Consider the following 56,240-nt stretch of genomic DNA (forward strand, 5'->3'; position numbering starts at 1 on the left):
TCAGCATTTCAAACTAAGCTATTCGACGAGCGTAGATATAGTTTATAGCAGTTGCCACATTATCAACGTTACCAGATTATCGACTGCATTGGCTTCCGGCACGCTCGTGTTCTCAATTTGCGAGCAGACGTAGACTGTTATTTCATCATGCCGACGCCTAGCGCCTAGTGAGCGCGGCAATGAAGGTATGCCGCTACGAGGGATGCGATAGATAGTTGCGGCTGCCGATGGTAGTAATACTTGCCCCCAACGCATTCCATAGTGATAGCTTCCCGCTTCCCGCTTCCCGCTTCCCGCTTCCCGCTTCCCGCTTCCCGCTTGACGCACCAGCGTTCACTGGCTTACCTTTACGTTAACGTAAAGCAGCCATCAAAGACGCTCCATGACCCAGACCTACAGCATTTCCGACCTCGCCCGTGAGCTGGATATCACCACGCGGGCGATTCGTTTTTATGAGGAGCAGAACATGCTCAGCCCCGAGCGTCGTGGGCAGGAGCGGGTTTATAGTCCTCGGGACAAGGTGATTCTCAAGCTGATTCTGCGTGGTAAGCGCATTGGGTTTTCGCTGGCGGAGTGTCGGGAGCTGATTGAGCTGTACGACCCGGGCCACGGCAATCGTAAGCAGCTGGAAACCTTCCTGGACAAGATCACCCAGCGCCGTGCGCAGCTGGCGCAGCAGTTGCTGGATATCGAGCAGATGCAGATCGAGCTGGATACCGCGGAGGAGCGCTGTCGAACGGCGCTGGAACAGACCCGCTAGCCGTCCGCTCTCCCTTTTAAAGCCTAAATAAAAACAAATACAGGTGACCCCATGCATTACCCATCGCTGAACTTCGGTCTTGGCGAGACCATCGACATGCTGCGCGAGCAGACCCGCAATCTGGTTGATGGCGAGCTGGCAACCCGTGCCGCCGAGATCGACCGGGAGAATCAGTTTCCGCAGGATATGTGGCGGCGCTTTGGTGACATGGGGCTGCTGGGTATTACCGTGCCTGAGGAGTACGGCGGCTCGGGGCTGGGGTATCTGGCGCATGTGGTGGCGATGGAGGAGATCAGCCGTGGGTCGGCGTCGGTGGGTTTGTCCTACGGGGCGCACTCGAATCTGTGCGTGAACCAGATCAACCGCAATGGCACGCCAGAGCAGAAGGCGAAGTACCTGCCCAGGTTGATCAGCGGTGAGCACATCGGGGCGCTGGCGATGAGCGAGCCGAACGCTGGTTCCGATGTGGTCAGCATGAAGTTGAGGGCTGAGCGCCGGGGCGATCACTTCGTGCTCAATGGCAGCAAGATGTGGATCACTAACGGCCCGGACGCGCACGTTTACGTCATCTACGCCAAGACCGAACCGGAGCTTGGCCCTCACGGCATCACCGCTTTTATCGTCGAGCGCGACTGGGCTGGCTTCTCCCGTAGCCCCAAGTTGGACAAGCTGGGCATGCGCGGCTCGAACACCTGTGAGCTGGTGTTCAACAACGTCGAGGTGCCGGTGGAGAACATCCTTGGTCAGTACAACGGCGGCGTGAAGGTGCTGATGAGCGGGCTGGATTACGAGCGCGTGGTGCTCTCCGGTGGCCCGACCGGGATCATGCAGAGCTGCATGGACGTGGTGGTGCCCTATATCCACGACCGCCAGCAGTTTGGCCAGAGCATCGGCGAGTTTCAGCTGATTCAGGGCAAGGTCGCCGACATGTACACCCAGCTGAACGCCAGCCGCGCCTATCTCTACACAGTGGCGCAGGCCTGCGACCGTGGCGAGACCACCCGCAAGGACGCCGCCGGGGTAATTCTCTACACCGCCGAGCGCGCGACGCAGATGGCGCTGGACGCGATCCAGATTCTCGGCGGCAACGGTTACATCAACGATTACCCCACCGGTCGCCTGCTGCGCGACGCCAAGCTGTACGAGATTGGGGCGGGCACCAGCGAGATTCGGCGGATGTTGATTGGACGGGAGCTTTTTAATGAAACGCGGTGAGGCAGCTGCAAGCTACAAGCGGCAAGCCAACCCCGGCCACTCCACGGTTTTTACCGGACGAGAGTCCAACGCTTATCGTGGCTCCGTGCCCTTAACTCCCAGACAGCTCAGTGCAGCTTGCGGCTTATAGCTTGCAGCTTGCAGCTGGCCAGGGAGCGTGCGCAATGACCCTGCTAACAACCCAAATCAACCCAACCTCCACCGAGTTTCAGGCCAACACAACGGCCATGCGCTCCCTGGTCAGCGACCTGCAGCGGCTGCTCGCAGCCGTTGCCGAGGGCGGTGGCGATGCGGCCAATGCGCGACATCTGGCGCGTGGCAAACTGCTGCCGCGCCAGCGCGTGGATGCCCTGCTCGACCCCGGCTCAGCCTTTCTGGAGATCGGTCAACTGGCCGCCCATGAGGTCTATGGCGAGTCGGTGCCGGCCGCCGGGGTGATCGCCGGTATCGGTCGGATCGAGGGCGTTGAGTGCATGATCATAGCCAATGACGCCACGGTGAAGGGTGGTTCCTACTATCCGCTGAGCGTGAAGAAGCACCTGCGGGCGCAAACCATCGCCCGTGAGAACCGCCTACCCTGCGTCTATCTGGTTGATTCGGGCGGCGCCAACCTGCCGCGTCAGGACGAGGTGTTCCCGGACCGCGAGCACTTCGGGCGGATCTTCTTTAATCAGGCCAATATGAGCGCCGCGGGCATTCCGCAGATCGCCGTGGTGATGGGCTCGTGCACCGCCGGTGGCGCCTATGTGCCGGCGATGGCCGACGAAACCATCATGGTGCGCGAGCAGGCGACCATCTTCCTCGCCGGGCCGCCGTTGGTGAAGGCCGCGACTGGCGAGGTGGTCAGCGCCGAGGCGCTGGGCGGCGCCGATGTACACTGCCGCACCTCCGGGGTGGCCGATCATTACGCCGAGAACGACGAGCACGCGCTGGCTCTGGCCCGCCGCTGCATCGCCAATCTGAACTGGCACAAGCAGGGCGAGCTGAACCGGCGCGCCGCGCTGCCGCCACGCTATCCGGTGGAGGAGCTGTACGGGGTGATTCCGGCTGACAGCAAGCAGCCGTTCGACGTGCGCGAGGTGATTGCGCGGCTGGTCGACGACAGCGCGTTCGATGAGTTCAAGGCGCTGTTCGGCACCACGCTGGTCTGCGGGTTTGCGCACCTGCACGGCTACCCGGTGGCGATTCTGGCCAACAACGGCATCCTGTTTTCCGAGGCCGCGCAGAAGGGCGCGAACTTTATCGAGCTGGCCTGCCAGCGCGGCATTCCGCTGCTGTTCCTGCAGAACATCACCGGCTTTATGGTCGGCAAAAAATACGAGGAAGGCGGCATCGCCAAGCACGGCGCCAAGCTGGTAACCGCTGTGGCCTGTGCCCGGGTGCCCAAGTTCACGGTGATCATCGGCGGCAGTTTTGGCGCCGGTAACTACGGCATGTGCGGCCGCGCCTATGACCCGCGCTTTCTCTGGATGTGGCCGAACGCGCGCATCTCGGTGATGGGCGCCGAACAGGCCGCGGGCGTGCTGGTGCAGGTCAAGCAGGAGCAGGCCGAGCGCAGTGGCGAGCAGTTCAGCGCCGAGCAGGCCGAGGCCTTGCGCCGTCCGATCCTCGATCAGTACGAACGTCAGGGCCACCCCTATTACGCCAGCGCCCGCCTGTGGGACGACGGCGTGATCGACCCGGCGCAGACCCGTGATGTACTCGGGTTGGCGATTTCCGCCGCACTCAACGCACCGATCGAAGCGACCCGCTTCGGCGTGTTCCGCATGTAGCCTGCGGGCAAGCGAGATGACGACCATGAGTCAGTACCACACCCTGGAACTGGAATTTTCCGCGCAGGGCATCGCCACCCTTTGGCTGGCACGCCCTGACAAGAACAACGCCTTCAACGCCGAGATGATCCGCGAGCTGCTGGATGCGCTGGATGCGGTGGCGGCTAACCCGGCGGTGCGCTTTATGTTGCTGCGCGGCCGCGGCAAGCACTTTTCCGCCGGTGCCGATCTGGCCTGGATGCGCGACTGCGCGGCGCTGGATTACAACGCCAATCTGGATGACGCCCGCGAGCTGGCGCAGCTGATGGCGTCGCTGGCGCAGCTCAAGGTGCCGACGCTGGCGGTGGTACAGGGCGCGGCCTTTGGCGGCGCGCTCGGGCTGATCAGTTGCTGCGACATGGCGATTGGCGCCGAGGATGCGCTATTCAGCCTGTCTGAGGTGCGCATCGGCCTGCTGCCGGCGGTGATCAGCCCCTATGTCACCCAGGCCATCGGCGCTCGCGCTACCCGCCGCTACGCGCTGACCGCCGAACGCTTTGACGGCCTGCGCGCCCGCGAACTGGGGCTGCTCGCCGAGTGCTATCCGGCGGCTGAGTTGGACGCGGCGCTGGCGCAGTGGGTCGGCAACCTGCTGCAGAACGGCCCGCAGGCGATGATGGCCACCAAGGCGCTGTTGCAGGAGGTCGGGCTGGGTGAAATGAGCACCCCGCTGCGCCGCTACACCGAGGCCGCGATTGCCCGGGTGCGGATCAGCCCCGAAGGTCAGGAGGGCCTGTCGGCCTTTCTGGAAAAACGCCAACCCGACTGGTGCGCGAGCCATGATTGATTCCCTGCTGATTGCCAACCGCGGCGAAATTGCCTGCCGCATCATGCGCACCGCGCGCGAACTGGGTATCGCCACTGTGGCGGTACACAGCGATACCGACCGCGACGCCCTGCACGTGCGCTGCGCCGATCAGGCGGTCAACCTGGGTGGCGCGCGGCCGAGCGAGAGTTATCTGCGGGTTGAGGCGATTATCGCCGCGGCCAAGGCCACCGGTGCCCAGGCGATTCACCCCGGTTACGGCTTTCTCTCCGAGAACGCCGATTTCGCCCGCGCGGTTGATGCCGCCGGGTTGATCTTCGTCGGCCCGCCCGCCAGCGCAATTGACGCCATGGGCAGCAAGTCGGCGGCCAAGGCGCTGATGGAAACCGCCGGCGTGCCGCTGGTGCCGGGCTATCACGGCGCCGATCAGGCGCTGGAGACCTTCCGCGTCGAAGCCGCCAAGATCGGTTACCCGGTGCTGCTCAAGGCTGCAGCCGGTGGCGGTGGCAAGGGTATGAAAGTGGTCGAGAGCGAGGCGCAGCTGGCCGAGGCGCTGTCCTCTGCCCAGCGTGAGGCACAGGCTGCTTTTGGTGATGCGCGCATGCTGGTGGAGAAATACGTGCTGCAGCCGCGCCATGTCGAGATTCAGGTGTTTGCCGACCAGCACGGCAACGGGGTGTATCTGGCCGAGCGTGACTGCTCGATCCAGCGCCGGCACCAGAAGGTGGTGGAAGAAGCGCCGGCGCCCGGCCTGTCGCCGGAATTGCGCCGGGCCATGGGCGAGGCGGCGGTAACCGCCGCGCGGGCCATCGGCTACGTTGGCGCCGGTACCGTGGAGTTTCTGCTCGACGCCCGTGGTGACTTCTTCTTCATGGAGATGAATACCCGTCTGCAGGTCGAGCACCCGGTCACCGAGCTGATTACCGGGCAGGATCTGGTCGCCTGGCAGCTGCGCGTGGCCGCAGGGCAGCCGCTGCCGCTGACGCAGGAGCAGATCGTGCTGCGCGGTCACGCGATTGAAGTGCGGCTCTACGCCGAAGACCCGGAGCAGGACTTTCTGCCCGCCAGTGGCGAGCTGGCGCTGTACTTTGAGCCGGCGGGGGGCGTTGGGCGGCGGGTCGACAGCGGGGTGGTCGAGGGTGACCGCATCTCGCCGTTCTACGATCCGATGCTGAGCAAGCTGATTGCCTGGGGTGAAGACCGGGAAACCGCCCGCCGCCGCTTGCTGGCGATGCTGGCCGAGCAGCAGCTGGGCGGAGTGCACAGCAACCTCGCCTTCCTGCGCCGGGTGCTGGCGCATCCGGCCTTTGCTGCCGCCGAGCTGGACACTGGTTTTATCGCCCGTCATACCGACGTCCTGTTGCCTGCACCGGCCCCGCTGCCCGACGCCTTCTGGGCGCTGGCGGCCCGTGCCTGGTTGCTGACGGCACCCTCTGCTGCGCGGGCTGATGACCCGCACAGCCCTTGGGCCGCTTCCTCCGGGTTGCGCCTCGGACTGGCCGGCGAGCAGCGCCTGCATCTGCGCTGTGGCGAGGCCGAGGCGCGCGCCCTGCCCGCTACCGGTGTCAGCCTGTTGGGTGATCAGTTGCTGGTCGATGGCCGTCGCCACGTCGTGCAGCGGCGCGGTCAGTGGCTGTTTGTCGAGTGGGACGGGCAGCTGCAGCGGGTCACGCAGGTAGACCCGGTCAGCGAGGTAGAGGCCCGGCAACACGGCCACGGCGGGCTGACAGCACCGATGAACGGCAGCGTGGTGCGGGTGCTGGTCGAGCCGGGTCAGCAGGTGGCTGCCGGCGAGTTGCTGGTGGTGGTCGAGGCAATGAAAATGGAGCACAGTATTCGCGCTGCCGAGGCCGGAGAGGTCACGGCCGTTCACTGCGCCGAGGGTGATCTGGTTGACGAAGGCCGGGTGCTGGTGGCGCTGCAACCGCTCGCTGAGGAGGCAACGGCATGAGCATGCCGCAACAGGTGCGACTGGTCGAAGTGGGCCCGCGCGATGGCCTGCAAAATGAAAAACAGCCGATCAGCGTTGCCGACAAGGTGCGTCTGGTCGATGACCTGAGCGCCGCCGGGCTGCGTTATATCGAAGTCGGCAGCTTCGTCTCGCCCAAGTGGGTGCCGCAGATGGCCGGCTCGGCTGAAGTATTTGCTGCGATCCAGCAACAGCCCGGCGTGACCTACGCGGCGCTGGCGCCGAACCTCAAGGGGTTTGAAGGGGCGCTGGAAGCCGGTGTGAAGGAAGTGGCGGTGTTTGCCGCGGCCAGCGAGGGGTTTTCCCAGAAGAACATCAACTGCTCGATTGCCGAGAGTCTGCAACGCTTTGAACCGATCATGGCGGCGGCCAGGGAGCACGGCGTGCGGGTGCGCGGTTATATCTCCTGCGTGCTCGGTTGTCCGATTGATGGTGACGTGGCGCCGGAGCAGGTGGCGGCGATTGCCCGCGAGCTGCTCGACAGCGGCTGCTACGAGGTGTCGCTGGGCGACACCATCGGCGTCGGCACTGCGGGTGATACCCGGCGGCTGATCGAGGTGGTTGGCCGCGATATCGACCGCAGCTTGCTGGCCGGGCATTTTCACGATACCTACGGGCAGGCGCTGGCGAACATTCACGCCAGCCTGCTGGAAGGCGTGGCGGTGTTCGACAGCTCGGTCGCCGGGCTGGGCGGTTGCCCGTATGCCAAGGGCGCGACCGGCAACGTCGCCAGCGAAGACGTGCTCTACCTGCTCAACGGGCTGGGGATCGAGACGGGCGTCGATATGGCCGCGCTGGTGCAGGCCGGGCAGCACATCTGCAACGTGCTGGGCAAAACCAACGGCTCGCGCGTGGCGCGGGCCTTGCTGGCGCGGGAGCAGGCATGAGCAAACCCTTGTGGCGGCCGTCGCCCGAGCGGGTTGCGGTCAGTCGGATGGATGCCTTCCGGCGCTTCGTTAATCAGCGCCACGCTCTGGCGCTGGCTGACTATGCGGCGCTGCATCAGTGGAGCGTCAGCGCGGTTGCGGATTTTTGGCAGGCGGTGGCCGAGTTTTTTGCGGTGGACTTCAGCACGCCGCCGCAGCGGGTGCTGGATAACGCAGACGCTATGCCGGGCGCGCAGTGGTTTGCCGGTGCCGAACTGAATTTTGCCGCCCATCTGCTGCGGCGTCGCGACGATCATCCGGCGCTGGTGGCGATCAGCGAAGACGGCCAGCGTGAACAGCTGAGCTACGCCGAGCTGGCCGCGCGGGTAGCTGGGCTGCAGCAGCATCTGCTGGCGCTCGGTGTGCAGCCCGGTGACCGTGTTGCGGCGCTGATGCCCAATACCTGGCAGACCGTGGTGGGTATGCTGGCGGCGGCCAGTATTGGCGCGGTCTGGTCATCCTGCTCGCCGGACTTTGGTGTGCAGGGCGTGGTCGACCGCTTCGGGCAGATCGAGCCGCGGGTACTGATTGCCTGCAGCGGCTATCGCTACGCTGGCAAGCAACTGGACATCAGCAGCAAGCTGGCGGAAATTCTGCCGCAGCTGGCTGGCCTGCAGCAGCTGATCGTGGTGCCTTATGGTGGCGTGCAGCCGTGTTTGGCGGAGTTTGCGTCGGTGGTATCCACTGTTCACTGGGACCACGTCAGTCAGCCGGCCGGCAGCCCGGCGTTCACTGCCCTGCCCTTTGCCCAGCCGCTCTACATCCTGTATTCCAGCGGCACCACCGGAGTGCCCAAGTGCATCGTCCATGGCGCTGGCGGCACCCTGCTGCAGCACCTCAAGGAACACGGCCTGCACACCGATCTCGGCAGCGAGGACGTGCTGTTCTACTTCACCACCTGCGGCTGGATGATGTGGAACTGGCTGGTCTCCGGGCTGGCGCTGGGTGCGACGCTGGTGCTGTATGACGGCTCACCGTTTGAGCCTGCTAGCAGGCCTTTGAAAAACGTGGGCGAGGCAGCCAGCGCAAGGCAAAAACAGGCGAAGAAGCGGAGTTTACATGGTGTAAATGAGCATTCTGAGCCTGTTTTTAACGCAGCGAAGGCAACGGAGGTAGGTTTTCAACGGCCTGCGGCGGAGAGGCTGATCGACCTGATCGACGCGGAAAACATCAGCGTATTCGGCACCAGCGCCAAGTATCTCGCCGCGCTGGAAAAGGCCGGGGTCGAGCCCAACCGCAGCCACCAGCTGAGCCGCCTGAAGGCGGTGCTGTCGACCGGCTCACCGCTGGCGCACGAAGGCTTCGATTACGTCTACCGCGGCTTCAAACCGGACCTGTGCCTGTCGTCGATCTCCGGCGGCACCGACATCGTCTCCTGCTTTGCTCTCGGCAACCCGACCGCGCCGGTCTGGCGTGGTGAGCTGCAGTGCAAGGGCCTGGGCATGGCGGTCGAGGTGTGGGGTGACGAAGGCCAGCGGTTCAGTGAAGGCAAGGGCGAATTGGTCTGCAGCAAGCCCTTCCCGTCGATGCCGCTGGGCTTCTGGAAGGACGAAGACGGCAGCCGCTTCCGCGCCGCTTACTTCGAGCGCTTCCCCGGCGTCTGGGCGCACGGCGATTACGCCGAGGAGACGCCGCACGGCGGGCTGATCATCCACGGTCGCTCAGACGCGGTGCTCAACCCGGGTGGTGTGCGTATCGGCACCGCGGAAATCTACCGGCAGGTGGAAAAGGTCGAAGCGGTGCTGGAATCACTCGCCATCGGCCAGCAGTGGCAGGGCGATGTGCGGGTGGTGCTGTTTGTGCGCCTGCGCGACGGCGTGACGCTGGATGCGGCGCTGGAAGCCGAGATCCGCCAGGTCATCCGCGCCAATGCCACCCCGCGTCATGTACCGGCGAAGATCATCGCGGTTACGGACATCCCGCGCACCCGCAGCGGCAAGATCGTCGAACTGGCGGTGCGCAACGTGGTGCACGGGCTGCCGGTGAAAAACACCGACGCCTTGGCCAACCCCGAGGCGTTGGCGCTGTTCCGCGACTTGCCCGGCTTGCAGTAGCCGGGCAAGTCGGGTTTCTGCTTGGCCTGCCCGGTGGTGGCTTAGCTCGGTTCTACCCGGTGCTCGTAAGTCGCGTTCAGGCGGGCGGCGAGGTATTCGGCGCAGGTAATGGGCTCGTACTTCGGCGCTTCACTCGGTACCACGTCGCGCGGGTCGACGATGGAGTCGGGGTTCACTTCCAGGAAGAAGGCGATGGAGTAGCGTTCCTGCTCCGGCGGGCGCACGCGGTGCGGGGTAGAGACGTAGGTGTCGTTGCTCCAGCGCATCAGGCAGTCGCCGATGTTGCAGACAAAGGCGCCTTCTACATGCGGTGCGTCGATCCATTGGCCCTGACGGGTCAGCACCTGCAGGCCGGCAACCTTGTCGGTGGCCAGCAGGGTGACGTTGCCGTAGTCGGTGTGGGCGCCGGCGCCGCCGTCTTCGCGGTCGATCTGACCGGCGCTGGCGGGGTAGCGCAGCATGCGCAGGGTGGCGATGGGGCTGTCCAAGTGGCTGACGAAGAAGTCTTCCGGCAGACCCAGATCAATCGCAAACCCCTTGTGGATCAGCCGACCGAGGTTCAAGCAGCCGTCGAAGTAGCCGAGCATGGCCTCGCGCCAGCCGTCGATTGGCGGCCAGAAGTTCACGCCGCGGAAGGGCTTGCCGGCCAGTACGTCCGGGTGATCGGCCGGGAAATCGGTGCCGATGTTAAAGGCTTCCTTCATGTCGGCGCCCGCTTCCGGGTTGAGCTTTTCATCGGCCATGGCGACGTAGCCGCGGTTGTGCGGCGACTTCTTGATCGACATGTCCTGCTTGGTTTCCAGCGGCAGTTCGAACACGCGTTTGGCGTTGGCGAACGCGCCGGCCATGACTTCGGCCGGGATGCCGTGATCGACGGCGTAGAAGAAGCCGATTTCACGGCAGGCAACGCCTAGCTGGCGGGCGGTTTCGGCGCGGACGGCCGGGTCTTCGCTGTTCAGGCCAGCGACGGAGATAAGGGGCAGAGATTGCATGGTTTGGCTCCTGACTGCGGGCGGGCAGTCGTTTAGATCATCGAGGTACGCAGGTGCGCGATATCGCGACACTGCTGAAAGAGTGCGAGGCCCTGCTGCTGGGCTTCACTGATAACCGTTTGTTCACTCACCTGGGTGGCGCGGCCATTGGCGATCAGCTGGCGGCCATCAACCCAGACCGCGGCCACGTTGCGGGCGTCGGCGGCGAAGACCAGATTCCACAACAAATTGCCGCCCGCTGCATTGATCTCGGTCGGCGTCAGGTTGGGTTGCGCCAGATCGAGCAGCAGCAGATCGGCCTGCTTGCCGACTTCCAGTGAGCCGGTGCGCTCACCGAGGCCCAAGGCGCGGGCGCCGTTGATGGTGGCCATGCGCAGAATCTGATCGGCGGGCAGCACGGTGGCATCCAGCCTGGTGGCCTTCTGGATCAGCGAGGCGAATTTCATTTCTTCGAACAGGCTGAGGCTGTTGTTGCAGACCGGGCCGTCGGTGCCGATGCCGACGGTGATGCCGGCGGCGAGCATTTCCGGTACGCGGGCCACGCCGCTGGCGAGCTTGGCGTTGCTGATCGGGCAGTGGGCGATACTGGTGCCGGTGTCGGCGACGCGCTTGATTTCGTCGTCGGTCAGCCAGACGCAGTGGGCGATCAGGGTGCGCTCACCGAGGATGCCGTAGTGATCGAGCTGGGCGATGGAGCGGCGGCCAAACTCGGCTTTGACGGCGTCGTCCTCTTCCTTTTGCTCGCTGGCGTGGGTGTGAATGCCGACGCCGTAGTCAGCCTGGCATTGCAGCGCTTCGCGATAGGCATCGGGGGTGCAGTAGAACAGGTGCTCCAGCCCCATCCAGACCTGAATACGGCCGTTTTGCGCGCCGTGGTGGCTGTGGATCAGGGCGCGGTTTTCGGCGCGGGTGGCGAAGAAGTCCTTGCCGGGTGCGTCGGCCACGTAGGGCGCCAGATTCACCCGCAGACCGATCTCACCGGCGGCATCGGCGCAGCGCGCCATAAAGCGGTACATGTCCATCACGCAGGTGGTGCCGCTCTTTAGTGCTTCGAGGTAGCACAGGCGCGCCGAGTGGTAGGCGTATTCCTCGGTCAGGGCGCGGTGTTCGAGCTGATACCAGGGCAGCCATTCCATCAGCTGCATGTTTTCAGTCACGCCGCGCATCAGGCTGGAATGGGAATGGGCGTCGATCAGGCCGGGCAGCAGCGCGTGGCCGCTGGCGTCGATGACCGGCATGCCGGGCGGGATGATCACCTCGTCGCTCGGGCCGACAGCGATGATGCGCCCGTCCTCGACGATCAGGGTGCCGCGCGGGATGACGCGGTTGTCTGGGTCAACGGTAAAGATCGCTGCATCGTGCAGCGCAAAGTGATTCATATGCACCTCATAGCAATCTGAACGGGCGTTGCCTGTTCAGGACACTGTGACGGCACGGCGGGCACGGAAGCGGTCAGCTTGGCTGATGTCTTCCTCGGAGGCTGTCCGAGCGGAACACATTAAAAGGGTTGGCATTATCCTCCGCACCAGGGCTCGGCGCCACCGGGGGAGGCTGTTTAGCTACTTCAGGCCGTGCGGACACTCTGCACGGTTGTCTCGGGTACTGCCAGACCGCAGCCACGCAGGATCACTTCGGTGAGGAAGTTGGCGGCGTGGTCAAAGTCTTTCTGTTCGTACTCGGCCTTGTTCTCCACCATCAGCACCTGTACCTGAAAATCGGCGTAGTGCTGGGTTGAGGACCAGATCAGGAAAATCAGCTGCACCGGATCTACCGGTGCCATGCGGCCCTGGTCGATCCACTGCTGCATGACGGCGGCACGGCCGCGTACCCATTCACGCATGTTGGTGCGCAGGTGGGTCATCAAAAAGGGGGCACCCTGCATGATTTCCATGGCAAACAGCCGGGAGGCCAGCGGGTACAGACGGGACATCTCGACCTTGGCGCGAATGAAGGTGGCCAGCGCCTCGGCCGGGTCGTCGTCAACGGTCACGCTGGAGAAGACGGCGTTCCAGCGCGAGAGAATATCGTCGAACATGGCTGCGTAGATCTTCTTCTTGTTGCTGAAGTAGTACAGCACGTTCGATTTGGGCAGTTCAGCCCGTTCGGCAATGTTCTGGATGGTGGCACCGCGATAGCCGTGCAAGGCAAATTCCTGTTCCGCTGCGGCCAGGATAATCTCGTGGTTGCGCTCGCGAATGCGGCCGGGTTTGTAACTCCGTGGCTTGCTCTTGCTGGTCATGGTTGTCCGTTGCCTTGTTCCAGTGCGGGGCCGGACTGGCCGGCCCCACGGGTGTTGTCAGAAGTGGAATTTCACCAGGGCGCTGACGGCGCTTTCGGTGTCCATCACATCATCATTCAGACCGTATTTGTTGTTCCAGTAGGAGTACTCGATACCTGCGTAGAGTACGCCCGGGCTGCCACGGTAGTTACCCAGGTCCAGCTTCAGCTGCGGGTTGAAGTGGAAGTCGGACTTGTGGTCGTCTTCGGCAGTGGACCAGTCAATGTAACCGTCGAACAGGATACGTGTCTTGCCGAATTCCATCGGCATGCCCCAGACGATGGTGGTCTGATAGTCGTCATCAGTTTCGCTGTTCCATACGCGATAGAAGCGGGTGCCGACGTACTGGAAGCCCGGGATGTTCCAGTCGATACCCGGACCTACCATGTAGTTGTTGACGTTGGTGCCGCCGCCAAACTCGTACTGACCGGACAGGGTAAAGTCCTTGATCAGGCCGTCGCCGCCCAGCTTGTTGCCGGTCAGCCAGCTCAGGCTCAGGTTAGGCGCAAATTCGCCGTACAGATCGTCAGTGTCCTTGTCCTTGCCGTGACCCTGGTTGCGGTCAACGAAGAAGAAGGTGCTGCCCCAGTCGTGACCGGTCGCGTTCTCGAAAGTGAAGAACGTTTGCGTGGTCTTATTGCCAGCGCCGTCGAAGTTAGCGCGGGCATAGTCGTCGCTGTACAGAATCGAAATGCTGGAGTCGGAGAAGTACTTCTCAGCGTGTGCAGCCGGGACAAAGGCGCCGGCGATGCACGCGGCGATCAGGGTTTTTTGCAGTGTGCTCATATTCGATGCTTCCTGGAATAAGTGATTTAGTTTTGATTGGCATAATGGGTGCTCAAGTTATTTGCTCGGCCTATAGGGTTGGCCGATTGATAGGGGTGTGTTGAGACGGGTCCGCGCGGGATTCCACGACAACAACACCAAAACGATGATGGTGACGACATAGGGCAGCATGGCCAGCAGCTCGGTCGAGCTGTTCCAGCCGAGCCCCTGCAGCACCAGGTGCAAGATGCTGGCGGCGCCAAACAGGTAGGCGCCGAGCAGCACACGCTCGGGTTTCCAGGTGGCGAATACCACCAGGGCCAGGGCGATCCAGCCGCGCCCGGCAGTCATGTTCTCGGTCCACATCGGGGTGTAGGCCAGCGACAGGTAGGCACCGGCCAGGCCGGCCATGGCGCCGCCAAAGGCGACCGCCATGTAGCGCACCGGCAGCACGCGCAGGCCATTGGCGTTGGCCGCTTCCGGTGACTCGCCGACAGCGCGCAGGATCAGGCCGCCGCGGCTGTACTTGAGGAAGCAGAACACCAGGACAAAGATCAGCAAGGATGCGTAGACCAGCAGGTCCTGGTTGAACAGCACCTGGCCGATAACCGGGATGTCGGACAGCAGCGGAATGGCGATCTTGTCGAAACCGTCGATCGACTGGCCGACAAAGCCGCTGCCCACGAAGGAGCTCAGGCCAATGCCGAAGATGGTCAGCGCCAGGCCGGCGGCATACTGGTTGGCCGCCAAGGTGATGGCCATCAGCGCGAACAGCATGGCCATCAGCACGCCGCCCAGCATGGCAGCCAGCACGCCCATGCTCAGGCTGCCGGTGGCGGTGGCGGCGATAAAGCCGATTACCGCGCCCATCAGCATCATGCCTTCCTGGCCGAGGTTGAGTACGCCGGAGCGTTCGCACACCAGTTCACCCAGGGCGACCAGTAGCAGCGGGGTGCCGGCGACCACGGTCGCGGCGAGTACGTTGGTAATCAGTACGACGTCCATCTCAGGCCTCCCCTGCTACGGCCTTGGGGGCCCGACGAATGCGAATGCGGTAGTGAATAAATGCGTCACAGGTCAGCAGGTAGAACAGCAGCAGCCCCTGGAACAGCCCGGTAATCGCCTTGGGCAGCGCCATGGCAATCTGCAGCATCTCGCCGCCCATAAAGGTCAGCGCCAGCAGCGCCGCCGCCAGCACGATGCCGACCGCCTGCATGCGGCCGAGAAACACCACAATGATCGCGGTGTAGCCGTAACCGGGCGACACCTGCGGCACCAGTTGACCGAGCGGGCCCGTCACCTCACTAGCGCCGGCCAGACCGGCCAGACCACCGGCCAGAATGAACGCCAGCAGGGTCAGACGCTTGGCCGGGAAGCCGGCGAAGGCTGCAGCGCGTTCGTCCTGACCGAGCACCTTGAGCTGAAAGCCGATAAAGGTGCGGGCAAACAGCACGCCGACTGCGACCGCTGCCAGCAGGCCGAACAGCAGGCCGATATGCAGGCGGGTGTCCGGGATCAGCTTGGGCAGCAGCGCTGCGGCGGCAAACATCTCGGACTGCGGAAAGCCGAAGCCGTACGGGTCTTTCAGCGGGCCGTGTACCGCGTACAGCAGCAGGTTCAGGGCCACGTAGTTGAGCATGATGGTGGTGAGGATCTCGTTGCAGTGGAACTGCGTCTTCAACACCCCGGCCAGCAGGGCCCAGGCGGCCCCGGCAACCATGCCGGCGATCAGCACCAGCGGCAGCACCCAGGGGTCGCTCTGGCCGCCCAGTTGCAGCGCCGCAACGCTGGCCCACAGGGCACCCATCAGGAAGTGGCCTTCAGCGCCGATATTCCACAGCTTGGCGCGGTAGCAGATGGTCAGGCCGGCTGCGCACAGCAGCAGCGGCGCCATTTTCAGGCCCAGCTCGGCCCAGCCGTGCTTGTCGCTCAGCGGGGTCAGGAAGAAGAAGGTCAGACCTTCAATCGGGTCCTTGCCAAGGGCCAGGAAGATGCCCATACCGGTAATGATGGTCAGGACCAGCGCCAGCAGCGGGGAAGCCCACTGCATGGCGCGGGAGTCGACGGCGCGACGCTCAAGCGACAGCATGGGAAACCTCCGAAGGTGTGGCGCTGGGGAAATCACCGGCCATCCATTGGCCGAGTTGCTCAATGGTCAGCTCGCTGGTGTTGACCAGCGGCGACAGGCGGCCGGCACAGATTGCGCCCATGCGGCCACAGAGCTGGAACAGTTCGTCCAGATCCTCGGAGATCAGCAGCACGGCAGCGCCCTCATCACGCAGGCGCACCAGCGCCTCGTGAATGGCGACCGCCGAGCCAACATCAACGCCCCAGGTCGGGTGCGAGGCGACCAGCAGCTTGGGCTGCTGCAGCGCTTCACGGCCGATGATGAATTTTTGCAGGTTGCCGCCAGATAGACTGGCGGCGTGGCTGTCGATGCTCGCGGTGCGCACGCCAAAGGCTTCGACGATACGGCTGGCGTAGTCACGCACCTTGCCCATCGCCAGCCAGCCCTTGTTCACCATGCCTTCGCCGTAGGCGGTCAGCAGGCTGTTGTCGACCAGCGACATGGACGGCACGGCGCCGCGACCCAGGCGCTCTTCCGGCACCACTGCCACGCCAAGGCGGCGACGTACACCCGGTTTGGCCTGACCGATGGCCATGCCGCCGAGCTTGATGCTGCCGTTGCCGACCAGCGCTTCGCCGGACAGGGCGCGCAGCAGCTCGTCCTGACCGTTACCGGCCACGCCGGCAATACCGACGATCTCGCCGGCGCGCAGGCTCATGCTCAGTGCCTGCAGGCTGGCGCCAAAGGGGTCGCTGGTGCGGTAGTTGAGTTCACGCACATCCAGCAGCACCTCGCCCGGCTCGCGCGGTTCTACCTGAGTCGACAGCGGGGTCTCGTTGCCGACCATCATGCGCGCGATGTCATCGGTGCTCACCTCGCCCGGGTTGCACTCGCCGGTTACCCGGCCCTGGCGCAGCACCGTGGCGCGGTGGCAAAGGTCACGTACTTCCTGCAGCTTGTGGCTGATGAACAGAATGCTGCAGCCTTCTTGCGAGAGCTGACGCAGGGTGCGAAACAGCGTCTCGACCTCCTGCGGGGTCAGTACCGAGGTGGGCTCGTCGAGGATCAGCAGCGAGCTGTCCTGAATCAGGCAGCGCACAATCTCGACCCGCTGGCGCTCACCAATCGACAGGCTGTTGACGTAGCGGCGCGGGTCCAGCGCCATGCCGTAGTGTTCAGACACCTCGCGGATGCGCGCTTCGAGTTTGCGGCGGTCGCGGGCCTGATCAGCGGGCAGGCTGAGGGCGATGTTCTCGGCTACTGTCAGGGTTTCAAACAATGAGAAATGCTGGAACACCATGCCGATGCCCAGTTCACGGGCATGGGCGGGGCCCTGCAAGGTCAGCGGGTGGCCGTTCCAGGTGATGCTGCCGGCGTCGGGCTGGATGACGCCGTAGATAACTTTCATCAGGGTGCTCTTGCCGGCGCCATTCTCGCCGAGCAAAGCATGGATTTCGCCTGCGTTGACTGTGAGCTGGACACCGTCATTCGCCCGGCATCCGGGGTACTCCTTGACGATGTTTTCCAGCTTCAGGCGTTGTGCGGTTGCCATTCAGTTTCCTCTATGGGCGTTGTACCGGCGTTTACTAGATGACAGGCCGGGCGACGCCCTATTAATAACTGACCAATCAATCAACATTTTCTGTCAGAGCAATTTGCTTGCCAAAACTCTGAAAAAGCTGAAAATCAATTTTTTCAGACTAGTTGGTCAAGTTTTTGCAAATCTACCCGTAGACTCTGTGTGCGCCGCTGCTGTGGCGCCACGCCTGAACCCGCCTGAATGGGCCAAACCGTGCATAGAGCGGAGACGACCGTGATTGAGTTCTATCTAAATGGCCAGCCGGAAAAACTTGACCGTGCTGACCCAAACATGAGCATCCTCGACTGGCTGCGCACCAAAAAGCGGCTTAGTGGCACCAAGGAGGGATGCGCTTCCGGTGACTGCGGAGCTTGTACCGTACTGCTGGGTAGCCCTGCCGACGACGCGGGCGCGCATTATACGGCAATCAACAGTTGCATCAGCCTGATCGGCTCGTTGCATGGCAAGCACCTTATTACCGTGGACGCCCTGTCAGCTGATAACGCCCACCCGGTGCAGCGTGCCATGGTCGAGTGCAGCGGGTCGCAGTGCGGCTTTTGTACGCCGGGCTTCATCATGTCTATGGTGGGCCTGCACCAGCAGGTCGTGGGCACTGAAGGCAACGCCAGTGAGCACCAGCTGATGGAGGCGCTAGCCGGCAACCTGTGCCGCTGTACCGGTTATCGGCCGATTCTCGAAGCCGGCCGCCGCACCCTGGTGGACGCGGTGCAGCACTGGGATGGTGCCGCGCTGTTTGAGCCGGCCCCGGCGCAGACCTTCAGCGATACCCGCGCGCGCGCCGCCAGCCTGGAAGATGACGAGGGCAAGCGCTTTGACGCACCGGTTGAGCTGAGTGAGTTGCGCCGCCTGCTGGCGGCCAATCCGGCGGCCCGACTGGTGGCTGGCAGCACTGATCTGGCACTGGAAATCACCCAGCAGTTGAAGACATTGCCGCAGCTGATTTCGGTCGAGCAGATTGCCGAGCTGCATGCACTGAACAGTGATGAGCAAAACCTGACCATCGGGTCGGCTGCCACCTACAGTGAATTTGGCCCCACTCTGTGTGCCGACTGGCCAGCCTTTGCCGGCATGCTGGAGCGCCTCGGCTCACTGCAGGTGCGTAACCGTGGCACCCTGGGCGGGAATATCGGTAACGCCTCGCCCATCGGTGACATGCCGCCGCCGCTGATTGCCCTTGGCGCGCAGATCCAGCTCGACGGTGCCGACGGCGAGCGCTGGCTGGCGCTGGAAGACTTCTTTGTCGACTACAAGAAAACCCTGCTGGCGCCGGGCGAATTTATTCGCGCCGTGCAGGTGCCGCGTCCGCAAGATAATGAGCGGCTGTTTATCTACAAGATCTCCAAGCGACTGGATGACGACATCTCTGCCGTGCTGGGTGCGTTCTGGCTGCAGTTTGACGGTGACACTGTCAGCGATTGCCGCCTGGCCTTTGGCGGCATGGCGGGCATCCCCAAGCGTGCCACCGGCGCCGAAGCGGCCCTGCGTGGTGCGCGCTTTGACGAAACCGCCGTGGCCGCCGCGCAGGCAGCGCTGGCAGCGGACTTCTCGCCGCTGTCTGATGTGCGCGCCTCGGCCAGCTACCGCACCACGGTGGCCGGCAACCTGCTGCTGCGTGCCCTCCATGAATTCCGTGCTGGCGCTGCCGGCACCTCTGCATTGACGGTGACCGACTATGCGTAAACTGCCCCGCGACATTTCCCGCCAGAGCGGCCAGCCGTTGGGTGTGGCTGGTCAGAGCGCCTTGCATGAGAGTGCCTGGCTGCACGTGACCGGCACCGCCCGCTACATCGATGATACGCCCGAGCCGGAAGGCATTCTGCACGCGGCCGTGGGCCACAGCGAACAGGCCCACGCGCGGGTGCTGAGCATGGACCTGTCTGCCGTGCGCGCCTACCCCGGCGTGGTCGCGGTGCTGACCGTGGGTGACGTGCCGGGGCATACCGACATCGGCCCGGTCTTTCCGGGTGACCCGGTGCTGGCGGGCGAGCTGGTCGAACATATCGGCCAGCCGCTGTTTGCCGTGGCGGCCACCAGCCATACGGCGGCGCGCAAGGCGGCCAAGCTGGCCAAGGTCGAGTACGAACCCCTGCACGCGGTGCTGGACACCCGCGAGGCGCTGGAGAAGCAGTTTTTTGTCCGTCCCAGCCACACCCAGCAGCGCGGTGACCCGGACGCGGCACTGGCCGGCGCGCCGCATCGCCTCAAGGGCGAAATCAATGTCGGCGGGCAGGAGCACTTCTACCTGGAAGGCCAGGCCTGTGTGGCGCTGCCGCAGGAAGACGGCGGCATGTTTGTGCATACCTCCAGCCAGCACCCCTCCGAGGTGCAGAAGCTGGTGGCCGAGGTACTGGGGCTGCCGATTCACGCGGTGACCGCCTCGGTACGCCGCATGGGCGGCGGCTTTGGCGGCAAGGAAACCCAGGCTGCGCCGGTCGCCTGTGTGGCCGCCTTGCTGGCCAACGCCACCAAGCGCCCGGTGAAGTATCGCCTGTCGCGCCCCGATGACATGGTGCAGACCGGCAAGCGCCACGACTTTCTCAACACCTACGACATCGGCTTTGACGAGCAGGGCGTGATTCAGGGCGCCGAGATCATGGTGGCCGGTCGCTGCGGCTACTCGCCGGACCTGTCCAACGCCATTGTCGAACGGGCCATGTTCCACTCCGATAACGCCTATTACCTTGATCAGGCGCGGGTTACCGGCCACTGCTGTAAAACGCACACGGTGTCCAACACGGCGTTCCGCGGCTTTGGCGGCCCGCAGGGCATGATGGTCATTGAGCAGGCGGTGGATGACATCGCTCGCCACCTGCAGCTGGACCCGCTGGAGGTGCGCAAGCGCAACCTCTACCGCGAAGGCCGCGACACCACCCATTACGGCCAGACCATCACCCACCACGTGCTGCCGGAGCTGATCAGCCAGCTGGAAACCAGCGCCGATTATCAGGCGCGCCGCGCCGAGATCACGGCCTTCAACCAGCAAAGCCCGGTGCTCAAGCGCGGGCTGGCGCTGACGCCGGTGAAATTTGGTATTTCCTTCACCGCCAAGCACCTCAACCAGGCCGGCGCGCTGGTACTGATCTACACCGACGGCAGCCTGCAGGTGAATCATGGCGGCACCGAGATGGGCCAGGGCCTGTATATCAAGATTGCGCAGGTAGTCGCTGCGGCCTTCCAGATCGACGTGGACAAGGTCAAGGTCACCGCAACCCGTACCGACAAGGTGCCCAACACCTCGCCAACGGCCGCCTCCTCCGGCTCGGACCTTAACGGCATGGCGGCGCTGGATGCCTGCGAGAAGATCAAGGCCAGGCTGGTCGCCTTTGCTGCTGCCGAATACGGCTGTGAGCAGAGCGCGGTGCGCTTTGAGAACAACCAACTGGTGGCGGGCGACATTCGTCTGGACTGGGCCGACTTTATCCAGAAGGCCTACATGAACCGCATCGCCCTGTCCTCCTCGGGCTTTTACGCCACGCCCAATATCTACTACGACCACGCCAAGGGTCAGGGCCACCCGTTCCTGTACTACGCCAATGGCGCGGCCTGCTCCGAGGTGGTGCTCGATACCCTGACCGGCGAATACCGCGTGCTGCGTACCGACATCCTGCACGACGCCGGGCAGTCGCTGAATCCTGATATCGATATCGGCCAGATCGAGGGCGGTTTTGTGCAGGGCATGGGCTGGTTGACCACCGAGGAGCTGGTGTACAGCGATCAGGGTCGCCTGCTGACCACCGGGCCTGCCACCTACAAGATTCCGGCAGTGTCGGACATGCCGCCGGACTTGCGCGTCAATCTGCTGGCCAACAGCCCGAACAAGGAAGCCACGGTGTTTCGCTCCAAGGCGGTTGGCGAGCCGCCGCTGATGCTCGGCATTGCGGTGTGGAGTGCTCTGCGTGACGCCGTGGCCAGCCTGACCGATTACCGCTATAGCCCGCCGCTGGACACCCCGGCCACCCCCGAGCGCATGCTCGCCGCGGTGACCGCTGCGCGCCAGTGGGCGCTGGCCGAGCAGGAGGCCGTGTAATGAACAAGCAACTGCGCTGGTTTGAGGCGGTCGCCGACTGCGAGCAGCGCGGCGAGCCCTACGTGCTGGTGACCGTGGTTGGCGTTGCCGGCTCGGTGCCGCGTGAGCCGTCGAGCAAGATGGTGATCAGCGGTGAACATACCTGGGACACCATTGGCGGCGGCCATCTGGAATATCTGGTCACCGCCCGCGCCCGTGAGCAGCTGGCTGCCGGTCGCTTCGAGACCGTGCTGGAGCACTTTCCGCTGGGGGCCTCGTTGGGCCAGTGCTGCGGCGGCAGTGTGTCGGTGCTGCTCGAAGGCCAGCCCGGCAGCGATGCGCAACTGGTGGTCTTTGGTGCCGGCCACGTGGCGCAGGCGCTGATGAGCATCATGGGGCAGTTGCCCTGGCAGGTAACGCTGGTCGACTCGCGCGCCGAGGTGTTACCGCGCGATCTGGCGGCGAACATCCGTACGCTGCACACCGATGACCCGGTGGGCGATGCCCCGGCGCTGTGCCGTGGCCGCCACGTGCTGATTCTGACCCACAACCATCAGCTCGATTACGACCTGTGCCGTGCGTTGCTGGATGCCGGCGACGCAGCCTCGGTGGGCCTGATCGGCTCGCAGACCAAGGCCGATCGCTTCCGCCAGCGACTCAACCACCGGGGCTACAGCGACGAGCAGATAGCCGGCATTCGCTGCCCGGTCGGGCGCAGTGATGTGCCGGGCAAGCGGCCGATGGAGGTCGCGGTATCGATCAGCGCCGAATTGCTGGCCCTCGGTAAGCCGGCTGCGCCGCGCGAGCGCCGGCGCGGCGTGAGCTGGCCGCAGCTGCGCGACTTGATGAAGCAGGACAACACCCTTGAGATACCGCAACAGCCGGTGGAGACAAAATGACACTGGAACAGCTGAACACCCTGCCTGAAGACGAGGCGCTGGCTGTCTTTCGTGATTGCTGCGCCGCCGATGCCTGGGCGCGTCCGATGGTCACCGCCCGCCCCTATCAAAGCGCCGAGGCGCTGCACGGCACCGCCCGCGCGCTCTGGCCCAATCTGCATGAAGCCGACTGGCTGGTGGCCTTTGAGGCGCACCCCAAGATCGGCGACATCAAGAGCCTGAAAGCCAAGTACGCCAGCACCGAAGCGCTGGCCAGCGGCGAGCAGGCCGGAGCGCGCATCGCACCCGACGCCGTGCTGCAGCGCCTGAAGGAAGGTAACGACGCCTACTTCGACAAGTTCGGCTTTATCTTTATCGTTTGCGCCACCGGCAAGAGCGCCGAAGAAATGCTTGCGCTGCTGGAGCAGCGCCTGCCCAACAGCCGCGAGCAGGAAATACGGATCGCCGCTGAAGAACAGGCCAAGATCACCCACATTCGTCTGGACAAGCTGCTATGAGCAAGAGCCCGATTACCACCCATATTCTCGACCTCGGCAGCGGCAAGCCCGCCGCCGGTGTGCGCATTACCCTTGAACAGCAGCAGGGCGACAGCTGGGTCACGCTGGCCAGCGCCGAAACCGACGCCGACGGCCGCGTGCTGAACGGTTTTGGCAGCGAAGCGGTCGCCGGTGTCTATCGCCTGACCTTCGACACCGACGGCTATTACGCGGCCCAGGGCCTGCGCTGTTTTTACCCGCAGGTCACCATCGCCTTCCGCCTGGACGATGTGCAGGCCCATTACCACGTGCCGCTGCTGCTCAACCAGTGGGGCTATTCGACCTACCGGGGGAGCTAGGATGACGACCAACTCTGATGCCGCCAGCGTGTCGGCCTTCCGCGGCCCACTGCTGCACTTTTTGTCCGAACCGGGCCTCGGCACGCCCGATCCGGCCAGTTACAGCTACCTCAGCGACGGCCTGCTGGTGGTTGCCGATGGCCGGGTGCAGGCGGTGGGTGACGCCGCCGAGCTGTTGCCGACCCTGCCGGCGGGTACCGCGGTCGAGCATTCGCCGGAGGGGCTGATCCTGCCCGGCATGATCGACACCCACGTACACATGCCGCAGCTGGCGGTCATGGCCAGTTACGGCACCCAGCTGCTGGAGTGGCTGGAAACCTACACCTTCCCGACCGAATCACGCTTTGCCGACGCCGACTGGTCGGCCAAACAGTCCAAGGTCTTCCTCGACCTGCTGCTGGCGCACGGCACCACCTCGGCGCTGGTGTTCAGCACCTCGCACAAGGTCGCCAGCGAGGCGCTGTTCAGCGCCGCGCACGAGTACAACATGGCGATCACCACCGGCCGGGTGATGATGGACTGCAACGCCCCGGACGGCGTACGCGACACCGCCGAGGCCAGCTATGAGGAGAGCCGCGAGCTGATCGCCCGCTGGCACGGCACCGGTCGTCAGCGTTACGCCGTGACCCCGCGCTTTGCTGCGACCTCGACCCATGAGCAGCTGACCTACGCCGGCAAGCTGATGACCGAGGCCGAGGGCCTCTTGATGCAGACCCACTGGGCCGAGAACAAGGCCGAGATCGCCTGGATTGCCGAGCTGTTCCCGGACCGCGCCAGCTATCTGGATGTTTACGATCACTTTGGTCTGCTCGGCCCACGCAGCGTGCTGGCGCACGGTATTCACATCGACGACGCCGACCGCGCCCGGCTGGCCGAAACCGGCACTCGCATCGCCTTCTGCCCGACCTCCAACACCTTCCTCGGCAGCGGCCTGTTCGATCTGGCCAGCGCCCGCGCGGCGAATGTCGAAGTGGGGCTGGCGTCGGATGTCGGTGGCGGCACCAGCCTGTCGATGCTGGTCACCATGGCCGAGGCCTACAAGGTCTGCCAGTTGCGCGGCCAGAGCCTCAACCCGTTCCAGGCGTTCTACATGGCGACCCTCGGCAACGCCAAGGTGCTCCACCAGGAGAACGAGACCGGCAACCTGGCGCCCGGCAAGATGGCGGACTTTCTGATCATCGACCGTGCCGCCAGCCCGATTCAGCAACTCAAGCACAGCGCCGAGCGCGATCTGTCGGGCATCCTGTTCGACCTGATGATCCTCGGCGACGACCGCAGCATCCGTCGCACCTACATCGCCGGCCAATGCCGTTACGACCGCGACGCCGTACAAGGAGCAGCCCATGCTGGTCTATCTGTCTGAGTGGCTTAGCCTGATCATCCGCTGGTTTCATGTGATTGCCGGGGTGGCCTGGATTGGCGCCTCGTTCTACTTCGTCTGGCTGGACAACAACCTGCGCGAGCCGCCGGCGTGGAAGAAGCAAAAGGGCATCAAAGGCGATCTCTGGGCAATTCACGGTGGTGGCTTCTATGAGGTGGCCAAGTACGAAGTCGGCCCCGAGCAGATGCCCTCTGACCTGCACTGGTTCAAGTGGGAGGCTTACAGCACCCTGCTCAGCGGCCTGGCGCTGCTGGCTGTGGTGTATTACATGGGCAACCCAGGCTATCTGATCGACCCCAGTAAGGTGGCGCTCAGTGGCGCCGGCGCCGTCGCCATTGGCGTGGGCACCCTGGTCGCAGTCGTCGCTTTGTATGAGGCGCTGATTCGCAGCCCGCTGGCGCGTAACGGCATGGCCTTTGGCGTGGTGCTGTATCTGATTCTGGTCGCGGTTGCCTTTGGCCTGTATCAGGTGTTTGCCGGTCGTGGCGCTTACATTCACGTGGGCGCGGTCATTGGCACCATCATGGTTGGTAACGTGTTCCTCGGTATCGTGCCGGCCCAGCGTGCATTGGTGAATGCGGTGGCCCGTGGCGAGAAGCCGGGTGAAGAGGTGGTGATGCTGGCCCAGCGCGCCATGCTGCGCTCGCGCCACAACAACTACCTCACGCTGCCGGTGCTGTTCATCATGATCAGCAACCACTACCCGATGTTCTACGCCCATGCCCACGGCTGGCTGGCGCTGGCGGCCATTGGCGCCATCACCGCCTACGCGCGTCACTTCTTCAACCTGCGTAACCAGGGCCAGTTCAAACCCTCGATTCTGGTTGTCAGCGCACTGGCGACTGTCGCCCTGATCTGGGCCATGGCGCCGAGCGCACCCTCTACCGTGGCAACCCACAGCCACGGCACGGCGCAAACCGATGGTGACAGCGCTGCGGCCGCACCGAGCCCGGTGACCGGCGCTGAGATCAGCCAGCTGTTGGCTACCCACTGCCAGGCCTGCCACGCTGCCAAGCCAACCAGCCCGGCGTTCCAGGCACCGCCTGCCGGCATCATTCTGGACAGCCTGGAGCACCTCAAGCAGCACGGTGACAAGGTCTATCAGGCGGCGGTAGCGACGCACTATATGCCGCTGGGCAACATGAGCGGCATGAGCGATGAAGAACGCAGCCTGCTGGGACGCTGGCTGCAGGAGAATCGCTGAGTGAGATGCAAGGCGGAGCGGGCGCTGGCCTGCTCCGCCTACGCATAGTCAGAGCAAGTACAGGCCGCGTGCATCGGTTATGCTGCGTTCACTCTGTGGACAAGGACGGACCATTGCATGCGTGTTGATAATCTCATTCTCCTGGTATTGGCGGCGATTGCGCTGTTTGCGCTGTACAGAGCCTATGGCAAGGCTCGTCGTGCCCGTCGCGAACGATTGATCGACACCTATCGTTTCCCTGAGTCGATTGCGGCGAAAGTCGGGAAAACCTATCCGCATCTGAGCGACGCTGAGGTAACGCGGGTCATGCAGGGGCTGCGTGAGTACTTCCACCTGTGCAATACCGCGGGCCGGCGTATGGTGTCCATGCCGTCCCAGGCGGTGGATGTGGCCTGGCATGAGTTCATCCTGTTTACCCGCAAGTACGAGTGTTTTTGCGGCAAGGCGTTGGGCCGCTTTCTGCATCACACCCCGGCCGAAGCCATGCGCTCTCCCACCAGCGCCCAGGCCGGCATCAAGACCGCCTGGCGCCTGTCGTGCCTGCGTGAGGGCATGCAACCGCGTGCAGCGCACCGCCTGCCGCTGCTGTTTGCCATTGATGCACAGTTGAACATCGTTGACGGCTTTCGCTACGCGCTTGATTGTAAGCGCTCACCGGGCGATGACTATTGTGCGGGGCATATTGGTTGCAGCTCGGGCTGTGGCGGTGGCTGCGGTGGTGACTCGTCAGGCGGGGATGGCGGTTGCGGCGGGGGTGGAGACTGACGTGTCTGCCCCCACCGGCAGGTGGGGGCAACGTGCGGGGGTCAATCCCACTCGGGGGCGAAGTCCGGGTTGGCGATGCGCCCGCCCGCGTCCAGGCGGGCGATGAAGTTCAGGTCATCGGCGCTCAGGCGCACGCGCTCGGCTTCCAGGTTGCTCTCCAAGTGCAGCCGTTTGGTGGACGAGGGAATCACCGCGATGCCCTGTTGCATCAGCCAGGCCATGGCCACCTGTGGCGGTGTGGCGCCGTGTTCCTCGGCGATGCGGTCGAGGGTTTCATCCTGCATTACCTTGCCGACGGCTAATGGCATGTAGGCGGTCAGGTGCAGGTTTTCTTCGCGGGCAAACTCGACCAGCTTACGGTTCTGCAAAAAGGGATGAATCTCCACCTGGTTGGTCGCGATATTGTCCGGCCCGACCAGTTCAAAGGCTTCGTTGAGCAGGTCTATGGTGAAGTTGGACACGCCGGTCAGCCGTGTCAGGCCCTGCTCGCGGGCCTCCATCAACTGGCCTAGGTAGACCTGCATGGGTACCGCGCCGCCAGGCGAGGGCCAGTGGATCAGGGTCAGATCCACCTGTTCCAGCTGCAGTTTGTCCAGGCTTTCGCGCAGGCTGGGGATCAGCTTGCCCTCGGCGAAGTTGTTGGTCCAGATCTTGGTGGTGACGAACACCTCCTCACGGGGGATGCCGCTATCGGCGATGGCGCGGCCTACGTCTTGCTCGTTGCCGTAGATCTGTGCGGTGTCGATGTGCCGGTAGCCCAGCTTGAGCGCGGTGCGCACAGCGTTGTAGGCATCCTCGCCCTTGAGGCGAAAGGTGCCCAGGCCAATCGAAGGGATGTTGCTGTTAACGTCTGAATTCATCATGCGGTCCTCTCGAAGGTGAGGTTTGCGGCGTCGCCGTGATGCTGCGTCAGTCGCTGGCCCACCCGTGCGCAGGCCAGTCAGCGCAGCTGGCGCGCCAATCAGGATGCTATGCAAGAGACCGGTATGAGCCTCAATAATTCCGCGGGCTCAAGGGCCGGCACAGGCGCGGCGCCGCTCAGTCGTCAGCGGGCAGCCTGTTGACGGGGGCTGCGCCGCTCAGGTTGATCAGCCGGCGCAATTGTTCGAGCTGGGCCGGATCGGGGTTGGTGAAGCCGGTTTCCAGCGCGGCGATGCGCAGCAGGATACGATCCTTGCGCAGGCCGGCGGCAGGCAGATGGAAGAGCGCACCGGTCAGCTCGCGCAGCAGGAAGGGGAGCTGCTGCTGAATCTTGATGCTGTTGCCGAAGGCCGAGGCGTGCTGGTTGATCAGTGCCCGCATGCTGGCTTCGTCGGCCTGCTGGCCGTAGTTGAGAAAGTGCTGGATTGCGCTGATCACCGCCAGCTCACCCAGTCGGCTGCAGGTCACGGTGGTGCGCAGGGCGCCGGTGGGTATGGTGCGGTCTGCACCGAGTCGGGTGAGCGCCTCGCCGAGGCGTTGCTGTTGCTCAGCCAGGTCGCTCGCCAGTTGCTGCAGCAGTGGGTGTTGCAGCGCAATGCGGGCCTGTGACAGGCGTTGCACCAGCTCGCGGCAGGCGCTTTGACCCAGGCGCTCCCAGGCATCCTCTGGACTCAGGCAGGTCTCGCGACCGCGCTCCAGCTGGAGGTTGGCGCGGTTCAGCGCCACTACCGTGAGCAGCGGCTCGGCCTCGGCCAAGGCGATAAAGCCGGCGCGGTTCAGTTGAGCGGCGCTGGCAGCAGCCTGTTGCTGGCGCGCCGGTGAGCTCCAGGCCAGGCGCAGGGTGCTCTGCAGCCGGGCCTGAAGAAAGCTGGGCAGGTCGCCGATGCTGGTCGTCTCGGCTGCCGCGGACTGCTCGGTGCTGAGCAGGCGCGCGAGGCGGTCGCGCAGGTTGTCGAGCTTGAACGGCTTGGCGATGATCTCGGTAATGCCTGCCGCGCGGGCGTCCAGCACCAGTTGGCGGCTGATATTGGCAGTGGTCAGCAGTCTCAGGCTGGCCGGCGCCTTGTGGGCCAGGGTGCGCACCACGTCCAGCCCGTTGCCGTCCGGCAGGTTGAGGTCGGCAATCAGCAGATCCGGTGTGGTGCCGCGCAAGTGGTTTTGTGCCGCAACAGCGCTGGCCAACAGGGTTACATCCGCATGGGCATCCAGGTCACGAATTACCAGGCTGAACAGCTCGGCAATCCAGGGGTCATCCTCGACAATCAATACCTTCAATCAGCAGCTCCGGTATTACGGCACAGGCGGTTACGACCGCTTTGCTTGGCCTGATAGAGTGCGCGGTCAGCGCGTTCCAGCAGTTCTTCCTCGGCCCACTCGTCGTCTTCGCAGGCACTGATGCCTGCGCTGAAACTGCAATGGAACTGCTGTCCGCCGTAGGAGAACTGCAGCGCATTGAAGGCTTCGCGAATGCTTTCGAGCAACTGGGTCGCATCTTTGCTGCTGCAGCCGGGTAGCACGGCAACAAATTCCTCGCCGCCGTAGCGGCCCAATCGGTCGACCTTGCGCAGACGCTGGCGCAGCATGTTGGAGAGCGCGCGAATGACGTTGTCGCCGCAGGCATGGCCGTAGGTGTCGTTGACGTTCTTGAAGTGGTCGATATCGATCATGGCCACGCTGACGGGCGCATGGCAGCGCTTGGCGCGCTCCACCTCAACCTCCAGCTGCTCCTTGATATCGGCGTGCTTGAGCAGACCGGTCAGGCTGTCGCGCGCCAGCGCATCGCTGACCATGCGAGCGCGCTGGGCTCGGGCATACACGGTGGTGAGCAGGGTGCTGTCGCTGATCGGCTTGGTGATGAAGTCATCGCCAGCCTTGAGCAGTGCCGACATCTGGCGCTCGGCGTTGGTCTCGGCGGACAGGTAGACGATCGGCACTCGTAGCCAGTCGTCGTCCAGGCGAATCACCTGAGCCAGCTCGGGGCCGCTGTAATCGGGCATGTTCAGGTCCATCAGCACCACTTCTGGGATGAAGCTGCGCATCTTTTCCAGCAGCAGATGGGGGTTGGAAACCGCGTCGACGCGAATGCCGGCATTGCTTAGCACCAGTTGGTAGCGGGCGGCCAGCTCGGTGTCGTCGTCGACAATCAGCACACGGAAAGGGCCGCCCTGCTGGTTGTTGAAGCTACGCTCAAGCCGGCGCTCCAGCAGCGTCAGGTCGACCGGCTTGGTGAAGAATCCAACCGCACCGGCGCGCACGGCCTGCAGGCGGCTGGCAAAGGTATCCAGTGAGCTGATGATCAGCAGCGGCGGCAGTTGGCTGGCCGCCTGCTGGAACATCGGGTGGCCCAGCAGACGGCTGCCTGGCGGGCTGGTATCGATGATGAGCGCGTCAAGGGGGGCAGCCTCCTGCAGCGCCTCGGGTGATGCCAAGTGGATGACCTGATAGCCGAAGCTGTCGAGGGTCTGCGCCATTTGGCTGGCAAGATCATCTTCCTCAATCAGCAGACCGATGCGTCGATGGCGGTCGTCGTCATTGATGCCCGCGTCCAGTTGCTGGGGCTGGGCCTCAGATTGCTCGTTGCGCTGCAGCAGAGGGCGCAGCTGTGCGCCGGCGCTGCTGAGGCTGGCGAGGGTTGCTGCGTCAGGGGTAGCGTCGTCCAGCCGCGCCTGGGCTTGCTGCTCCAGTTGTCGGGCCATGCTGCCCAGCTCGCCGTAACCGAAGGTCCCGGCAGAGCCGGCCAGTTTGTGCAGGCGGTCGCGCAGGCTTTGCAGGGCGGAAGGGTCGGTCTGCAGCTGGGCGCTCAGGTCGTCCAGGGTGTCCAGCTCGTCGTCGAGTCGCTGTCGAAAGCGTGCCTCGAGGGCGGCCAGCTGCGCCTGCAGCTGTGGGGTATCAGGCATGCTGCTGCTCCCAGATCTCGCGTATCTGCGCAGATAGTGTCATCGGGTCGAAGGGCTTGATGATGACACCGGCGGCGCCGAGCCCCCGATAGGCGGTGACTTCCTGGGTTTGCGCCTTGGCGGTCATGAAGACCACCGGTACGTCTTTCATGACCGGTAGTTTGCGCAGTTCTGCCAGCGTTTGCGGGCCGTCCATGCCGGGCATCATGACATCCAGTAGAACCAGTTGTGGTGCGAAGCTGTCGGCGGCAGCGACACCAGCGGCGCCGGAATCGCAACTGCGCACGGTGAAGCCGCCAACGACTTCCAGTGCGACGCGGGCGACCTCCTGGATGGACGGGTCGTCTTCGATATGCATGATGCGTTCAAGTACGGTCATCTAGTGCCTGTCTCCTGAATGTGGGTTGATGACGCCTCACAGCACGGCCTGGCTCAAGGGCAGGCGGAACCAGAAAAACGCTCCTGCCCCTTCACGCGAGCGGACGCCGACCTGCCCGTCCATGCGTTCGATCAATTCCTTGCAGATTGCCAGTCCCAGCCCGGTTCCGCCACGCTGACGTGCGTTGCTGTTGTCCAGTTGGATAAATTTGTTGAACAGCAACTGCTGTTGTTCCTCAGCTATACCGATGCCCTGATCGACAACCTGCACCTCGACCTCGTCACCCTCGATCAGCACCTGTACCTGAATCAGCCCTCCGGCATGGGAGAACTTGGCCGCGTTGGAGAGATAGTTGCTGAGCACCTGCTGCAGCCGCCGTTCGTCAACGAGCACCATGGGGTCGGTGGCAGCGGGTTCCAGCCGCCAGCTTACCTGATAGCGCTCTGCGTAGGGCTGATTGATCTCAAGGGCCTGTTCCACTATCGGGCGCAGCAATTGCGGTTTGAGCTGCAAGTCAAGCTGGCCAGCTTCGAGTTTTTCCATGTCCAGCAGGTCGTTGACCAGCTCGCTCAGGCGCTGACTGTTGTCCTGGGCAATACGCAGCAGGCGTTCACTGGCCGGTGGCAGGCTGCCGGTGGCACCGTTACGCAGCAGGCCGATCGCGCCGCTGATAGCGGTCAGCGGGGTACGCAGCTCATGGCTGACGGTGGCCAGGAATTCGCTTTTCAGATTACTGGCCCGGCGGATCTCGGTAATGTCGTGCATTACTACGATGGCCGCGCCGGTGCCGGCGTGTTCGGGGTAAAGCTGACCGCCGCTGCACAGTACCTGGCGCAGGGGCTGGCCGACGGCAGCAATACTGATTTCAATGTTGTCGACTGCCTCGCCGCGCCAGGCGCGCAATAGCGGAATGGCTTCGGTGGCCAACGGCGTCGTGCCGTCGGACTCATACAGGTCGTAGTAGCGGCCCCACTCGCTGGGGGCCACTTTCATCACGTCGGTACCGTGCCATTGCTGCGCGGTGTTGTTGAATAGCGTCAGCTCTCCGGCATCGTTGCAGGCCACGACACCTGCGGTGATCGAGTCGAGCAGACGCTGGTTAAGCGCCTCCTGGTGCTCCAGCGCCAGCGCGCGCTCTTCGCTATCGAGCAGGCTCAGGCGCAGGCGCAGCTGGAACTCGGCGATGCGCGCCAGACGGCGCAGGGTGTCCTGCTGACTCTCGGTCAGCTGGCGCGGCACGCGGTCGATAACGCACAGCGTGCCGACCAGTTCGCCCTCCGGGCTGGCAATCGGCATACCGGCGTAAAAGCGGATGTGGGGGTCGCTGGTGACCAGCGGGTTGTCGCTGAAGCGGTCATCTAGAGCGGCGTCGGGTACCTCGAACAACTCGTGCGCCTGAATAGCATGGGCGCAGAACGCCAGCTCGCGTGGCGTCTGGTTGACCGCCAGACCGACGCGGCTCTTGAACCACTGGCGCTGGTCGTCCACCATCGATACCAAGGCGATGGGCGTGTCGAGCCAGCGCGCCGCCAGTTCGGTCAGGTCGTCAAACGCTTGCTCGCTGGGTGTATCCAGAATCTGCAGGCGCGCCAAGGCGTCGAGCCGGCGTGCTTCCCGGTGTTCTGCGGTGTTCTGGTGATGGCTCACATGGACTCCTTTGCTTGCCCGTCAGTGTAGCTGCCTCAACTCGTCTGTGGCGAGGCCGGCCAACGGCAGGCGAATCCAGAAACGCGAGCCGACGCCGGCGGTCGACATAAAGCCGACCTCGCCACCCATGCGGCGCGCCAGCTCGCGGCTGATAGCCAGCCCCAGGCCAGAGCCTGCGCGCTTGCGCGTATTGGAGCTGTCGACCTGGAAAAACTTGTCGAAGATCCGCGGTTGCTCCTGCTCGGGGATACCGATACCCCGGTCTTCTACGCTGATTTCAACCCAGCGCTCGTCTGCAATGGCGCTCAGGGTGATGGAGTCGCCGGCATTGGAGAACTTGGCTGCGTTGGACAGGTAGTTGGCCAGCACCTGCCCAAGGCGCTGGGCGTCCACCTCGACCTCCACCGCATCTACCTGGCCCAGTTGCTGGCGCACGTCGTACTGCTCCGCGTAGCTCTGGTTCAGTTGCAGCGCCTGTTGCAGCAGCGGCTCAAGTGGCTGACGCACAAGCTCAATCTGCAGTTTGCCGGCGGTCAGCTTGTCCATATCCAGCAGGTCGTTGATCAGGCGATGCAGGGTTTCGCTGTTCTGCACGGCCACGCCCAGTAGGCTCTGCATGCTGTCGGGCAGCTGACCCAGCGCGCCACCGTGGATCAGTTTGAGCGAGCCGATGATGGCAGTCAGCGGTGTGCGCAGCTCGTGGCTGACGGTGGAGACAAACTGGCTCTTCATTTGCTCCACCCGGGCCTGCTCGGTGGCGTCCCAGATAAAGCCGTCAAAGCCCAGCAGCTGGCCGTCCTTGTCAAATTCGCCGCGCCCTTTCTCGCGCACCTGCACCTGGTGGCCGTTGGCGTGGATGAGCCTGTAACTGAGTTCGAAGTTCGGGTTGTCCGGGGTCAGCGCCAGGCACTGCAGAGTGAGAGGCAGGTCCTCGGGGACAATAATGCTGGCGTAGCTGCGCCGGGCGTTGTTGATAAAGTCAGTTGCCGGGTAGCCGCTGATACGCTCGATTTCCTGGCTCATGTAGGACATGGTCCAGTTCTCGTTGGCGTGACAACGATAGACCGCGCCAGGCAGATTGCTGACCATGCCGCGATAGCGCGACTCGCTGGCTTGCAACGCTCTGCTGGTGTAAACCAGCTCGGTGATATCGCTTGCCATGCCGAGAAAGCCGATCAACTGGTCGTTGTCGTCGGCAATTCGGGTGACCGTCAGGCGCACCTGGCGCTGGCGGCCGTCCTTGCGCACAAAGGTCCAGGCACGTATGTCGGACTTGCCCTGGCGGGGCTCGTGGAGGAGCAACTCCAGGCCTTCGATTGACTGCCCGATCTGGGCGCTGAGCTGACTGCTGCGCTCGGCGACCTCGCTTGGCAGGTGGAACTGCATTGGCGTGGCGCTGCCGACTACCTCCTCGCTGCTGTAGCCCAGCAGCCGCTGTGCACCACTGTTGAATAGGGTAATCAGGCCGTCCGGGTCGGTGGCGATAATGGCCACTTCGGTGGATGCGTTGATCACGGCGCTCAGATAGGTACGTGCTTCGCGTACCTCTTCGCTGGCGCGCACTTCGGCGCTGACGTCGCTGTGAATGCCGCTCATGGCCAGGGCGCGTCCTGCGGCGTCCCGTTCGGTCACCTGGCCCTGACTCTGTACCCAGATCCAGCGGCCATCGCGATGCCGTGCGCGGCACAGGTAGCTCAGGTGGTCACTGCCACCGCGCAGGTGGTCGTACAGCTGCGCGCGAATGGCCGGCACGTCTTTCGGGTGCATCAGGCTGGCCCAGGTGTCGATAGACAGCGGCGCCAACTCCTCGGGCTGATAGCCGAGCATCTGATACCAGCGCACGCTGGCTTCCAGGGTGTTGTTGTCCAGGCGCCACTCCCAGGTACCCACACGGGTTGCGTCGATGATGCGAGCCAGGCGCGCGCGCTCCTCGTTCAGCCGCTGTTCGATCTGCTTGCGCTCGCTGATGTCGGCGATAAACCCGTGCCAGACTAGATCGCCGTTTTCCAGTAACTCGGGGCTGGAGTAGCCGGCCACCCAGATCTCGCCCAGACGTGGGTGACGCACACGGTACTCGGAGCGCCAATCGCTGAGCTCGATACTGGAGCGCCGGATGTCCTCCTGGACCATGGGCAAGTCGTCAGGGTGGATCAGGTCAATCGCCGGCTGCGCGTCCAGTGCTGCCTGCTCGGGCGTCATGTCGTAGATATTGGCGATACCCTCGCTGGCGTACGGAAACCAGCCGTGACCGCTTTGATTCACCTGGTACTGGAAAACCATGCCCGGCAGGTGCTGGGTCAGCTTATGGAAGCGCTGCAGCAGCGCTTCGCGCTGATGCTGGGCGGCAGCTTGCTCCAGCAGGCTGGAACACCAGCGACCGCACAGGCGAACAAAGTCGGTATCGGCTTCATCAAAGCGCTGGCTTCGCGGGCTGGCGCTGGAAAAGTTGAGCGTGCCAAAGCGCTGGTCGCCAACGATCAGCGCCACGCCGATATAGCTTTCCAGGCCGAACTGGCGGTAACAGGGGTGACCGCTGAAGCGTGACTGCCCCATACGGTCGATGGCCAGTACATCGCCGGCCTGCCAGGTCAGGCTGCAGTAGGTCTGGCCAAAGTCGAACAGGCTGCCGACGGGCGGGGCGCCCTCCGTGCTGCTGGCGGCCTCGACGCGATAGCGGTCTTCTTCGATGTGGCTAACCAGACCCAGATCCAGGCGCAGGTAGTCGCAGCCCAGATCCAACAGCTGCACCAGCCGCTGCTGCAGGGTCAGGGCCGGGTCGGCAGCCAGCCGGTTGAGGTGGCGCAGGGCCTGGCGCTGACGCTCCAGGCTGTGCTGCATGGCCTGGTTGTCCTGCTGCTGACGCTGGGCGTGCAGCAACTGCCCGAGCGCATTCTGCAACGGCGCTAGGAAACTGCGCAGCTCCGGGTCCAGCGGTTGCTCGCCGCCGGATAGGGCCAGCACACCGCGCTGGCAACCGGCAAACATCAGCGGCAGAGCCAGCGCGCGCGGCGTGCCTCGGTCCGGGTTGGCTGATATTTGCTCTGGGTGAGCCTCGCGCAGCACCCTCAGCAACATAGGCTGGAGAGCGTCGGGCAGGGGCGCCGAGGTGCTGCTGCCCAGTTGCAGCAGCTGCAGTTTGCCGTCGTCGTCTGGCTGTGCCTGAAAAAAGTCGGCACGGGTGAAGTGTGTCAGCTCGAGAATCTGCTGCAGCAGTTGCTTCAGGGCGGCAGCAAAGTCGTTCTGCTGGATATAGTCAGACTGCGAGCGGCTGATGATTTCCAGCAGCTGGCGATCCCGCTCGCGGCGCTGGCTCTGGGCGCTGATGGCCTCGGCATGCAAGGCCATCTGGCGGCGAGCGGCCCGGCGACTGTAGATCAGTAGCAGGTTGAACAGGGTTATGGCGATTAGCCAGGCCAGCAACCAGCTCCCGGCTTGGCGCAGCAAGGCAGTGCGGTGGGCCGCGTAGGCGTCGCTGATGTCACGGCACAGCAGCAACGCTGCGTCGTCGAGGGCGGCGCTGGTGCCAACGCGGTACGCGGCCCGAGGGTGCAGGTCCGCCAGCCAGACGTGATGATCGTGCATGAATATTTGGGGGCCGCCGTTGCCATTCAGGGCCTGGGTGGCTCGGCGCAGGACTCCAAGGTTGACTGGCCCCGTGCTGTCGGCCAGCAACCAGCGCCCCGTTTGGACGTTAGGCAGCGCACTGGCGAGTTCGTCTTCGGGCCTAACCAGCAGTGCCAGACTTTGTTGGCCATTGTCTCGGTGTTGGGCGAAGACCGGAAAGCCTACCTGCAAGGTGGCGATTACCCGGCTGTCTGGTGCCTGGCTAGCAAACACCGGAACCACCGCGCTCTCGCTGGCACCCTCCGGATAGAGCGCCAGGCCGTCTACGGCGGTGCCTTCCTGCTGGCTACGGAGCAGTAATGAACGTTTGGCGTCCTGTAGGTCGGCCCATCGCTCCGGGCGCTGCATGCGCAGCAGCGCCACGCCATCGGGCGCCAGGTGAATCTGCAGTTCCTTGGCACCGGCTTGCTGCAGTAGTTGCCAGAAGCCGCTCAGGTCGTTTTCCAACTGGCTGCGCAGGCGCTTAACCTCCGGGTCTTGCAGCCCGTGCAGTCGTACCAGGTAGGCGATGCGGCGCAGTAAACGAAGGGTGTCCGGGTCTTCGCTCAGACTGAAGGCGGCGATGCGCGCCTGCAGGCGCAGGGATTGCTGCTCCTGCTGCAGGTCACGCAGTGCCGCTTCGGCCCGGCCGTACTGCTGTGCCTGCCAGGTGCGGTCATGTTCCCGCCAGGCACTGATACCCAAATAGAGAAAACACAGCGTCAACAGCAACATGCCCAAGGGCAATGCTAGGCGTCCGTTACGTGTGTGATCTGGTGTGGTCATGGGTGCTGTCATCTGGACTCGCTGGCAGAAGCTGCACCCTTGACCATAGCGGTTTGGCCGGCCTTGAGCCAGCCGCAGGCGAGGCTTTTCAGAGGCTGTTGTTAACGTGACCGCCGTCCACATTGATGATGGTACCGGTCATGAACGAGCCGGCTTCGCTGGCGAGCAGCAGCAGCGGGCCGTCCAGCTCTTCCAGCTGGCCGAGGCGGGCCATCGGCACCTTGCTGCGCACGTAGTTCTGGCCGTGCTCGGTGTCGAAGTAGTCGGAGTTCATTTCGGTGCGGAAGTAGCCGGGCGCAATGGCGTTGACGCGAATCTTGTTCTTCGCCAGCTCCATCGCCATCGCCTTGGTCAGTTGCACCACACCGGCCTTGGCGACCGCGTAGTGGGCCAGTGCCTTGCCAACGCGCAGGCCGAGGATTGAGGCGATATTGATCACGCTGCCGCCCTGGCCGCTGCTGGCCATGGCTTTACAGCCGCGGTGGGCGACGCGCCAGGCACCGTCGAGGTTGGTGTCGAGCATGCTGCGCCAGTTGCCTTCGTCCATGTCCAGGAAGGGCACCGGGTCACCGATACCGGCGTTGTTGACCAGAATGTCGCACACGCCAAAGGCCTGCTCGGCGGCACTGAAGCCGGCTTCGATGCTGTCGGTGTCGGTCACATCCATGGTAACCGCCAGCGCCTCATAGCCTTGCTGCTTGAGCTCGTCGACCAGTGCAGACAGCCGTTCGGCGCGGCGGGCAGCGACCACTACACGGGCGCCGGCGGCAGCCATGACGCGGGCAAAATGGGCACCAAGGCCGCTGGAGGCACCGGTAATCAGGGCAGTCTTGCCGGTCAGGTCGAAGCGCGAGGTGGTCATGGATGAAGTCTCCTGTTGTCGTTGTCTGGGCGAATACGCGCCCGAGTATCGGCCAACTGGCGACTGGGTTCCACTACCGGACGGCTGGGTGATGATGGTCAATCAGTGCTGGCGGGTCGCTCCAGCGGCAGGGTGATCTTTACCAGCAAGCCGCCCAGCGCGCTGTCGGCAAGCACCAGCGTGCCCTGATGGCGTTCGCAGATGCGCTGGACGATGGACAGGCCGAGCCCTGCGCCCTGGCTGTTGCCCTGGGTATGAAAGCGCTCCAGCAGGCGCTCGCGGTCCGACGCCGGTACCCCGCTGCCGCTGTCTTCGACTTTTAGCACCAGTTGATCGGCCTGGCGCTGCAGACTGACCAGAATGCGGCCGCCGTGTGGTGCGTGCTGGATGGCGTTGCCGACCAGATTTTGCAGCAGCATGCCGAGGCTGCCGGGCTCCATGTTGATGCTGTCCGGCAGGCTGCTGTCGTCCAGCAGCTCAAGCTCCTGATCCCGGCGCAAGGCCAATGGCAGCAGTTCGGCGACTTCGTCGCGGCAGCTTTGCAGCAGCGCGACCGGGCTGCGCTGGCGCTGCTGGTCATCGGCCAGCCGGGCCAGGGTGAGCATTTGTGAGACCAGTCGGGTGGCGCGCTCAACACCCTGACGCAGGTGCTTGAGGGCCTGCTCACGCTCGGCCGGCTCGGCTGCCTGCATGGCGTTTTCGGCATGGATTTTCAGCACCGCCAGCGGGGTACGCAGTTCGTGGGCCGCATCGGCAATAAAGCGCTGCTCGCGGGCCAGCAACTGGTGCAGCTGTTCCAGCATGCGGTTGAGCGCGGCCTGCACCGGCTCCAGCTCGCTGGGCAGATCACTGAGCACGATGGGCTGCAGGCTGTTCGGCTCACGCAGGCGAATCAGCCGCGCCAGTTCATCGAGTGGCTTGAGTCCGGAGCCGATGGCAAACCACACCAGCAGCACCATCAGCGGAATACCCAGCAGGTCTGGCACCAGCGTGCCGCGCACGATCTTGTCGACCAGCTCGCCGCGCACATCGCTGCGCTCGCCTACCCAGACCGCCAGCCCACTCTCGTCGGAGTCGAGCACGTAGCCGCGCCATTGGCGGTTGTCCTGCTGCAGATCGGCAAAGCCCGGCTGCCAGTCGGCGTCGGTCAGCTGTGGCACGTTGAACGAGCGGGCGATCACGGTGCCGCTGGCGTTGCGGACCTGAAAGGCCAGCTTGCTCTCGTAGCGGTGGCCGAGCTTGGGGTGTTCGCCGGTGGTTTCCAGCAGTGCCTGGGCCAGCTGTTCGGTCGACATCTGCCCTTGCGATGCGCCGAGCAGGCCGATCAGCACCCGCGCGCTCTGCCCCAGCTGAGCGTCAAACAGCTCTTCGACCTCGTGGGTGGAGTCGTGGTGGCTGGCCCAGCCCATGATCAGGGTGCCGATGACCAGCAGGCCGAGCACGCGGAGCAGAATGCGTTTGCGGATCGACTTCATGCGTCGCGCTCAATCATGTAACCGACGCCGCGCAGCGTGCGAATCAGGCCGCTGAATAATTTGCGCCGCAAGTGGTGGATGTGGACTTCCAGGGTGTTGCTGTCGACCTCCTCGTTCCAGCCATACAGCGACTGCTCCAGCCGGTCGCGGGTCAGTACCCGGTCCGGTTGGGCCATCAGTTCGTGCAGCAGCACAAACTCCTTGCGTGAGAGGTTCACGGGTTTGCCTTCGAAGGTGACCTGTTGGCTCTGCGGGTCGAGGGTGACGCCGCGCAGCTGGATCAGCGGCTCGGCGCGCCCGGCGCTGCGTCTTAGCAGCGCGCGGATGCGTGCTTTCAGTTCGGCGCTGTCGAAGGGCTTGATCAGATAGTCGTCGGCACCGGCATCGAGGCCGGCGATGCGATCCTGCACGCCATCACGGGCAGTCAGCACCAGCACCGGCACGGCCTGATGACGGTCGCGCAGTTCGCGCAGCACCTGCAGGCCGTCCATGCGCGGCAAGCCCAGATCCAGCACTGCCAGATCGAAGGGCTCGCTGCTCAGGGCGTGCAGCGCGCTGGCGCCGTCCTGCAGCCAGTCGAGGGTATACCCCTCATCCTTGAGCGAGGTGAGGATGCCCTCGGCGAGGGAGGTGTCGTCTTCTACCAGCAGCAGTCGCATGCGTTACCTGTTGGCGATCTTGTCCAGTCGGGCGCGGATTTCGGCCTGGCGACCTTCGTCGGCCAGCGGACGGTCCGGGCGGGGTGCTGCACCCTGTGCCTTGAGCAGCGCGGTGCGGGCTTCAGCATAGCGTTTCTGGTCGATCAGGTAATCGGCCCAGAAGAAATTGCTGTCGATGCCATCGGGGTTGAGCACCAGCGCTTTTTGCAGCAGGGCCTCGGCCTGTTCGTCGTCGCCAAAGCCAATCGGCCAGCCCGGTACCTGGTAGTAAAGCGCGCCAAGGCTGGTGTAGGCCGAGCCCTGCAGCGCTTGCGGGTCAACCTGCAGGGCGTGTTCAAACAGGCTCTTGGCCTCCTTCACCTTGCCCAGTGCGCCCAGCCCGCCTTCGGCGCCGGCCCAACTGCTGAGAATGATGCCGTTCCAGATCAGCAGCGACGCATCATTCGGCTCCTGGGCCAGCGCCTGTCCGGCCTGCGCAGAGAGTGCCTCGAAGGCGGCAGATTTCTGGTTATCCGGCAATTGATACTGAATTTCCGCCCAGCGCTGCTGCAGCGGGGCAATGTCGGCGGCCAGGGTGCTCAGGCTGAAGCAGGCCAGCAGGCCGGCGAGAAGGTAACGAATCCAGATGCTCATGCTCAGTGCTCCTTGGGGTGGGCAGCGGGTGATGCGTAATGGCGAATAGTGGGCAGCTGGCGGCGCAGGGCCTTGTCGACCAAGCGTGGCAGCAGGCCGTTGAGGCGCACGAACAGCCGCTCGGGAAAGCCCAGATGGACTTCACGCAGGTCGGCGTCCAGCGCTTGAACCAGCCGCTCGGCGACCAGTTCCGGGCTGTCCATGCTGACCTGCAGTTCGGCGTTCATGGCCTCGACGGCGGCGTTGTTCATTTCGGTGCGAGTGGCACGCGGGGCGATGTAGAGCACGCCGACGTTGGTGTCCGCTAGCTCTCGGCGCAGTGCTTCGGAGAAGCCGCGCAGGGCGAATTTGGTCGCACAGTAGACGCTGAAGCCGGGGTAGCCGATCGAGCCGAAGGTTGAGCCGATGTTGACCACACAACTATGCGGCTGACTGCGCAGCAGGGGCAGCATGGCGTGGGTCAGCTGCAGGGTGGCGCTCAGGTTGGTTGTGATCAGGTCGTCGATACCCTGCGCCTGCATGTTTTCGAACAGGCCGAAGTGGTTGATGCCGGCGGCGTTGATCAGCAGGTTGATGCCTCCCATCTGCTGGGCGTGGCGCAGCACATTGGCGCGATCAGCCGGATGGCGCAGGTCGGCCTGCAGGCAACTGACCAGGTCGGGGTTGCGCTCGACCAATGCCTGCAGCGCTTGGTCCTGCCGCCCGACCACCAGCACCTGCGCGCCCCGTGCGCACAGCGCCGCGACGATGGCGCGGCCCATACCACCGGTCGCGCCGGTCAGCAGCACTCGACTAGCCGACAGCTGCATGGCGTACCTCCTCTTCGACTGCGCCCGGCAGGCTGCGGAACATCTCGGCGTAAAGCCGGTAGATCACCCGCGCGGTATGCAGCACCGCGGTGCGGTCGGCGTCGTTGTCGATGCGGTTAACCAGTTGCTCGAAGAATTTCATGTGTTCCAGATCCAGCGAGCCGTGCGAACTCAGGTAGCTGAACGCTTGCGGCGGCAGGCCTAGGCCTTCTTTCAGGCTGCCGGCGGCCTGGGTCGCCAGCGCGATGCTGGTCCCTTCGAGTACGAACACCATGCCCAGCATGGACATGGGATTCAGCCGGTTGATGCGGTCGTACATGGTGCTGACCATCAGCTCGGTGGCCAGGGCGGGAATGCTGTCGCGGGCGGCGTCGGCGTCGCCACCGCAGGCGCGGATGTCGTTGAGAATCCACTCCTGATGGCCAAGCTCCTCCTCGATGTACTCGGCCATGGCTTCGCGTACCCACTCATGGTCGCTGTCCAGTCGCGAGCCGCAGGCCATCAGCAGCGGCACCGTGTGGCGTACGTGGTGGAAGGCCTGGGTCAGGAAGGCAATGTAGCTGTGGCGCTGCACTTCACCACGCAGGGCCGCTTGAATCAGCGGCGAGCTGAACAGGTACTCGCGCTCGTTCACGGTTTCGTTTTGCAGTTGCTCGAAGAAAGTCATAGGGCAATGTCCTCGGTCAGCAGGCCCAGCAGGGCCGTTTGATAGTGTTCGATGATCTGCTCGCGGCGCAGGCGACCGTTGCTGGTCAGCTGGCCGTTAGCGGCACTGAAGGGTTCACTGGCGGTCAGCCAGGGTCCGATGCGGGCGTAGTCGGGCAGGCGGCTGTTGGCTTGAGCAATCGCCTGCTCGATATCGGTTACCCGGAAGGCGCTGCTGCGCGGCACGATCAGTGCGACGTTGACTGGCAGCGCCTCGCCATAGACCAGCACCTGGGCAATCGCCGGGTGGACGGCGATCTCCGCCTCGACCCATTCCGGATTGACGTTGCGGCCAAAGGCGGTAATGAACTGATTTTTCTTGCGGCCGAGAATGCTCAGATAACCATCCTCCAGCTTGCCGATATCGCCGGTCGGCCACTCGTCCACGGTCAGCGGCGGCTCGCCGAGATAACCCAGCGCGCGGGCGCCGCGCACCATGATTTCGCCGTCTTCTGCCAAGCGAATCTGCACGTGCGGCAGCGGCTGGCCGACGGTGCCCGGGCGGTTTTGGCCCGGGCGGTTCAGACTCACCACCGAGGCGCACTCGGACAGGCCGTAGCCCTCGAAGACCGGCAAGCCGTGTTTGGCGGCGTGCTCCAGCAGCGAGGGTGCGACCCGGCCGCCGCCAACCGCGATAAAGCGCAGGCTGCGTGGCAGCGGCGCGCCCGCATCGGCTGCCTGCAACAGCCCTTGCAGCAACTGCGGGACCAGAATCAGGCTATGCGGCTGGCTTTGCAGCAACACGCTGAGCAGGCGTGGCGCGTTGATTTGCGCGCCCTGCAGACCAGTGTCGGTCGGCACGTAAATGCTGGCACCGTTGAGTAGCGCGGTGATCGCGCCAAGGTTGTCCAGCAGCACGGCCAGCGGCAGCAGAATCAGGTGTTGCTGCGGGTCGACCGACGAGCAGGCCTCACGCAGGCTGTCGGCCACCTGCAGCATGGCTTCGGCCGACAGGCAGACGCCCTTGGGCGTGCCGGTGGTGCCGGAGGTAAAGGTGATCTTGGCCGTCCCTTGCGGTATGCCGACGTTGATCGGTGCGCGCTGCCAGCCGAGCGAGGTGGCGGCAAAGCCCAGCGCCTGCAGTTCGGCGCTGTCTTCCGCCATACCGAGTACGGTATCCACGCCGGCGCTGGTCAGCAGATGGGCGCGTTGTTGGGGGGTGAAAAACGGTGCAATCGGCACGCAGGTCAGACCTGCTTGCAGAATTGCCAGATCCCACAGCAGCCACTCGCGGCCGTTGGGCAGTGCCAGTGCAACGCAGCGGCAGCCGACGGCGCGCAGATGCTCGGCACGGCGATGGATCTCGGCGGGCAGGTCGGCGTAGCTGATGCTGCCTTCTTCGTCGCTCAAGGCGAGTTTGTTGGGGCGCTCAGCCGCGAAGCGGTCGAGGCTGTGCCAGAGTACTTCAGGCGCAATCATTGGCGATCTCCGAGCCAGTTTGCAGGTAATCGGGTTGGTAGCGCATGCGCTCGAACAGACCGCGGCGCTGCAGCTGGTTGAAGCCTTCGGGGATGTAACCGGCCATCACGCGGGGTTGCGTGGCGTAGTAGCTGCCCCACTCCAAGCGAGCTTCGCCAAGGCGCAGCGGGTCGGCCGGGCCCAGATCGATCGGGCTCAGGGTCAGGCGCTGGAAGCTGTTGAGCAGCATCGGCGTACCGGTGAACACCACCCAGGTGTAACCTCTGGTGGCCAGGTAGTGGGTCAGCGCGATGATCAGCAGGCGACCCGCGCCGGGCGCCAGCGCGGCCAGATTACCGACTTCGACAACCCGCTCACGGTGCACCGGCAGATCGGTGTGCTGGCGAATGGCGTCGCACACCGGCTGATCCAGGTAGTGCTCAAGAAACAGCGGGCCACTGGCACCGCCGCGCATGCCGACACCGGCCTTCAGCTCGCCTTGCTGGCAGAGGCCAAGCAACTCCGGCATGAATTGGCTGACGTTGGCGCCGTAGGTATCGGCAAAACAGTCGTGAACAAAACTCTCCAGCCGTGACCGCAGCGTGCAGTCGGGGTGCTGGGGCGCGTGCAGCAGGGCGGCGTCATCGCCAAGGCGGGCGAGCTGCCGAGCCTGTGAAGCGGGGGTTTGTGACATGGCCTTCCTCCTCATGTTGGGGAGGAGAATGGCGGGCGAATCTTAAGATCGGCTTAAGCGAATCTCTGTTGATCGACCTTTGCTGAATTTTCGTCATTCCTGCGCAGGCGGGAATCCACTCAGACGCCCGGCACATTGATGGATCCCCGCCTGCGCGGGGATGACGTGGTTTTGGATTTCAAGTTTAGGCAGGCTGCTCCGGTGATGTTTTGATTTCCAATCTTATGGTCGAGTGTGCACCGGGTGTCGTCCCGTTTACGCGGGCGAGTAGCGCAGGGCTGACGGGAAAAAGAGTCATAGGATGTCTGAGGAGCGTAGCGACGAGTTTTATGACTCCCCGTTAGCCCGAGCAACGCAGCGAACCCGAAGGGCCGCGTAGCCGGGTGCCCCGGGGGATCGCTAAGGGGGGCTGGGCAAGCAGCCCCCCTTGGCTCGCCGTGAAAGGCGAAATACGTGGGTGAAGCGCCTACTAATAATAAGCCAGAGCCAAAAGACCTTTGCTCGCCAGCGCCCCAGGGCGTATATCCTGTCCCCTGCTCCCCCAAGCCATCACCGCGAGACCCGTCATGGAAGAGTCTGTCCTGCTGATCAACACGCCCACCACGCTGGCGCTGACGGTGATTGCGCTGTGGCTGGGGTACTGGATCAATCAGCGGGTCAGCCTGCTCAGCCGCTACAACATCCCGGCGGCGGTCAGCGGTGGATTGCCGGTCAGTGCGCTGGTGGCGGTGATTCAGTTGATCTTTGATCGCGAGATTCAGTTTGATCTGGAGCTGCGCAACCTGTTGCTGATCGCCTTCTTCAGCACCATCGGGCTGTCGTCGCGGTTGCGACAGCTGCTGGCCGGCGGGCGGGCGTTGGCGATCATGCTGGGGTTGGCGGTGGTGTTTTTGTTGTGCCAGAACATCGTCGGCACGCTGCTGGCGTTGGGGCTCGGTAAAAGCCCGTTGTATGGGCTGATCGGCGGCAGCATCTCGCTGGCTGGCGGCCATGGCACGGCACTCACCTGGGGTCAGTTGTTCGAGGAGCATTTCGGACTGGCCGATGCCAGTACGCTGGGCCTGGCGATGGCGACAGCGGGGCTGATCAGCGGAGGGCTGCTCGGCGGGCCCGTGTCGGCGTGGCTGATTCGTCGGCATCAGCTGAGCAGCAGCGAGGCCGAAAGCGAATTGCCGCAGCTCGAAAGCCACGGCAAGACCACCTACATGATCAATCTGGATCACCTGCTCACGGCGGTGCTGCTGATTGCGCGGTGCTTTGCACTGGGTGCCAGCGTTTACGACTGGCTGTCCGGGCTAGGGCTGCGGTTGCCAGCGTTTCTGACCTCGATGTTTCTTGGCATTGTGCTGGCCAACGGGCTGGACGTGGCTGGGGTGGAGGTAGACGAGCGACCGATTCAACTGGTGGGCGATCTGAGCCTGCAGCTGTTTCTGGGTATGAGTCTGATCAGCCTGCCGCTGCTCTCACTACAGGGAGCCTTTGGCGTGATTGGCATCATGCTGTTGATTCAAGCGGTGCTGATTACCCTGTTTACTGTGCTTCTGGTTTTTCCTCTGCTGGGGCGCAATTACGATGCGGCCTGTATCAGCGCCGGGTTTATCGGTATGGGCTTGGGCGCCACGCCGGTCGGCATTGCCAACATGGATGCATTGACTGGCCGTTATGGCCCCAGCCCCAAGGCCTATCTGGTGATTCCGCTGTTGGGCGCCTTCTTTATCGATATCGCCAACGCCACGTTGGTGCAGACACTGCTTGAGTTCAAGTTGTTCAGCCCTTGAGCACCTGACCGTTGCTGTCCAGCACCGTCAGTGTGATCGGCAGCGCAGCGGCAACGCTCTGCGACACGGTGCAGAACTGCTCGAACTGCTCAAGGATGCGCTCCAGCCGTTCGAAAGCACTGGCCGGGTGGCCCAGATGCAGGGTGACTTCAACGCGGACCACGCGCATGCGGTTCTGCTCATTGCGGCCGATCAGGCCGACCGCCTCGGTGCGGATGCCGTCGTTTGGCTGGCGGAATTTGCCGAGGGCGAAGATCAGGCTGTCGCTGAGACAGTTGGCCAGCGCGGTGACCAGCAGCTGCGCGGGGCTGGGGCCTTGGTTGGTGCCGAGCGGCGCGGGTTCATCGGTAATCAGTGATGGCGTGCCGTTGCTGAAGCGGGCCTCAAAGCGATAGCCCTGCTGCTGCTCAAGGGTGACTTCTACGCGATCTTCACTCATCTCTGGCTCCCTTTGTGTTGGCTTGCTTGCAAACAATCTATTTTTTTATATATTGTTGGTCAATAGAGTGTTGCAAGAGATCGTACTGCTGTATGAACAACCAAACTGATATCCAGCGCCTGCGCAGTTCTGCCGATCAGGCCCATCAACTGCTGAAGGCACTGGCCAATCGTGACCGTCTGCTGCTGCTTTGCCAACTGGTGGACGGTGAACGCAATGTCGGTGAGCTGGAAGAGCTTCTGGGCATTGTTCAGCCGACGCTGTCCCAGCAGCTGGCGGTGCTGCGCCGCGAAGGGCTGGTCGACACCCGCCGCGAGGGCAAGCAGGTCTACTACAGTGTGGCAAGCCGTGAGGCGTTGGCCATTCTTCACACCCTTTATGGCCTGTTCTGTGCCGAGGACACGCCGAATGAGCATTGATTGGGCTGCCTTTACGCCGTGGTCCGCCTTGCTGGGCGGCGCGTTGATCGGCGCGGCGGCGGCCATGCTGATGCTGTTCAACGGCCGTATCGCTGGTATCAGCGGGCTGGTTGGGCGCTTGCTGACACCGCAGAAAGGCAACGGCGAGGCTGTGCTGTTCGTGCTTGGGTTGCTGCTGGCGCCCTGGCTGTATCTGGCGGTTGCCGGTGACATCAACGTGCAGGTTGATGCCGGGCCGCTGGCGCTGATTGTTGCCGGTCTGCTGGTGGGCTTCGGCTCGCGGCTTGGCTCGGGCTGCACCAGTGGCCACGGCGTTTGCGGGCTGTCACGCCTGTCGCCGCGCTCGCTGGTTGCTACTTTGAGCTTCATGGGCGCGGGCTTTGTCACCGTGTTCGTACTGCGTCATTTGCTGGGAGCCTGAATCATGCGTGGCATATTTGCGTTGCTCAGCGGTCTGCTGTTCGGCTTCGGGCTGCTGATTTCCGGCATGGCCAATCCGGCCAAGGTGCTGGGGTTTCTCGATCTGGCCGGCGCCTGGGACCCGTCGCTGGCGCTGGTGATGGCGGGCGCGATCGCCTTTGCCTTCCTGCCCATGCAATGGATTCAGCGCCGTGGCACCACCCTGCGCGGTGAGCAGGCGCAGCTGCCGACCAGCCGCCAGATTGATCGCCGTCTGGTTATCGGCAGTCTGCTGTTCGGTGCCGGCTGGGGCGTGGCGGGCTTTTGTCCGGGCCCGGCGCTGGTGGCAGCGTCGGCGCTGATTCCGCAGGCGCTGCTGATGGTCGCCGCCATGCTGCTTGGTATGTGGCTGTTCGCCCAGTATGACCGCCGGGTGAAGGCGTGAGTGAAGCGCAGCGCCTGCAGCCGCCGGGCAGCAATGCGCTGTTCGGCTGGATGCGTCACTACCGCCGCGCCTGGTTGGCGGGTGATCTGACCGCCGGGCTGGTGGTCGGGATCATGATCATTCCGCAGAGCATGGCTTACGCGATGCTGGCTGGCTTGCCGGTGCAGATTGGCCTCTACGCCAGCCTGCTGCCGCTGCTGGGTTATGCCCTGTTTGGCAGCAGCATGACCATGTCGGTGGGGCCGGTGGCGGTAACGGGGTTGATGACGGCCACGCTGCTCTCGCCGCTGGCGGCGGTGGGTTCGGCGGATTATCTACAGTTGGCGATCTGGCTGGCATTGCTGTCGGGCGTCATGCTGTTTGCCTTTGGTCTGCTGCGCCTGGGCTTTCTGGCCAACTTCCTCAGCCACCCGGTAATCAATGGGTTTATCAGCGGTGCGGCTATTTTGATTGTGCTCAGCCAGTTGCCCAAGCTGTTCGGCCTGGCCGGCTGGCCAGACAATCCGGGCTCGCTAGTTGCCCAGTGGCAGCGCAGCAACACGCTGGTGCTGGTGATGGGGGGGCTGGCGCTGGGCTGGTTGCTCTACGCCCGGCACGGTCTGTCTGCGCATTTGCAACGTCTTGGCCTGGCTACCGGGCTGGCCGCGCTGCTGGCCAAGCTGGCCCCATTGCTGGTGGTGGTATTGGGCGTGCTGGTTACCTGGCGTGCCGATCTGGCGGCCCAGGGGGTACCGGTGGTGGGCGCTATTCCGGCGGGCCTGCCGGCGCTGGTGTGGCAAACGCCGGATGTCTCCAGCCTGCGCTCGCTCTTGCTGCCGGCGGTGTTGATCAGCCTGGTGAGTTTTGTTGAAAGCGTGTCCATTGCCCAGTCGCTGGCCCGTCGCAAGCGCCAGAGTATCGACCCGGACCGTGAGCTGCTGGGCCTTGGCGCGGCCAACCTGGGTTCGGCCTTGAGTGGTGGTTTTGCCGTGTGCGGCGGCTTTTCGCGCTCCAGCGTGAATATCGAAGCTGGCGCTAATACACCGTTGGCCGGGGTGTTTTCAGCGGCGGTGATTGGGCTGATTCTGGTCAGTCTGGCACCGCTGCTGGCCTGGCTGCCGCAGGTGGTGCTGGCGGCGGTGATTCTGGTCGCGGTGGTGCCTTTGATTGATCTGGCCAGCCTGCGCCGGGCCTGGCGTTATGACCGTGCCGAGGGGCTGACCCTGCTGGGCACCGCGCTGGGGGTGCTGCTGCTGGGCATCGAGGCGGGCATCGTGCTGGGCGTGTGCTGCTCCATCGTGGCTCAGTTGTGGCGCGGCAGCCGGCCCCATGTGGCGGTGGTTGGCCGGGTGCCGGACACCCATTACTTTCGCAATACCAAGCGCCACCTGGTCGAGATCGAGCCGCACCTGCTGGCCCTGCGGATCGATGAGAACATCTTCTTTGCCAACACCAAGGCGGTTGAGCAGGCGATCTATCAGGCGCTGGCCGACTATCCCGACACCAGAGAAGTGTTACTGATTCTGTCAGCAGTCAACCACATCGACAGCACCGGACTGGACATGCTCAGCGAGCTGACCGAGGGCCTTAAGGAGCGCGATATTGGGCTGCATCTCGCAGAGGTCAAGGGCCCGGTGATGGATCAGTTGCAACACACTGACTGGATTGGTCGGCAGATTGGTCGGGTCTTCCCCAGCACCGATATCGCCTTCAACACCCTGAGCAAGGTAGCAAACCGCGCGCAAGCGCATCCTGGAGAGTAACCATGAAAGCAAATGTAGGTACCATTGATCGGGTTCTTCGCATTCTTGTGGGCGTATTGCTGATTGCCCTGACGCTGACCGGCATCATCGGTCTGTGGGGCTGGATAGGCTTGGTGCCGCTGGCAACCGGTGTGGTGCGCTTTTGTCCGTTGTATCCGTTGCTGGGTATCAGCACCTGCAAGCGGTGAATTACCTAGAAAAAAGCCGATAAGGAGATTGTATGAAATCCGTGATTGCTACTCTGGTTGGCGGTGCGTTGCTCGCCAGCAGCCTTTCTGTCGCCGCTGTGGAGCCTGCAAAGCAGATCGAACTGCGCCAGGCTGGCTTCAGCTACATGGCCTGGAACATGGGCAAGCTCAAGGCCCAGGTCATCGACGGCAGCGTCGAGTATAACCAGCAGCAGGTGGAGGCCGCGGCCAACACCATCGCTGCCATTGCCAACTCGGGTATCGGTGCGCTGTTTGGCCCGGGTACCGAGCAAAACATTGGCGATGTGCACACCAAGGTTGATCCGGCACTGTTCGAGAACATGCAGGACGTAGCCCAGCTGGCCGGCAATATGGGCACCGCTGCCAACACCCTGGCGGAAAAGGCAGCAGCCGGCGACCAGTCGGAAATTCGCGTGGCTTTTGGCGAAGTCGGCAAGACCTGCAAGGCCTGTCACGACAAGTATCGGCTGGACTGATACCGCCCGCGTGATCAACAAGACCCCGCCGCTGGCGGGGTCTTGTTTTATGGGGCTTAGCTGATGACACCCGCCTGAGTGCTGCTAAACCAGCGCACTTCACTGCATCTCGGTGGGCGAGACTTCCGCTTACCAGGCTGGTACGGCGGGTGCCGGTGGCGGTGCGGGAATCCAGGCGCCGGTGGCAAACCAGAGGGCGGCGCCAGCAATCACCAGCGCAATCACCAATGCGATCCAGCCGCCACCTTTCACCGGGTCGGCCTGGTTGGCCGGCACTTCGGCCTTGCCGTGGACCATCGGGCCGACCAGATTCTTGCCGCGCACGCGGTACACGATGATGGCCAGAATATGCAGCGCCAGCAGGGCGTAGATCAGCTCCTCGGTGGAACGGTGCCAGCCACTGAGCAGGCTGCCGGTGTCGCTGGAGACCAGACGGCTGAGCGGGCCGTAGAAGGCCACATCGTCGTTGCTGAACAGGCCGGTGACGGCCTGAAAGGCCATCAAGCCAAGTAATGCGAATACCGAAAAGGCGCCAATCGGGTTGTGTCCCTGATGCTGCCACTGGCCGCTGACATAGGCTTTCAGGCGCGCAGGGGTCGGGAAGAAGCTGGCAAAGCGCGAGTGCGTTGAGCCGCACAGGCCCCACACCAGACGGAAGGCCAGCAGGCCGATGACGGCAAGGCCGCAGCGCTCATGCCAGACCATCCAGTTACCGCCAAGACTGATGGTGACCAGCGCACCAGTAACGCTCAGCGCCAGCAGCCAGTGAAACAGACGCAGGGGAAGGTCCCAGACCAGGGTTTTCATCAGAGAGTATCTCGATCAGACAACGGAGGCCTGCAAGGCTAACCCCTCGCTTTGACTGCCCGCAAGCGTCTGGGCTGCGGGCTTGTGAGCTGATGTTGCACTGGCTGGACGCGGCGACGGATATATTTTTGCAATCATACTGACCTTATTGCCCATCACTGATTATGATCGGCGCGAAGGAACTGAAATAACAAAATCAATAATGCTCTGAAGAAGGATTCTTCAATGACTCGCAGTAGCCCGTCTCCATTCAGTCCTCCCCGCAAGGCGCGGACTTCAAGGTCACCAATAGCCACGGCACGGTGATTCGCCAGGGCACCACCCCGGCGACCGTCAGCCTGGAATCGGGCGACGGCTACTTCAAGAAGGCCCGCTACAACGCTCGCCACCATGGCGCTGAGCGAGTGCCCTGCAGCTCTGCTCAGCGCTGTTTCACACGGCTCCGACCGATCAGGTTAGGCCTGCATGTTGCGCCCGAGCTTGTCGCGCAGCAGCTCCGGGTTGTTGCCCGCTGCCTTGTCCAGCTCGGCCAGATCCTCCGGGATGTACCAGTGCAACTGGTCCGAGTGGTAGCTGCCCCACACCGCCTTGGCGACCTCAATGGCTTCGATCAGCCGGAACGGCCCTTTTTCCGGTGCAGCGGCCATCAGCTCTTCGCTCGGCATGCCGGTTTTGATCAGCCCCGGCAGCGCATCGGCGCAGCGGATGTCATAGCGGCGAAACTCGTTGGACAGCGCCTCGGTCAGGCCTTTCACCGCGTGCTTGCTGGCTGAATACACCGCGATCAGCGGCATGCCCATGGTGGCCGACGAGGATGAGGTGTTGAAGCACAGGGCGTTTGGCGTTGCCTTGAGCAGCGGCAGGGCGCTGTGGGTGCCGTTCAGCACGCCGATCACGTTCACGTTGATGATTTTCAACTGGTCTTCGAAGGGCATCTCGTCGAAGAAACCGCGCATCACAATGCCGGCGTTGTTGAACAGAATGTCCATGCGTCCGTCTGTGGCTGTGCCGAACGTTGCCACCGCCGCGTCAAACTGGGCCTTGTCGCTGACATCCAGGGTCTGGATAACGCAGTTGTCCGCACCCAGCTCGGCCTGCAGTGCCTGCAAGCCGTCCAGATTCAGGTCAAAGGCGCCGACAAACCAGCCCTTTTCGTGGAAGAAACGCGCTGTTTCGCGGCCCATGCCCGATGCCGCGCCTGTGATGAAAATGGATTGCCGCCCCGCTGCCAGTGCCATACCCCGTCCTTTTTTGGAATTATCGATGCAGCGACACTAGCACCACTGGGCGGGGGTGGGAGCCAACCGGTAGCAACATTGATTGGCCTGTAATCAGTTAACTGATGGCTGCTGGAGCGATGATGGTAAATTGCTAGTGTATGCATGTGTGCACGGATCGCTTGTTGTCTAGACTCAAACGAAAACAGGTAGTCTCAGCCGAGATGTCGAAGCCGATGCCGCACCCCCTTCTCCGCGCCTATGCCGTTCTTGCCTCGATGCTGGCTATCTGTGCTGGCCTCAGTGCGCCTCCGGCGGCTGCCGGCCGATGGTGCTGCCAATGCGCCTGCTGGATCCGACGGAACTGGCCCTGGAGGCGCGTGTTGCCACGCGCACCCAGCAGCTTGAGCAGGCCAACCTGGAGCTGAAGCGCCAGAGCCATACCGATGCGCTGACCGGGCTCAGCAACCGCAGGGGCTTTGATGAGCGCTTTGCCGCAGCGCTTGAGCGGGCGCGCGCCGATGCAGCGCCGCTGGCGTTTCTGATGCTTGATATCGACCATTTCAAGCGCATCAATGACCGCTTTGGTCACAGCTACGGCGATGAGTGTCTGGCGCAGGTCGGTCCTACCCTGAACACCTTCAGCCGGCGCGACAACGAGTTTGCGGCGCGCCTGGGGGGGAGGAGTTTGCCGCCGTGTTTATCGGCATGCTGCCGGCTCAGGCCCTGGCCATAGCCGAGCAGATACGTGAAACCGTTGCCGGGCTGGAAGTAAGTACGGCAGATGAGCGCTTGCGGTTCACCATCAGCATTGGTGTTGCGGTCTGGGTACCCGACGCGCTTGACGACAAGCTGAGCTTTTCCAAAGCCGCTGACGAGGCCCTGTACAAGGCCAAGGCCATGGGGCGCAACCGGGTGTGCTCGGCGCCGATCGAGCCGGTCACTGTCTGACCGGGGCTGCTGTTGCCCCGGCCAGTGCCGCCGCGCTCAGGCCCGTTCTTCGTCGCGCAGGGTGAGCACCTCATAACCATCGGCGGTCACCGCAATGGTGTGCTCCCACTGGGCTGACAGCTGTTTGTCGCAGGTCACTACCGTCCAGCCGTCCTTCTTGGTTTTAACCCGCGCTTTACCCTGATTGATCATTGGCTCAATGGTGAAGGTCATCCCCTCACGCAGCACCAAGCCCTTGCCCCGGCTGCCAACGTGCATGACCTCCGGCGCCTCATGCATTTCGCGGCCAATGCCGTGGCCGCAGTAGTCGCGCACCACGCTGTAGCCGTTGCGCTCGGCGTGACGCTGGATGGCGTAGCCGACATCGCCCAGAGTCGCGCCCGGCTTGACCACCTTGATGCCCTCCCACATGGCCTCGTAGGTCTTGTCGACAAGTTTGCGCGCCTCCGGCGTTACCTCGCCAATCAGGTACATCTTGCTCGAATCAGCGATGAAGCCGCCCTTTTCCAGGGTGATGTCGATATTGACGATGTCCCCGGCCTTGAGAATCTGCGTCTCGGAGGGCACCCCGTGGCAGACCACATGGTTGACCGAGCTGTTGAGCACATACTTGAAGCCGTACTGCCCCTTGCTGGCCGGGCGCGCTGCCAACTGATCGACAATGTAGCGCTCGGTCAGGTCGTTGATCTGCATGGTCGAGAGGCCGGCCTTGACGTGCTGGTCAAGGTAGGCAAACACCTGCGCCAGCAGCTTGCCGGACTGGCGCATGAGGGCCAGCTCCTGCGGGTTCTTCAGTTTGATCTCAGACATGGGCCACCCGCCTTGTATCTATCTCGGCAAGCCTGAGCTGCTCGCGCATGATGTCGGTAAACGACAGGGTCGGGTTGGCTTCGGCGAGCATGCCGACCTTCATCCAGAATTCGGCCTGCGCATTGATCGAGCGCACCATCACGGAACTGGCCTTGCGCACTTCCTCGTGCAGCTCATCGTTGATCTTGACGATGCCCATAACAACACCTTGATATGAAATGTATATAAAGCATATATACACCATTTTGTGCAGGCAACGAGCCGCGCTGCGCCAGCAGAAACAATTGCTCAACAAAAAGCTTTTTTTATCTGCGCGGACATCCGCAACGGGCGCTCAACCAGCTGCGCGGTCGCAAGCAACTGGTCGCCACCGATGATGGCTTTATCAACGACATGGCCGATGAGTCCGCGCAGGCCGAAGAGCTGGCCGACGCACGCTCCTCTGCCTGTCAGCTGCGCGACTGCCTGCGGTTGCTGGAACGGCCGCGCCGCCATCCGATATTGCTCGCGTTCTACCGGGGCCTGACCCATGACCAGATCGCCGCGCGCCTGAGCGCGCCGCTGGGCACCATCAAGGGCCGAATTCGCGCCGGATTGCGCGCACTACAGGAGTGTCTGCGGCCATGATTCTGCAAGCTCCCGAGCAACGCCGGGCTCTGATCGGCGAATACGTGCTGGGTCTGCTCGACGAGGCGGAAGCCTGAACGGCGCCGCCATGGACATCGTCAGCGATGGCAGCGGCAACAACACCGCCTACGTGCTTCCCTTGCACACTGTTGATCTGGCTACCGGCAGACCGACTACGCTGGGCGAGGTCACCGGTCTGGCAGACGGGATTGTCGATATCGCTGTGCTCGGCAGCATGTAAGCCCGGCTGGAGGGAGCCGCCCCGCGCGCTGGCGCGGGTTTTTTTGTATCTGGGTAAGGGGGCTGTCGCTCAACCGCGTGGCCGGCTTCGCCTCAAGCACCTGCTATGCGACCGGTGAGCCGATTAGACGCGTTATTCGGCTCATATGGTGAGCCGAATAGCTGCTATATTTGGCTCATAAAATCGTGAGGGCGGTTAATGAGTGGTGTGGAATGGATATGGCAGCGGCCGGAATGGCCGGCGTTTACCTGGCAGGCGGATGCCTTGGCCGCGCCGTTGCGGGCCTGCGTGCAGGCCCAGGGCACACTGCTGGGGATGGCCGGCGCGGTAGACAGGGCTGACGAGCTGCATGGTCAGCTGGATACCCTGTTGCAGAACATTATTACGTCCTCGGCCATCGAGGGCGAAACGCTCAACGTGGCCTCGGTGCGTTCTTCGCTCGCCCGCCGTTTGGGGCTGGAGCCGGACAGCAAGCCCAGTCCACGTAGTGAGGGGGCTGCCGAGTTGCTGCTGGATGCTACCCGCAATATTGACCGGCCCTTGACCCTGGAACGCCTGTTCGGCTGGCATCGGCAGCTGTTTCCGGATGAAACCTTGCCGCTTTACAGTGCCATGCACGTCGGCGAGTTGCGCGGCGATGAGCCAATGCAGGTAGTCTCCGGCCGGCTGGATCGGCCCCGGGTGCATTTTGAAGCGCCACCGCGCGCATGCCTGGAGGCGCAATTGGAGCGGTTTCTTCAGTGGTTTGCCGATAGCCGTGCAGACGCCGGGCTGGACCCGCTGCTGCGCGCCGGCGTTGCTCATTTCTGGTTCGTCACCCTGCATCCCTTTGATGATGGCAATGGCCGCCTGACACGCGCCATAACCGATCTCGCATTGGCACAGGCCGATGGTCAGGCCATCCGCTTGTATGCCATGTCGGCCAGTATTCTCGATGATCGTTCGGGGTACTACCGGGTGCTCGAGGCCAGCCAGAAAGGCGGTCTCGACATCACCGAGTGGCTGCAGTGGTTTCTCGCCACCTTGCTGGACAGCCTGCAACAGGCAATCGCCCGCATTGAGCGGTTGTTGGCCAAGGCGCGGTTCTGGCAACGGCACCGTGATGTCGTGTTTTCGCCTGAGCAGACCAAGGTGCTTAACCGTTTGCTTGACGGCGGTGAGCGAGGTTTTGCCGACGGCATCAGTGCCAGCCAGTATCAGGCGGTTGCCAAGGTGTCCAAGGCCACCGCTACCCGCCATCTGGCCGATTTGCTGGAAAAGGGCTGCATTGAAAAGCTGCCGGGCGGTGGGCGCAGCACCCGGTACCGGGTTAGCGCCGTCCCGTAGGGCGGAGTAAGCGCAGCATCTCCGCGGCTTTTGTGCGCACGGGCACGGCTTATCTATGGCCGTGGACTCTGTGCATGAATGGTGGAGACGCCGTTGGCTTTCTCCACCCTACCGCGCCGCGTCGGGCGTCACAGCACCGCCTTGCCCAGCAACAACACCCCCGTCACCACCAGCAGGCTGTACACCACTTGCCGAAAGCGCTGCTCGTTCAGGCGGTGATGGAGGATTTCGCCGAGCACTACGCCGATCACCAGCAGCGGCAGGTAGCTGGCGATGCGTGGCAGGTTGGGCAGCAGGCTGCCGTCGAGCAGAAACAGCACGGTCATGCTGCTGTTGAGGGTGAACCAGACGCTGATCAGGGTGGCGCGCAGCTGGCTCTTGTCCAGTCGGGTACCGGCCAGGGCGTAGACCAGCAGCGGGCCGCCGGAGGCGAACAGGCCGTGGGTCAGGCCGGCGCCGAGGGTCAGGCTGCGGCTCAGCCAGCTCGGGTGCGGCGGGCTGATATGGCCACGGAACATGCGTAGCAGCTCACGACCGGCAAACCACAGCACCAGCACACCGAACAGCGCCTTGAGCAGCTGGCCGCTGAGCC

52 protein-coding genes and 1 pseudogene (1 of these 53 only partly in view) are annotated in these 56,240 nt (G+C 63.7%); 26 read left to right on the forward strand and 27 right to left on the reverse strand.

Features of this window, described 5'->3' with window-relative positions; translation table 11 throughout:
* The first annotated feature begins 382 nt into the window (after window positions 1-382).
* From BM116_RS03285 to BM116_RS19085, 7 genes are all read left to right on the forward strand, one after another.
* The gene (locus BM116_RS03285; protein WP_083728790.1) at window positions 383-760 is read left to right on the forward strand and encodes a MerR family transcriptional regulator; all 378 of its coding nucleotides are present in this window, start codon (window positions 383-385) and stop codon (window positions 758-760) included.
* Window positions 761-811: 51 nt separating this feature from the next.
* The gene (locus BM116_RS03290; protein ID WP_083728788.1) at window positions 812-1,975 is read left to right on the forward strand and encodes an isovaleryl-CoA dehydrogenase; all 1,164 of its coding nucleotides are present in this window, start codon (window positions 812-814) and stop codon (window positions 1,973-1,975) included.
* Window positions 1,976-2,139: 164 nt separating this feature from the next.
* On the forward strand, window positions 2,140-3,747 hold the full coding sequence (locus BM116_RS03295; RefSeq protein ID WP_083728786.1) for a carboxyl transferase domain-containing protein: 1,608 nt from the start codon (window positions 2,140-2,142) through the stop codon (window positions 3,745-3,747).
* A gap of 25 nt (window positions 3,748-3,772) precedes the next feature.
* The gene (locus BM116_RS03300; RefSeq protein ID WP_083728784.1) at window positions 3,773-4,573 is read left to right on the forward strand and encodes a gamma-carboxygeranoyl-CoA hydratase; all 801 of its coding nucleotides are present in this window, start codon (window positions 3,773-3,775) and stop codon (window positions 4,571-4,573) included.
* Complete coding sequence (locus tag BM116_RS03305; protein WP_083728782.1) at window positions 4,566-6,503, forward strand: acetyl/propionyl/methylcrotonyl-CoA carboxylase subunit alpha; 1,938 nt, start codon at window positions 4,566-4,568, stop codon at window positions 6,501-6,503. The genes BM116_RS03300 and BM116_RS03305 overlap by 8 nt, the downstream gene beginning before the upstream one ends.
* On the forward strand, window positions 6,500-7,408 hold the full coding sequence (locus BM116_RS03310; protein WP_083728780.1) for a hydroxymethylglutaryl-CoA lyase: 909 nt from the start codon (window positions 6,500-6,502) through the stop codon (window positions 7,406-7,408). Before BM116_RS03305 ends, BM116_RS03310 begins: the two co-directional genes overlap by 4 nt.
* The gene (locus tag BM116_RS19085) at window positions 7,405-9,501 is read left to right on the forward strand and encodes an acetoacetate--CoA ligase (protein WP_235846681.1); all 2,097 of its coding nucleotides are present in this window, start codon (window positions 7,405-7,407) and stop codon (window positions 9,499-9,501) included. Before BM116_RS03310 ends, BM116_RS19085 begins: the two co-directional genes overlap by 4 nt.
* Before the next feature lie 41 nt (window positions 9,502-9,542).
* Here BM116_RS19085 and BM116_RS03325 read toward each other — a convergent pair whose 3' ends face one another.
* The 7 genes from BM116_RS03325 to BM116_RS03355 form a co-directional block, all read right to left on the reverse strand.
* Entirely contained in the window at window positions 9,543-10,493 is a 951-nt protein-coding gene (locus BM116_RS03325; RefSeq protein ID WP_083728778.1) for an isopenicillin N synthase family dioxygenase, read from the reverse strand.
* Between the two features lie 32 nt (window positions 10,494-10,525).
* Window positions 10,526-11,872: an amidohydrolase family protein gene (locus BM116_RS03330; RefSeq protein WP_090474983.1), complete on the reverse strand. Its 1,347-nt coding sequence runs from the start codon at window positions 11,870-11,872 to the stop codon at window positions 10,526-10,528.
* 185 nt (window positions 11,873-12,057) lie between these two features.
* Window positions 12,058-12,732, reverse strand: coding sequence for a TetR/AcrR family transcriptional regulator (locus BM116_RS03335; RefSeq protein ID WP_083728538.1), 675 nt, complete (start codon window positions 12,730-12,732; stop codon window positions 12,058-12,060).
* Window positions 12,733-12,789: 57 nt separating this feature from the next.
* A complete protein-coding gene (locus BM116_RS03340) occupies window positions 12,790-13,557 on the reverse strand; it encodes a hypothetical protein (RefSeq protein WP_083728539.1) in 768 nt (255 codons plus the stop codon).
* A gap of 57 nt (window positions 13,558-13,614) precedes the next feature.
* Window positions 13,615-14,541, reverse strand: coding sequence for an ABC transporter permease (locus tag BM116_RS03345; RefSeq protein ID WP_083728540.1), 927 nt, complete (start codon window positions 14,539-14,541; stop codon window positions 13,615-13,617).
* A gap of 1 nt (window position 14,542) precedes the next feature.
* Window positions 14,543-15,625, reverse strand: a complete 1,083-nt coding sequence (locus BM116_RS03350) for an ABC transporter permease (protein WP_083728541.1) — start codon at window positions 15,623-15,625, stop codon at window positions 14,543-14,545.
* A complete protein-coding gene (locus tag BM116_RS03355) occupies window positions 15,612-17,156 on the reverse strand; it encodes an ABC transporter ATP-binding protein (RefSeq protein WP_083728542.1) in 1,545 nt (514 codons plus the stop codon). Before BM116_RS03355 ends, BM116_RS03350 begins: the two co-directional genes overlap by 14 nt.
* 261 nt (window positions 17,157-17,417) lie before the next feature.
* Here BM116_RS03355 and xdhA point away from each other — a divergent pair, with 261 nt between their 5' ends.
* The 8 genes from xdhA (at window position 17,418) to BM116_RS03395 (ending at window position 26,294) form a co-directional block, all read left to right on the forward strand.
* Entirely contained in the window at window positions 17,418-18,884 is a 1,467-nt protein-coding gene (gene xdhA, locus BM116_RS03360; protein ID WP_083728543.1) for a xanthine dehydrogenase small subunit, read from the forward strand.
* Window positions 18,877-21,231, forward strand: coding sequence for a xanthine dehydrogenase molybdopterin binding subunit (gene xdhB / locus BM116_RS03365; protein WP_083728544.1), 2,355 nt, complete (start codon window positions 18,877-18,879; stop codon window positions 21,229-21,231). Before xdhA ends, xdhB begins: the two co-directional genes overlap by 8 nt.
* Window positions 21,231-22,109 (forward strand): xanthine dehydrogenase accessory protein XdhC, encoded by an 879-nt coding sequence (xdhC, locus tag BM116_RS03370; RefSeq protein WP_083728545.1) that lies wholly within the window; start codon window positions 21,231-21,233, stop codon window positions 22,107-22,109. Before xdhB ends, xdhC begins: the two co-directional genes overlap by 1 nt.
* Window positions 22,106-22,606, forward strand: a complete 501-nt coding sequence (uraD, locus tag BM116_RS03375) for a 2-oxo-4-hydroxy-4-carboxy-5-ureidoimidazoline decarboxylase (RefSeq protein ID WP_083728546.1) — start codon at window positions 22,106-22,108, stop codon at window positions 22,604-22,606. The genes xdhC and uraD overlap by 4 nt, the downstream gene beginning before the upstream one ends.
* Window positions 22,603-22,944, forward strand: a complete 342-nt coding sequence (uraH, locus tag BM116_RS03380) for a hydroxyisourate hydrolase (RefSeq protein WP_083728547.1) — start codon at window positions 22,603-22,605, stop codon at window positions 22,942-22,944. Before uraD ends, uraH begins: the two co-directional genes overlap by 4 nt.
* Before the next feature lies 1 nt (window position 22,945).
* Complete coding sequence (gene guaD / locus BM116_RS03385) at window positions 22,946-24,307, forward strand: guanine deaminase (RefSeq protein ID WP_083728548.1); 1,362 nt, start codon at window positions 22,946-22,948, stop codon at window positions 24,305-24,307.
* Window positions 24,288-25,529: a urate hydroxylase PuuD gene (locus BM116_RS03390; RefSeq protein WP_083728549.1), complete on the forward strand. Its 1,242-nt coding sequence runs from the start codon at window positions 24,288-24,290 to the stop codon at window positions 25,527-25,529. The genes guaD and BM116_RS03390 overlap by 20 nt, the downstream gene beginning before the upstream one ends.
* 117 nt (window positions 25,530-25,646) lie before the next feature.
* On the forward strand, window positions 25,647-26,294 hold the full coding sequence (locus tag BM116_RS03395) for a glycine-rich domain-containing protein (protein WP_083728550.1): 648 nt from the start codon (window positions 25,647-25,649) through the stop codon (window positions 26,292-26,294).
* Between the two features lie 41 nt (window positions 26,295-26,335).
* Here the strand turns inward: BM116_RS03395 and dkgB are convergent, their stop codons facing one another.
* The 14 genes from dkgB to BM116_RS03465 all read right to left on the reverse strand — a co-directional run bounded on the left by dkgB (window position 26,336) and on the right by BM116_RS03465 (window position 43,762).
* On the reverse strand, window positions 26,336-27,154 hold the full coding sequence (gene dkgB, locus BM116_RS03400; RefSeq protein ID WP_083728551.1) for a 2,5-didehydrogluconate reductase DkgB: 819 nt from the start codon (window positions 27,152-27,154) through the stop codon (window positions 26,336-26,338).
* Window positions 27,155-27,332: 178 nt separating this feature from the next.
* Window positions 27,333-28,490, reverse strand: coding sequence for a response regulator (locus BM116_RS03405; RefSeq protein WP_083728552.1), 1,158 nt, complete (start codon window positions 28,488-28,490; stop codon window positions 27,333-27,335).
* On the reverse strand, window positions 28,487-30,112 hold the full coding sequence (locus BM116_RS03410; protein WP_083728553.1) for a diguanylate cyclase: 1,626 nt from the start codon (window positions 30,110-30,112) through the stop codon (window positions 28,487-28,489). Before BM116_RS03410 ends, BM116_RS03405 begins: the two co-directional genes overlap by 4 nt.
* Window positions 30,105-30,491 carry a response regulator gene (locus tag BM116_RS03415; RefSeq protein ID WP_083728554.1) on the reverse strand — a complete coding sequence of 129 codons (387 nt, stop codon included), beginning with the start codon at window positions 30,489-30,491 and terminating at the stop codon, window positions 30,105-30,107. The genes BM116_RS03410 and BM116_RS03415 overlap by 8 nt, the downstream gene beginning before the upstream one ends.
* Before the next feature lie 36 nt (window positions 30,492-30,527).
* Entirely contained in the window at window positions 30,528-32,138 is a 1,611-nt protein-coding gene (locus BM116_RS03420) for a GAF domain-containing sensor histidine kinase (RefSeq protein ID WP_083728555.1), read from the reverse strand.
* A gap of 21 nt (window positions 32,139-32,159) precedes the next feature.
* Window positions 32,160-36,527: a PAS domain-containing protein gene (locus BM116_RS03425; protein ID WP_169847311.1), complete on the reverse strand. Its 4,368-nt coding sequence runs from the start codon at window positions 36,525-36,527 to the stop codon at window positions 32,160-32,162.
* 88 nt (window positions 36,528-36,615) lie between these two features.
* Window positions 36,616-37,389: an SDR family NAD(P)-dependent oxidoreductase gene (locus BM116_RS03430; protein WP_083728557.1), complete on the reverse strand. Its 774-nt coding sequence runs from the start codon at window positions 37,387-37,389 to the stop codon at window positions 36,616-36,618.
* Window positions 37,390-37,487: 98 nt separating this feature from the next.
* Window positions 37,488-38,864, reverse strand: coding sequence for an ATP-binding protein (locus BM116_RS03435; RefSeq protein ID WP_083728558.1), 1,377 nt, complete (start codon window positions 38,862-38,864; stop codon window positions 37,488-37,490).
* Window positions 38,861-39,523, reverse strand: coding sequence for a response regulator (locus BM116_RS03440; protein WP_083728559.1), 663 nt, complete (start codon window positions 39,521-39,523; stop codon window positions 38,861-38,863). Before BM116_RS03440 ends, BM116_RS03435 begins: the two co-directional genes overlap by 4 nt.
* A gap of 3 nt (window positions 39,524-39,526) precedes the next feature.
* Window positions 39,527-40,156, reverse strand: a complete 630-nt coding sequence (locus BM116_RS03445; protein ID WP_083728560.1) for a tetratricopeptide repeat protein — start codon at window positions 40,154-40,156, stop codon at window positions 39,527-39,529.
* A gap of 2 nt (window positions 40,157-40,158) precedes the next feature.
* Window positions 40,159-40,965, reverse strand: coding sequence for an SDR family oxidoreductase (locus BM116_RS03450; RefSeq protein WP_083728561.1), 807 nt, complete (start codon window positions 40,963-40,965; stop codon window positions 40,159-40,161).
* Complete coding sequence (locus BM116_RS03455; protein WP_083728562.1) at window positions 40,949-41,632, reverse strand: iron-containing redox enzyme family protein; 684 nt, start codon at window positions 41,630-41,632, stop codon at window positions 40,949-40,951. Before BM116_RS03455 ends, BM116_RS03450 begins: the two co-directional genes overlap by 17 nt.
* A complete protein-coding gene (locus BM116_RS03460; protein ID WP_083728563.1) occupies window positions 41,629-43,089 on the reverse strand; it encodes an AMP-binding protein in 1,461 nt (486 codons plus the stop codon). The genes BM116_RS03455 and BM116_RS03460 overlap by 4 nt, the downstream gene beginning before the upstream one ends.
* Window positions 43,076-43,762, reverse strand: coding sequence for a thermostable hemolysin (locus tag BM116_RS03465; RefSeq protein WP_083728564.1), 687 nt, complete (start codon window positions 43,760-43,762; stop codon window positions 43,076-43,078). The genes BM116_RS03460 and BM116_RS03465 overlap by 14 nt, the downstream gene beginning before the upstream one ends.
* A gap of 566 nt (window positions 43,763-44,328) precedes the next feature.
* On the opposite strand from BM116_RS03465, the gene gltS reads away from it, so the two are divergent.
* On the forward strand, window positions 44,329-45,540 hold the full coding sequence (gene gltS, locus BM116_RS03470; RefSeq protein WP_090474988.1) for a sodium/glutamate symporter: 1,212 nt from the start codon (window positions 44,329-44,331) through the stop codon (window positions 45,538-45,540).
* Here the strand turns inward: gltS and BM116_RS03475 are convergent.
* Entirely contained in the window at window positions 45,530-45,979 is a 450-nt protein-coding gene (locus tag BM116_RS03475) for an OsmC family protein (protein WP_083728061.1), read from the reverse strand. The genes gltS and BM116_RS03475 overlap by 11 nt on opposite strands.
* 92 nt (window positions 45,980-46,071) lie before the next feature.
* Between BM116_RS03475 and BM116_RS03480 the strand changes: the two genes are divergently transcribed.
* From BM116_RS03480 to BM116_RS03505, 6 genes are read left to right on the forward strand one after another with little or no spacing between them, the layout of a single operon-like run.
* Window positions 46,072-46,398: an ArsR/SmtB family transcription factor gene (locus BM116_RS03480; RefSeq protein ID WP_083728060.1), complete on the forward strand. Its 327-nt coding sequence runs from the start codon at window positions 46,072-46,074 to the stop codon at window positions 46,396-46,398.
* Window positions 46,388-46,819 carry a YeeE/YedE family protein gene (locus tag BM116_RS03485; protein ID WP_083728059.1) on the forward strand — a complete coding sequence of 144 codons (432 nt, stop codon included), beginning with the start codon at window positions 46,388-46,390 and terminating at the stop codon, window positions 46,817-46,819. Before BM116_RS03480 ends, BM116_RS03485 begins: the two co-directional genes overlap by 11 nt.
* A 3-nt stretch (window positions 46,820-46,822) precedes the next feature.
* Entirely contained in the window at window positions 46,823-47,242 is a 420-nt protein-coding gene (locus tag BM116_RS03490; protein WP_083728058.1) for a DUF6691 family protein, read from the forward strand.
* Complete coding sequence (locus BM116_RS03495; protein ID WP_211276291.1) at window positions 47,239-48,984, forward strand: SulP family inorganic anion transporter; 1,746 nt, start codon at window positions 47,239-47,241, stop codon at window positions 48,982-48,984. Before BM116_RS03490 ends, BM116_RS03495 begins: the two co-directional genes overlap by 4 nt.
* A 2-nt stretch (window positions 48,985-48,986) precedes the next feature.
* Window positions 48,987-49,172: a YgaP family membrane protein gene (locus BM116_RS03500; protein ID WP_083728057.1), complete on the forward strand. Its 186-nt coding sequence runs from the start codon at window positions 48,987-48,989 to the stop codon at window positions 49,170-49,172.
* A gap of 32 nt (window positions 49,173-49,204) precedes the next feature.
* Window positions 49,205-49,669 carry a c-type cytochrome gene (locus BM116_RS03505; protein ID WP_175494025.1) on the forward strand — a complete coding sequence of 155 codons (465 nt, stop codon included), beginning with the start codon at window positions 49,205-49,207 and terminating at the stop codon, window positions 49,667-49,669.
* 129 nt (window positions 49,670-49,798) lie between these two features.
* On the opposite strand, the gene BM116_RS03510 is transcribed toward BM116_RS03505, so the two are convergent.
* Entirely contained in the window at window positions 49,799-50,476 is a 678-nt protein-coding gene (locus BM116_RS03510) for a cytochrome b/b6 domain-containing protein (protein ID WP_083728056.1), read from the reverse strand.
* Between the two features lie 455 nt (window positions 50,477-50,931).
* Entirely contained in the window at window positions 50,932-51,714 is a 783-nt protein-coding gene (locus BM116_RS03520; RefSeq protein WP_083728054.1) for an SDR family oxidoreductase, read from the reverse strand.
* 319 nt (window positions 51,715-52,033) lie between these two features.
* On the opposite strand from BM116_RS03520, the pseudogene BM116_RS19090 reads away from it, so the two are divergent.
* Window positions 52,034-52,644 (forward strand): annotated as a pseudogene (locus BM116_RS19090) (GGDEF domain-containing protein).
* Window positions 52,645-52,680: 36 nt separating this feature from the next.
* Here BM116_RS19090 and map read toward each other — a convergent pair.
* Window positions 52,681-53,454: a type I methionyl aminopeptidase gene (map, locus tag BM116_RS03535; RefSeq protein ID WP_083728051.1), complete on the reverse strand. Its 774-nt coding sequence runs from the start codon at window positions 53,452-53,454 to the stop codon at window positions 52,681-52,683.
* Window positions 53,447-53,653: a ParD-like family protein gene (locus BM116_RS03540; protein WP_083728050.1), complete on the reverse strand. Its 207-nt coding sequence runs from the start codon at window positions 53,651-53,653 to the stop codon at window positions 53,447-53,449. Before BM116_RS03540 ends, map begins: the two co-directional genes overlap by 8 nt.
* A gap of 194 nt (window positions 53,654-53,847) precedes the next feature.
* On the opposite strand from BM116_RS03540, the gene BM116_RS03545 reads away from it, so the two are divergent.
* The 3 genes from BM116_RS03545 (at window position 53,848) to BM116_RS03550 (ending at window position 55,648) form a co-directional block, all read left to right on the forward strand.
* A complete protein-coding gene (locus BM116_RS03545) occupies window positions 53,848-54,081 on the forward strand; it encodes a sigma factor-like helix-turn-helix DNA-binding protein (RefSeq protein WP_083728049.1) in 234 nt (77 codons plus the stop codon).
* Window positions 54,082-54,169: 88 nt separating this feature from the next.
* Window positions 54,170-54,322: a DUF4394 domain-containing protein gene (locus BM116_RS18645; protein WP_235846683.1), complete on the forward strand. Its 153-nt coding sequence runs from the start codon at window positions 54,170-54,172 to the stop codon at window positions 54,320-54,322.
* 198 nt (window positions 54,323-54,520) lie between these two features.
* On the forward strand, window positions 54,521-55,648 hold the full coding sequence (locus tag BM116_RS03550) for a Fic family protein (protein ID WP_083728048.1): 1,128 nt from the start codon (window positions 54,521-54,523) through the stop codon (window positions 55,646-55,648).
* Window positions 55,649-55,776: 128 nt separating this feature from the next.
* Here BM116_RS03550 and BM116_RS03555 read toward each other — a convergent pair whose 3' ends face one another.
* Window positions 55,777-56,240, reverse strand: partial view of a sulfite exporter TauE/SafE family protein gene (locus BM116_RS03555; protein WP_083728047.1) — the 3' portion only. The gene runs 292 nt beyond the window's last position; the window shows 464 of its 756 coding nt (coding positions 293-756); the start codon falls outside the window, past its right edge; its stop codon occupies window positions 55,777-55,779.

Origin of the sequence: Halopseudomonas pachastrellae, assembly GCF_900114765.1 — a bacterium.
Taxonomy (GTDB): Bacteria; Pseudomonadota; Gammaproteobacteria; order Pseudomonadales; family Pseudomonadaceae; genus Halopseudomonas; species Halopseudomonas pachastrellae.

Bases quoted from the DNA above. Each gene is read 5' to 3' on its own strand.
- BM116_RS03285 (WP_083728790.1), top strand. From the start codon at position 383: ATGACCCAGACCTACAGCATTTCCGACCTCGCCCGTGAGCTGGATATC.
- BM116_RS03290 (WP_083728788.1), top strand. From the start codon at position 812: ATGCATTACCCATCGCTGAACTTCGGTCTTGGCGAGACCATCGACATG.
- BM116_RS03295 (WP_083728786.1), top strand. From the start codon at position 2,140: ATGACCCTGCTAACAACCCAAATCAACCCAACCTCCACCGAGTTTCAG.
- BM116_RS03300 (WP_083728784.1), top strand. From the start codon at position 3,773: ATGAGTCAGTACCACACCCTGGAACTGGAATTTTCCGCGCAGGGCATC.
- BM116_RS03305 (WP_083728782.1), top strand. From the start codon at position 4,566: ATGATTGATTCCCTGCTGATTGCCAACCGCGGCGAAATTGCCTGCCGC.
- BM116_RS03310 (WP_083728780.1), top strand. From the start codon at position 6,500: ATGAGCATGCCGCAACAGGTGCGACTGGTCGAAGTGGGCCCGCGCGAT.
- BM116_RS19085 (WP_235846681.1), top strand. From the start codon at position 7,405: ATGAGCAAACCCTTGTGGCGGCCGTCGCCCGAGCGGGTTGCGGTCAGT.
- BM116_RS03325 (WP_083728778.1), bottom strand. From the start codon at position 10,493: ATGCAATCTCTGCCCCTTATCTCCGTCGCTGGCCTGAACAGCGAAGAC.
- BM116_RS03330 (WP_090474983.1), bottom strand. From the start codon at position 11,872: ATGAATCACTTTGCGCTGCACGATGCAGCGATCTTTACCGTTGACCCA.
- BM116_RS03335 (WP_083728538.1), bottom strand. From the start codon at position 12,732: ATGACCAGCAAGAGCAAGCCACGGAGTTACAAACCCGGCCGCATTCGC.
- BM116_RS03340 (WP_083728539.1), bottom strand. From the start codon at position 13,557: ATGAGCACACTGCAAAAAACCCTGATCGCCGCGTGCATCGCCGGCGCC.
- BM116_RS03345 (WP_083728540.1), bottom strand. From the start codon at position 14,541: ATGGACGTCGTACTGATTACCAACGTACTCGCCGCGACCGTGGTCGCC.
- BM116_RS03350 (WP_083728541.1), bottom strand. From the start codon at position 15,625: ATGCTGTCGCTTGAGCGTCGCGCCGTCGACTCCCGCGCCATGCAGTGG.
- BM116_RS03355 (WP_083728542.1), bottom strand. From the start codon at position 17,156: ATGGCAACCGCACAACGCCTGAAGCTGGAAAACATCGTCAAGGAGTAC.
- xdhB (WP_083728544.1), top strand. From the start codon at position 18,877: ATGCGTAAACTGCCCCGCGACATTTCCCGCCAGAGCGGCCAGCCGTTG.
- xdhC (WP_083728545.1), top strand. From the start codon at position 21,231: ATGAACAAGCAACTGCGCTGGTTTGAGGCGGTCGCCGACTGCGAGCAG.
- uraD (WP_083728546.1), top strand. From the start codon at position 22,106: ATGACACTGGAACAGCTGAACACCCTGCCTGAAGACGAGGCGCTGGCT.
- uraH (WP_083728547.1), top strand. From the start codon at position 22,603: ATGAGCAAGAGCCCGATTACCACCCATATTCTCGACCTCGGCAGCGGC.
- guaD (WP_083728548.1), top strand. From the start codon at position 22,946: ATGACGACCAACTCTGATGCCGCCAGCGTGTCGGCCTTCCGCGGCCCA.
- BM116_RS03390 (WP_083728549.1), top strand. From the start codon at position 24,288: ATGCTGGTCTATCTGTCTGAGTGGCTTAGCCTGATCATCCGCTGGTTT.
- BM116_RS03395 (WP_083728550.1), top strand. From the start codon at position 25,647: ATGCGTGTTGATAATCTCATTCTCCTGGTATTGGCGGCGATTGCGCTG.
- dkgB (WP_083728551.1), bottom strand. From the start codon at position 27,154: ATGAATTCAGACGTTAACAGCAACATCCCTTCGATTGGCCTGGGCACC.
- BM116_RS03410 (WP_083728553.1), bottom strand. From the start codon at position 30,112: ATGCCTGATACCCCACAGCTGCAGGCGCAGCTGGCCGCCCTCGAGGCA.
- BM116_RS03415 (WP_083728554.1), bottom strand. From the start codon at position 30,491: ATGACCGTACTTGAACGCATCATGCATATCGAAGACGACCCGTCCATC.
- BM116_RS03425 (WP_169847311.1), bottom strand. From the start codon at position 36,527: ATGACCACACCAGATCACACACGTAACGGACGCCTAGCATTGCCCTTG.
- BM116_RS03430 (WP_083728557.1), bottom strand. From the start codon at position 37,389: ATGACCACCTCGCGCTTCGACCTGACCGGCAAGACTGCCCTGATTACC.
- BM116_RS03435 (WP_083728558.1), bottom strand. From the start codon at position 38,864: ATGAAGTCGATCCGCAAACGCATTCTGCTCCGCGTGCTCGGCCTGCTG.
- BM116_RS03440 (WP_083728559.1), bottom strand. From the start codon at position 39,523: ATGCGACTGCTGCTGGTAGAAGACGACACCTCCCTCGCCGAGGGCATC.
- BM116_RS03445 (WP_083728560.1), bottom strand. From the start codon at position 40,156: ATGAGCATCTGGATTCGTTACCTTCTCGCCGGCCTGCTGGCCTGCTTC.
- BM116_RS03450 (WP_083728561.1), bottom strand. From the start codon at position 40,965: ATGCAGCTGTCGGCTAGTCGAGTGCTGCTGACCGGCGCGACCGGTGGT.
- BM116_RS03455 (WP_083728562.1), bottom strand. From the start codon at position 41,632: ATGACTTTCTTCGAGCAACTGCAAAACGAAACCGTGAACGAGCGCGAG.
- BM116_RS03460 (WP_083728563.1), bottom strand. From the start codon at position 43,089: ATGATTGCGCCTGAAGTACTCTGGCACAGCCTCGACCGCTTCGCGGCT.
- BM116_RS03465 (WP_083728564.1), bottom strand. From the start codon at position 43,762: ATGTCACAAACCCCCGCTTCACAGGCTCGGCAGCTCGCCCGCCTTGGC.
- gltS (WP_090474988.1), top strand. From the start codon at position 44,329: ATGGAAGAGTCTGTCCTGCTGATCAACACGCCCACCACGCTGGCGCTG.
- BM116_RS03475 (WP_083728061.1), bottom strand. From the start codon at position 45,979: ATGAGTGAAGATCGCGTAGAAGTCACCCTTGAGCAGCAGCAGGGCTAT.
- BM116_RS03480 (WP_083728060.1), top strand. From the start codon at position 46,072: ATGAACAACCAAACTGATATCCAGCGCCTGCGCAGTTCTGCCGATCAG.
- BM116_RS03485 (WP_083728059.1), top strand. From the start codon at position 46,388: ATGAGCATTGATTGGGCTGCCTTTACGCCGTGGTCCGCCTTGCTGGGC.
- BM116_RS03490 (WP_083728058.1), top strand. From the start codon at position 46,823: ATGCGTGGCATATTTGCGTTGCTCAGCGGTCTGCTGTTCGGCTTCGGG.
- BM116_RS03500 (WP_083728057.1), top strand. From the start codon at position 48,987: ATGAAAGCAAATGTAGGTACCATTGATCGGGTTCTTCGCATTCTTGTG.
- BM116_RS03505 (WP_175494025.1), top strand. From the start codon at position 49,205: ATGAAATCCGTGATTGCTACTCTGGTTGGCGGTGCGTTGCTCGCCAGC.
- BM116_RS03510 (WP_083728056.1), bottom strand. From the start codon at position 50,476: ATGAAAACCCTGGTCTGGGACCTTCCCCTGCGTCTGTTTCACTGGCTG.
- BM116_RS03520 (WP_083728054.1), bottom strand. From the start codon at position 51,714: ATGGCACTGGCAGCGGGGCGGCAATCCATTTTCATCACAGGCGCGGCA.
- map (WP_083728051.1), bottom strand. From the start codon at position 53,454: ATGTCTGAGATCAAACTGAAGAACCCGCAGGAGCTGGCCCTCATGCGC.
- BM116_RS03540 (WP_083728050.1), bottom strand. From the start codon at position 53,653: ATGGGCATCGTCAAGATCAACGATGAGCTGCACGAGGAAGTGCGCAAG.
- BM116_RS03545 (WP_083728049.1), top strand. From the start codon at position 53,848: ATGGCCGATGAGTCCGCGCAGGCCGAAGAGCTGGCCGACGCACGCTCC.
- BM116_RS18645 (WP_235846683.1), top strand. From the start codon at position 54,170: ATGGACATCGTCAGCGATGGCAGCGGCAACAACACCGCCTACGTGCTT.
- BM116_RS03550 (WP_083728048.1), top strand. From the start codon at position 54,521: ATGAGTGGTGTGGAATGGATATGGCAGCGGCCGGAATGGCCGGCGTTT.